This is a genomic window from Aliidiomarina maris, assembly GCF_003987335.1.
GTDB classification, from domain to species: Bacteria; Pseudomonadota; Gammaproteobacteria; order Enterobacterales; family Alteromonadaceae; genus Aliidiomarina; species Aliidiomarina maris.
The window spans coordinates 1-57671 of sequence record NZ_PIPK01000015.1; the positions used below are offsets into that span (position 1 = coordinate 1).

Below are 57671 nucleotides of genomic sequence, written 5' to 3' on the forward strand. Positions count from 1 at the left end.
CGAGGTAGCTTTTTAAGTTGCTCAATCAATGTAAGTGCCCACACAGATTGCTTGGCTTTGATATATTGTTAAAGAACGTTTTGCTTGGCGTTTCGCCGAAGCAGGGATGCGAATTCTACGCGTTCCGTTTGTGAAGTCAACCCCTTAATTTCAATTAATTTTGAGGTCTTCTTCTTGCCTTGAAAACTCAACTCTTTACGAAGGAATCTTCTTGGCGCTGTCTCAGCGTTTGCCCTGACAACGGAGGCGCATTATAGAGATCTTCTGACAACGCGCAACCCCCTTTTTGAAGTTTTTTGCAAAAACCTATGCGAACGCACAAATAACCAGCAGATCGTTTAGAAAGCGTACCAAATAGCTTTGCTACAGCGCATTTGCTAACGATATGGCGGTCTTGAATGACAAAAACTTCCGTGACTGAAAAAAGAAAAGCCCGGCGATGCCGAGCTTTTCTTTTACACACCTAATAGGTTTCTTCTATAGATTACACTTTAGGTGTTGTATCACTATCGTTTTCCGTGCGCTGCTGAAAGTCAGCATCAACGTCATCACGCTGGTCGCCGACGACATGCTCTAGCTTGAGCTTGCTGACATTCTTAATGGTCAGCACTGGACCTGATATCGCATAAGCGGTGAATAACACAAATAACACCAGTGCAGGCTCAGTTGCCACTACGACGAAAATAAGCACTACCACTAAAATCATTAAGAAATTTACTTTACCGCGCCAATCAACATCTTTGAATGAATGGTAACGGAAGTTGCTCACCATCAGTAAACCACAAGCAATGGTGAATAACGCGACTAACCAACTGACATAATCAGGGTCGATATTATATTTGGCTCCGACCCAAACCATACCTGCAACTATCGCTGCTGCGCTTGGGATCGCTAAACCTTGGAAGTAACGTTTATCTGCGACACCCAGCATAGTATTAAAGCGCGCTAAACGCAGTGCACCACCGGCGACAAAGATAAATGCAGCAAGCCAGCCTAGTTTACCTAAATCAGCGAGCGCCCAATTATATGCCACCAATGCAGGCGCCATTCCAAACGAAACGATATCCGCCATGCTATCGTACTCGGCACCAAAATCACTTTCCGTGTGCGTCATACGCGCAACGCGGCCGTCTAATCCGTCGAAAATCATCGCGATGAAGATGGCAATCGCCGCCATTTCGAACTGGCCATTCATTGAGGCAACGATCGCGTAAAAACCGGAAAACAAACCTGCTGTCGTGAGTAAGTTTGGCAGTAAATAAATACCGCGGCGCTTGGCAGTGGTCGGTTCCTGCTGCTGATCTGGCATATAGATTCCTATCTAAAGCTAAATGTTTGTCTACTTAAAGAATACCATAGACTATTGATACAATGTAAATACTCATAAAAGTATAGCCCCATTACAGGGGCTATAGGTGATTTGAGCGAAACAAGCACGCACCACTACTGGGTAATACGCAGCCCGTCTTCATCGGCATCCACCATGATTGGCTTACCAGGCAACAGCTCGCCTGCTAGTAACTTGTGCGCGAGCGGGTTTTCCAACTCATGCTGAATAGCACGTTTTAATGGCCGCGCTCCAAACACAGGATCGAATCCAACTTTGGCTAATTGTGCCAGTGCGGCATCTGATACTTCCATTTCGAATCCACGCTCTTGTAAACGCGCAAGCAAGCGCTTCATTTGGATGCCAGCGATATGCTTGATGTTCTTGCTACTCAATGGATGGAAAACAACCGTTTCATCGACCCGATTCAAGAACTCAGGTCTGAAATGGCCTGACAGCACATCCATAATCATCCGCTTCATCTGCTCGTAGTCGACTTCACCAGCTTTCTCATGAATTAACTCAGAACCTAAATTAGACGTCATGATAATGACAGTATTCTTAAAGTCGACGGTGCGACCTTGCCCGTCCGTTAGACGGCCATCGTCTAACACTTGCAGCAAAATGTTAAAGACATCGGCGTGTGCTTTTTCAACCTCATCCAACAAAATGACCGAATAGGGGCGTCGACGCACCGCTTCAGTTAGGTAGCCACCCTCCTCATAACCGACGTAGCCAGGAGGCGCACCGACTAAGCGCGCGACTGAGTGTTTTTCCATAAACTCCGACATATCGATACGAACCATCGCATCCTCGGTGTCGAACATAAAGTTTGCCAGTGCTTTGCATAACTCCGTTTTACCCACACCGGTAGGCCCTAAGAATAAGAACGAACCGATTGGGCGGTCGGGGTCGCCTAACCCTGCACGCGAACGACGAATCGCGTTGGCAACCGAGACCACGGCTTCGTGCTGACCAACAACTCGCTGGTGTAAATCATCTTCCATGCGCAACAATTTGTCGCGTTCGCCTTCCAGCATGCGAGCAACCGGAATACCTGTCCAACGCGAAAGCACTTCAGCAATTTCTTCATCAGATACTTTATTACGCAGTAAACTCATATCCTGCATTTCAGCTTGTAACGCCAAGTCTAATTGTCGCTCGAGTTCAGGAATGCGCCCGTACTGCAACTCAGACATACGGTTCAAGTCACTCGCGCGACGGGCGACGTCTAAATCTTGGCGTGCTTGGTCCAGTTGCGCCTTAATATGCTGGTGCCCTTGTAAAGCGGCCTTTTCCGTATTCCAAACTTCATCTAGTTCTTTGTACTTCAGTTCAAGCTCGTCTAATTCGCTTTGCAACAGCTCAAGACGCTTTTTGCTCGCCTCGTCCTTTTCTTTACGCAAAGCCTCGCGCTCTAATTTCAGCTGAATCATGCGCCGCTCTAAACGGTCAAGCTCTTCTGGTTTAGAGTCGATTTGCATACGAATACTCGACGCAGCCTCGTCAATTAAGTCAATGGCTTTGTCGGGTAATTGGCGATCGCTAATGTAGCGATGGGACAAAGACGCCGCTGCAACAATCGCTGGGTCGGTAATCTCAACGGAATGATGTAACTCATATTTCTCTTTCAAGCCGCGAAGTATCGCAATCGTGTCGGCCACTGAAGGCTCATCCACTAACACCTTTTGGAAACGCCGCTCGAGTGCTGCATCTTTTTCGATGTATTGGCGGTATTCATCTAAAGTTGTTGCGCCGACACAGTGCAATTCGCCGCGTGCAAGTGCTGGCTTGAGCATATTGCCCGCATCCATAGCACCGTCGGCTTTGCCTGCACCCACCATGGTATGCAGCTCATCAATAAAGAGGATCACGGCCCCTTCTTCTTGCTGCAATTCATTCAATACCGCTTTGAGCCGTTCTTCAAACTCGCCCCGATACTTTGCGCCAGCCAATAATGCGCCAAGGTCAAGGGACAATACACGCTTATGCTTCAGACCTTCTGGTACTTCACCGTTAATGATGCGTTGGGCTAAGCCTTCTACAATCGCAGTTTTACCCACCCCAGGTTCACCAATTAGCACCGGGTTATTCTTAGTGCGGCGCTGTAACACTTGAATCGTGCGGCGAATTTCTTCGTCGCGCCCAATCACCGGATCTAGCTTACCCTGCTCTGCGCGCTCGGTTAGGTTAATCGTGTATTTATCTAAGGCTTGACGTTGCTCTTCTGCATTTGGGTCGTCAATTTGTTGACCATTGCGAATGTCTTTGATCGCACGCTCAACTTTGTCAGCCGTAACACCTTGCTGTTTAAGTAGCGAGCCTAACTTACCTTTGTCTTCCAATGCAGCGAGTACGAAAAGCTCGCTCGAGATAAACTTATCTTTGCGCTTCTGAGCGTATTTGTCGCATAAGTTCAATAAGGTAGCGGTTGCTGAATTAAGCTGAACCTCGCCACCCGTGCCTTCCACTTGGGCGATTTCATCTAAAGCTTTGGACAACTGAGCACGGAAAGTTGGCAGGTTTACCCCCACCTGCTGCAGCAACGAACGCACACTACCATTATCCTGGTTGAGTAATGCGCTCATAATATGCAGGGGCTCGATGTATTGGTGATCACGCCCTAACGCCAATGATTGAGCGTCAGCAATAGCAAGCTGGAATTTACTGGTGAATCTATCGAGGCGCATAACCTTGTCTCCTGAAAAGCAACCTGACAGTTAATGTGGGTATTATTTATGCATTTTCAAGCTTAACAAGCTGCTTAAGATCAAACTTTATAGATTAAATTCGCCATGCGCCCGGTGACCCCGTCACGGCGGTAAGAATAAAACAATGACGACTGCGCATACGTACACATGTCACCGCCACCAATAAAGCCAACCAAGCCATCTAACTGCTGGCGGGCGATGGTGTAAAGACAGGTTTGGTACTTAGCGCCAACACGCTTAAACGCGGACTGATGTTGACTGTCCTGCTGTACCAAAAGATCACGTACTTCGCGCCCGACCTCGAATGCATCTTGGCTAATGGCTGGGCCTAACCAAGCGCATATCTGCTCAGCGGGTGCATCAAAAGCATCTAAGGTGCGCGCAATAATGCCGTTGGCCAAGCCGCGCCAGCCAGCGTGGACTAAAGCCACTTCACTGCCGTCGCGGGTGGCTAAAAACACAGGTAAGCAATCAGCGGTCATAATCATGATCACTTGCTGTGCCGCTTGTGTATAAGCAGCATCGGCATCAGGCACATCCTGCAACCCTTCTTCGCCGATGATGACCAAGCCGTTGCTGTGAGTTTGACTCAGCCAATTTGGTTCATTTGGCAGCGCTAATTGATGCATCAAACGACGCCGGTTTTCCTGCACCGCCGCAGGTAAGTCACCGACATGCGTGGCCACATTCAGTTGCCCATAGGGCGCTACGCTCACACCACCAGTGCGGGTGGTGGTGTAAGCAACAACACTATCAGTAACCGGCCAGTCAGGCTTTAGGGTTGAAATCATGCTTTACCTCTTGCGCATCCTTACGCAGTAATTCAGCAATGTTGACCATATCGCTTGGCACAGGCGCCTGCCAAGACATTAACTCACCAGTAATCGGGTGATGAAGTTCTAACTTCACCGCGTGTAAAGCTTGGCGTTTAAAGTCGCGTAATGCCGACAACAATTCATCGCTCGCGCCCTGAGGCGGTCGCGGCCGTCCACCATATTGTAGATCGCCTACTAACGGATGGCGAATGTGGGCCATGTGCACACGAATTTGGTGTGTGCGACCACTTTCGAGGCGCAAGCGCAAACGGCTATGTAAGCGAAAGCGCTCGGCAACTCGATAATGCGTAACCGCTGGCTTTCCACTATGCACCACCGCCATATGCGTGCGCTTGGTTGGATGACGGCCAATCTTTTCGTCAACCAAACCACCGGCGGTCATTACCCCGTTGACGATGGCTTCGTACTCACGGGTAATGTTACGCGCTTGCAGCGCACTAACTAAATGAGTTTGCGCCGTAATGCTTTTGGCTACCACCATCAGTCCTGTGGTTTCTTTGTCCAAGCGATGCACGATACCAGCTCGCGCTAAACCAGCAGCTTGTGGATGATGATGTAGCAACGCGTTAAGCAACGTGCCGTCAGGCTTGCCAGCTCCCGGGTGCACCACTAAGCCAGCAGGCTTGTTAATCACCATAATATCGTCGTCTTCATACACGATATCTAACTCAATATGCTGAGCCTCAAAGCGCTCTTCTGCTTCGACGGTCGCATCGAGCTTGATGTGCATACCAGGTAAAACCTTCTCACGTGGCTTAGTTACCACGGCGCCGTCAATACTGACTTGTCCGGCTAAGATCCACTCTTTAAGGCGCGAGCGTGAATAATCGGGGAACAATTCTGCCAACACTTGGTCGAATCGCATGCCAATTTGATGCTCGTCTATTACTGCTTCATGGGTAATCTGTTGGGTCATAAATATCTGCTGTGAAACCTGAGTTCGCTAAGGTAGAATGCCGAATTAACCGTAAGTGTACCTGTTTTTATGGGTATGACTAAAGCAAAATGCAATAAAAGGTAGCAAAGGTTCCTTATGAAAGTAGTGCTCCTCGCCGTACTTGTAGTCACCATGGCCTTAACGGGCTGTTCATCTAACCGCGATCAAGAACGCCAAGCCCGCGGTAGTGCGGAACAAATGTATCAGCAAGCCCAAGGACACATAAACACGGGCAACTTCTCGATGGCAGCGCAAACCCTGCGCAATATTGAAAGTCGTTTTCCTTTCGGTGCACACATTAACCAGGTTCAACTCGACTTAATCTACGTGTATTACCAAGTCGGTGACCAAGACCGTGCGTTAACTGCGATTGACCGCTTCTTGCGCCTCAACCCGAACCACGCCGATATTGATTACGTGCGCTACATGCGTGGTTTGGTGCATCTTCAATTAGAGTATAATGCATTTCATAATTTGGTCGGTTTAGATCGCGCAGACCGCGACAAAACCTATGCCGAGCAAGCATTTGAAGATTTTCGCCAGTTACTTGAGCGCTTCCCAAACAGCGAGTATGCAAGCGATGCCCGTGCGCGCATGGTGGGTATCCAATCTCGTTTAGCCCAATATGAGTTAGCGGTAGGCGAGTATTATTTGCGTCGTGAAGCGTATATGGCAGCCGCGACTCGTGGTCAGTACATCCTTGAAAATTATGCCCAAGCGCCGGAAGTGCAGGATGCACTGGTATTAATGATACAGGCCTACGATGCGATCGGTGTGGATGATTTACGTGATGATGCACAGGCTGTGTTACGCTTGAACTTTCCGCAACATCGGATGGCGCGCTAATCGCTAGCATCGCGTTGACGCAACAAAAAACGGGCTTTTAAAGCCCGTTTTTTGTTGCTGCTGATTTTTGTTGCTGATAAACATCTCACTATTAGTCACGTGGCCAGGCCCTATACCGCGTCTTCGTTCTCTTCACCCGTTCGGATCCGAATTACGCGCTCGATATCAGTAACAAATATTTTTCCATCACCGATTTTACCTGTCTGAGCGGTCTCGATAATGGCTTCGATACAACGTTCTAGCTCGTCCTCTTTGACGACCACTTCTACTTTTACTTTGGGCAGGAAGTCGACCATATACTCTGCACCACGATATAGTTCAGTATGCCCTTTTTGACGCCCGAAGCCTTTGACTTCCGACACGGTCATGCCGGCAATCCCGACATCAGATAGCGCTGCACGCACATCATCAAGTTTAAATGGCTTAATGATGGCCTCTACCTTCTTCATACTGACTCCTCAGATTACAAATATCGCATTGATACTAGTGCTGATCGTTTGTGCTTGCCAACATTTCGCCTAAATAGCGACTGGTGATAGGGTAACGACGGTCACGACCAAAGTTACGCCGAGTCACTTTTGGCCCCACAGCGCCTTGACGCCGTTTATACTCATTGCGCTCAATTAGGGTGACCACACGCGTGACTGTCTCTGTGTCGTACCCTGCATTAATCATATCAGCAACTGATTGATCTTGCTCCACATAGGCAGCAATTATCTCATCCAAAATTGGATAAGGCGGTAATGAATCCTGGTCTTTTTGATCGGGTGCCAGCTCTGCCGAAGGTGGACGTGTGATCACCCGTTCAGGAATCGCATCACCTAGTGTATTACGGTAACGCGCAAGGGCAAACACGCGCTCTTTGTAGACGTCTTTTATTGGCGCAAAGCCGCCGCACATGTCTCCGTATAGGGTGCAATAGCCAACCGCAAGCTCGCTTTTATTACCAGTGCTTAGCAATAAACGCCCCTCTTTGTTCGACAGTGCCATTAACAGCACACCGCGGCAACGCGCTTGCAAGTTTTCTTCCGTGGTGTCGCGCGGTTTATTTTCAGTCAACTGAGGCACTACATCCATAAAGCCGTCGACCATTGGGCCTATGGGTACAATATCAAATTGGCAGCCAAGCCAGTCGGCTTGCAACTTAGCGTCTTCAACGCTGATATCAGCAGTGTATTGGTAAGGCATCATCACTGCGCGCACTTTATCTGCACCCAATGCATCCACCGCCAGCGCCAACGTCAACGCGGAATCTATGCCCCCCGACAAGCCGAGCACGACAGACCGAAAGCCATTTTTATTGACGTAATCCGCAAGCGCCATGACCAAGGCTTGATATAAAGCTGCATCGGGGTTTTCACTTTGATGGCTAGCTTGCAGCTCAGTCGCAGCTAGCTGTGCCTCAACAAATGTCACGGTTTGAATATCTTCCTGGCAATGCGCCAGCGCACAATGCACGTCACCATGCTGGTCAAGCACTAGCGAATTGCCATCAAATATAAGCTCGTCCTGACCACCCACCTGATTGACGTACACAATGGGTAATTGGTTTTCATGCCAACGCTGGTGTAGTACTTGTAAGCGCTGAGCGGCTTTATATTCTTCATAGGGCGAGGCGTTAATCGAAACTATCAGCTCAGCACCTGCCGCTTTCGCTGCGGCCATCGGCTCAGGACGCCAGACGTCTTCACATATCAGCACCCCCACTTGATGACCCGCTAAACTGAATACACAGGTTGAGTCGCCAGCAGTAAAATAGCGCTTTTCATCAAATTCGCCATAATTTGGCAGAACCTGCTTGCGATAATGGGCAATGCGTTGCCCTGCAGCAAACACCGACACTGCGTTATAAATGGCTTGGCCATCAACTTCAGGCAAGCCCACCATCACCGCACAATGGTGACTGGCTTGCTTAATGGCATCAATACAAGGGTCGAGCATGGCGTAAAGATCGCTGCGATAAACGATGTCCTCAAGCGGGTAACCGGTAATGGTTAACTCTGGGAACACCACAAGGTCGGCATGTTCAGCTTGCTTGATTGCAGCCAGCACACGCTCTGTATTTGCGCGCAACGCGCCCACAGTCAGTTTTACCTGAGCCAAAGCAACCTTTAAAGAGGGAGAATCAGAGTCGAGTTGTTGCGCGTTATCTGTCGCCATGATGCCTAAACCTTTACCACCTAAATAAGCTAAAACGTCGCATATAGTACCACATCAATCGTGCTTCAGATCTTCAGGAATTGGCAAGTCGCGCGCCAATTTCGGCTTACGTCCCTTGCCTTTGCGGTAATCACGCATTTGAAATACGAAGGCGAGCACTTGAGCAACGGCCATAAATAGCCCTTCTGGGATCTCTTGACCGATTTTAGTGCTGTAATACACCGCCCGGGCCAACGCTGGCGACTGCACAATAGGAACCTCTGCGTCCATTGCGACTTCACGAATTTTGGCCGCCACTTCGTCGTTGCCTTTGGCCACCACCTTAGGCGCCCCTTTTGACGCAGGGTTATACACAAGTGCGACTGCGTAGTGGGTTGGGTTGGTTACTACCACGTCTGCCTGCGGAACATCTTGCATCATTCGCTTCATTGCCATCGAAAGCTGCATTTGGCGTATCTTGCCCTTAATTTCGGGGCTGCCTTCTGCATTCTTGCGTTCGTCTTTGACTTCTTGCTTAGTCATGCGCAATTGTTTGTTGTGGTTGTAGCGCTGAAAAGGCACGTCAATCACCACAATGAATAACATCGAGCACACCAGTAGCAGGAACATAAAGCCGAGTAGTAACACCGCATCGCTTAAGCTTTGCTCTAAAATACCATTGGAAAACTGCAAAATATTCGGAAACTGCCAGCGCAATAAGAAATATGCGAACACGGCGACGACTAAGAACTTGCCCACGCCTTTGAGTAACTCAATTAAAGCCTGAGTACCAAACATGCGCTTGAAGCCTTTCAAGGGGCTCATTTTGGAAGGTTTCGGCGCGGCACCTTGCCAGCTAAAGTTAAAACCGCCGACAATGGTGTTACCAACAAAGGCGCCAAATACCACAATGGCAAAAAAAGTACCGAGGGGCACCAGCAAGGTATTGTAAATCCCGGACCAGATATTCAACGTGGCATTGTCGTCGAATATCAGTGCGCGTTCGACGGAAAAGTAGCGCGTCATAATATTGAACATGGCTTCAGCCATAGCACCACCCACCGCCAGCATGCCAACTGCTGCGGCCAGTAGCACCCCCAGTGTACCCATCTCTTTCGAGCGCGCTATCTGCCCTTTTTCTTTGGCATCATCGAGCTTTTTCTGAGTGGGTTCTTCTGTACGTTCCTGATCCGTTTCTGCCATGTCTAACCTTTAGCAACTGCCACCGAGTATGAAGCACATGCCCGTAATTGCGCGCTGCCACTGATTTTCAAAGTGAGTAATAAAGTTACCTATGGTCAGCCATAGAATCAATAAGCCAGAAATCATGGTAATCGGAAAGCCAACGGTAAAGATGTTTAATTGCGGCGATGCCCGAGTCATCACGCCAAATGATAAATTAATTAGCAAGATAGATATCATCGCTGACAAAGCAAAGCCAAGGGCCGCATTAAACATCCATACCGCCCAGTTCGCAATATAGAAATAGGCATCCGGGTCAAGGCCACTTTGACCAACTGGCACCGCCTCAAAACTCGCGGCGACCATGCGAATCATCAGCAAATGCCCGTCCAGCGCTAAAAAAACCAATGAGGCGAGCATCAAATAAAACTGTGATAACACCGGCACTTGCTGGCCGCTGCTAGGGTCAACCATGGCCGCGAAGCCCAAGCCGACCTGCATACCCAGTACCTGACCGGCAAGGGCAAAGGTGTTAATCGCAAGCAGTGACATAAACCCCAGTGCGACACCGATAATAATCTGGTGCACAGTCACCAGCATGCCCGCGGGCGATACCGTATCAAAGGTTACTTGAATGGGGGGAATTGCAGGTGCCACTACCATGCTAATAGCAATGGCGAAAAAGATTTTGATTCGCGAGGGGATGCCACGGCCACTAAACACCGCCATGGTCAATAACATGCTGCTAATGCGCACGAAGGGCCAGTAATGCTGAGCCAGCCACTCTAAAATGATACTTTCGTAAACATCCATCAGCCGACGACTTCAGGAATTCTCATGTACATGCCAATGGTAAAATCCATGAGCATGCGCACTAGCCAATGCCCGCCAATGCCGATAGCCGCTAAGGTAACTAACAAGCGTGGCAAGAAGCTCAAGGTTTGCTCGTTAATCGAAGTCGCGGCCTGAAATACAGCTACCGCAAGGCCCACAAGTAGGCCGGGAATAATAATCGCGCTCACTAACACAACGATTAAAAACAAGGCATCACGAAATACATCTAAAAAAACTTCAGGTGACATCGCTGACTCCTTAAATACCGAAGCTGCCCGCAAGGGTTCGCATCACCATGCTCCAGCCATCGACAAGCACAAACAGCATCAGCTTAAACGGCAACGAAACGATCATGGGCGACAACATCATCATACCCATCGCCATAAGTACGCTGGCAACCACAAGGTCGATAATCAAAAACGGAATAAATAACATGAAGCCGATTTGAAAGGCGGTCTTTAGCTCACTGGTTACAAACGCAGGGATTAAAATGGTCATCGGGACGTCTTCAGGCCCCTCAATATCTTCATAACCGGCAATGTCGATAAAGGTTTCAAGGTCGCTAATCCGTGTTTGCGACAACATAAAGGCTTTGATTGGATCGCGAGCACGTTCGACAGCCTCAAGGGGCGCTATTTCTTCGGCTAAATAGGGTTGCAACGCTTCTTCGTTAATCGTTGACAGCACCGGCGTCATGACGAAGAAGGTTAGAAACAAAGTAATACCAATTAGAATCTGATTCGACGGCGAGCTTTGTAAACCAATGGCTTGGCGTAATATCGCCAATACCACGATGATACGCGTAAATGATGTCATCATAATCACTGCAGCTGGAATAAAGCTGAGCGCGGTCATGATGACCAAAATTTGCAACGTTACTGAGTATTCCTGGCTACCATCTTCATTGGTAGTGACAGTGATTGCGCTTAGCGTGTCCTGTGCCACAGCCTCATTGGCCAGCCCGAGCCCGAACATGAACAGTGTGGCAATCAGCCCTACAATAACGGAATGTTTAAGCATTATTATTATGTCCCGCAGCTAGAAAATAACACCGTTGACGCCACCTATCAGTCGCGACGAACAGCTTGCAGCACTTGCTGCGCAAATGTTGACGATTGGTTTTGATGCTTATCTGGTACTTTAAAGTCGTCTGGAAGTGTGTGCAACACAGAAATAGTATGGGCGGTAACACCCAGTAGAAGCTTTTGCTCACCGACAGCAACGATGACCAAGCGTTCCTTTTGCCCTACGGCAGTGCTATGTAAAACCTGCACGGGCCCTTGGTGACCGGGTAAGCGCATATTGAGGCGTTTCACCAATGCGGCCAGGCCAATAATAAAGGCTAGCACCACCAGCAGCATAAACAAGGTGGCGCCCGCGTCTGCCCAGGTCAAGGTTTGATTCATAGCGAGGCTTTGGTTTAGAACATGATAGATGCAGTATAAGGTGTGGCGCGGCGTAATTACCAGCGCCAAATTCCCCTGACTTAGCGCAGTTTACGAATTCGCTCTAGCTGGCTAATCACATCTGTTAAGCGGATACCGAACTTATCGTTCACCACAACCACTTCACCATGGGCGATCAGTGTGCCGTTGACCAACACATCCAGCGGCTCGCCAGCAACGCGCTCAAGCTCGACCACTGACCCTTGATTCAATTGCAGTAAGTTACGAATGCTAATTTGGCTGCGCCCCACTTCCATCGAAATGGTCACGGGTATATCTAAAATGGCATCCAGCTTACGACGCTCCTCGGGATTTTTATCCGAATCGTCACTAAGCTCTTCTAAGTCAGCTGTTTTCACACCACTGGTGTCTTGCTCACTTTTTTCCTGTTCTGCCATCGCAGCTTCCCAGTCATCCATTTCGTCGTGCTTATCGTTGTCTTGTTCGTTACTCATAAACGCCTCGATTAAACGTCAAAATCTTCTTCCAGCTGCTGCAGTTCGGCGTCACCACCGATACGACGCCCGCCGCGGGTAAGCATGTGTATGTCGGATTTCACGGTCTCTGGCCGCGGAATCTTCGCAGAAATCTTCAAAGCCACGTTGTCGCGTGAGCGTCCCATCTTGGCTCTAAAGGTCGGTAATTCTTCAATGTAAACCGTCAGGTCTTCAGGCATTTCAATCGGAATAATATCCCCAGATTCTAAATCCATGACTTCGCGTAAGGTCAATTCAGTGTCCAGCAACTTAGCCCGTAGCTCGACTGGCACATCCATAATTTCGTCACGTAACGCCTTACCCCAACGCAAATCGGTATCTTCTTTGTCGCTTTGAACACCGGCATCCAGAAGTTCACGAATTGGCTCGAGCATGGAATACGGCAATGCGATATGAAAATCGCCGCCACCGCCGTCCAATTCAATATGGAACGAGCTAATCACGATGACTTCGGTAGGGCTCACAATGTTGGCCATCGCTGGGTTCACTTCAGAGTCCAAATACTCAAAGCCAACGTCCATAACCGGTGCCCAAGCTTCTTTATAGTCTTCGAAAATCAGCTTTAACAGCATTTGGATAATGCGTCGCTCGGTGGGGGTAAACTCCCGGCCTTCAATCTTGGCATGGTAGCGACCATCGCCGCCGAAGAAGTTATCCACCAAAATAAACACCAAGCGCGCTTCCATGGTAATCAGCGCAGTGCCTTTCAATGGGCGGAAACGCACCATGTTCAAGCTCGTGGGTACAAATAGTGTATGCACGTACTCACCAAACTTAATCATTTGTACGCCATTGATGGACACTTCGGCGCTACGTCGCATCATATTAAACAAGCTAATGCGCATATGGCGTGCAAAGCGTTCATTCACGATTTCAAGCGTCGGCATACGCCCACGCACAATGCGATCTTGCGACGAAAAGTCGTAGTCCATCGCATCGGCTAACTTGCCAGACGCGTCACCACTGTCCTCTTCGACATCGTCGACACCGTGCAGTAACGCATCTATTTCGTCTTGTGAAAGTAAATCGCTAACCGCCATAATCCACTCGCTATATTGTCACTTACCACGAAAGCCGATGCTTTCGCTCAATGTCGCCTAGTTTAACGTAACCTAAGGCTATGCTCTAACTTAGTCATTTAATAAAGCAATTTTCGCGCCATACCTAATCAATTTTTCACTTACTGGAGCACAAATCCGGTAAATAGTACTTCTTCAACCACTGGGCTACCATCAGTCGCCTCGCGCATGACTTGGCGCACGGCATCAAGCGCTTGTAAACGAATTTCACGTTTACCCTCTGGGGTATTTAAACGCTCCGCCGTGGCGCGCGAAAATACATCCAGCAACGTCGCTTCCAGTAATGGAATATTTTCTTGCGCGAGCATTTCATTGCGGGGGCCACGGACTAAAAGCTGCACCCCAATTTGCGCCATCCGGTCCCTGCGCGCGCCTGGCACGTTGAAAATCATATCCCGCGGCATCGCCACGTACATCGCCTCACCGGTATTGTCTTCAGCTTGCGCGCTGCTCGCGCTACTCGAGCCTGAGCCCGAATCATCGCCGCCAGTCAAAACAAAAAACAACACGACAACCACCGCAATCAACGCAATAACACCTGCGCCAATCATAATAAAAAGCTTCTTCTTGCTACCGTCACCAGTCTCGGCTGTCACTTCTTCTGGTTCTGCTGCCATAGTTCCCCCGAACGATATGTGCTAATTGGTACATCAACCCGATTGGGTTACACGAAATAATCGACTTGCCCTTCCGCAACCCGACCTGGTGCAGCTACTGAAACTAACTGCTCAGACTCATGGTCGATATCTACACTGGCTTGGCTTGACTGCCCACGCTGCTCACCGTCCTGCCCCTGTTGGGCATTGCCGCTGCGCTGCTCACTAACGTTCGCATCCGCCAACTGAATCCCTTGCTCTGCCAGTAGCTCACGTAATCTTGGTAAGCTTTGCTCAATAGCTTCACGAGCCTGTGGCGTACTCACTTGGAAGCTGACGGACGTGGTATCTTGATTCAAACTCAAGCGAATATTCAAACGCCCAAGATCTGGCGGATCTAAACGCATCTCCGCCGCTTGCGTGCGGGTATTAAACATCACGGCTACCCGCTCGCGCAATCGTTCTGGGGCCTGCGGGCCTAAAATATCGATGGCTTGCTGTGCTTGTCTTGCCGCTTCATAGGCACTCGTATGTGGGGTGCTGGGTTGCGCCTGCGCTTCACGGGTTGCAGCGGCCTGCGGTGTTAACGTTTGTCCTTGCTGCACACTACTCATACGCGCATCAGCAGTGCTTGGTGGCGCGACATCAGCCACTTGACGGCGTAGTGCGTCGAGACTCAGTGTACGCTCAGAGTTACTCGATTCAGCGGCGTCAGTCCGCTCTGCACGTTGCACCGCTTGCTGCAACTGCTCTTTAAAGGCTTCAGTGGCTTGGCCAAACGCCTGCGCTACGCTGCTCGTCGCAGAGCTGTTACCCAGCGCGACATTCGCAGCTCTGGTGTGTTGTCGCTGCTCACCTTCTTGCTGCGTCACTAACTGCTGTAAATCTTTGAGTACCTGACTCAGCCTTTGCTCTGCTTGAGTCGCATTTGGGCTCGTATTTTGCTCAACACTACGCCCATTTTGCTCAAGCTTACTTAATAATTCACTGCGCAATTGTTGCAAGTCCGGAGCGTCATCATCAGCAGCAAATAACAACTGAGCCAGGCTGAATGGCTTATCCTTAACTTCCACATCTTGAAATTCCGAGTCTTGTTCTCGCACCGCTTGCTCAATCACTAGTAGCTGCTGCAACAAAGCTTGCTGCTCAGGGTCTAGCGCGGTTAAGTCAAGGTTCTCAGTATCAGCCTCATTCAACAACTGCGCTAATTGCAGCAAGTGCTGTAAAAGCTGCTGGGATTCTTCATCTAAGCTACTGAGGTCCAGTGTATCGGTGGTATCTAGCTGGCTATCGCCGCCTTGACTTTGCATGGCCTGCAACTCAGAGACATCAATCGACTCAAGCAGTGTCATCAGCTGGTCCAATTCCGAGTCGCGCACTTGCTGGTCAGGCTCGATAGGCAAGGCATGGTCGACTGGCTGGGTATGCCAGCTCGGCGTGTCACTCTTGTCACCGCCCTGCGCAAGTAACTGTTTGATATGTTGCCAGGTCGGCATTTCGGCTGTGTCTTGGGCTCGCGTCAGTTGGGCTACATCTTCCAGCACAGCCTGTAATCTAGGGTCTAACGTAGCTTGTTCTGAGGTTTGAGCGGAGGCGTCACGCAACAATTGGCTGACCATTGCCGCTATGCTCGAAAGAGGCATATCAACTGGCAAGTCTTTGCCGTCTGCAGCGGAGGTCGGGCTACCGTGAGCCGATGTGGCCAATGCATCTTTCAGTAGCGCCGCTAGTTCATTCAATTCAAGGCCATGGGCTTGCGCTAACGCCTCTAAATCAGAACCCGCGGGTGCTGCATCACGCAATAGCTCGACACTCGCAAGCCATTGCTCTGTGACGGAAACATCCAGCGGCTTGTCAGCATCTACCCCGGCCGACGTGTGTCGAAGCGCTGTGTTTGGGGAATTTGATTGCGCCAGCAACGCCCGAAAATCGCTCGCAAACGGAGACACCGCATCGGGTTTCAAGTTCAGGTGTTCACCTGCATTTGAACTCGTGATACTGCTAGGCCGGTCTGACACTGTTAAACCGTGGAGCAAATTCATCGGGCTTCCTCTTCATCTCACATCGACGCATGGGTTATCAAACTACAATGGGTAGCGCCATTCTAAAGGCTAAGTAAGCAATTAATATGCCGAAAATGAAGTTTGCCGTAGAGGAAGTGAAAATGCCTAACCGCTGAGGGCAGGTATCTTTACTTAGTTTGGTTCGCCCGCGCGCGACGCATAAAGCCTTGTAACGCGTATTCATCGGCGTTTCTTTGTTCTGTGCGCTGCTGCTTTAGGTTGGCTTCACGCTGCTTTTGCGCAATTAACTGCTCCACCGCTTTGCGCCGCTGCTGCTTTTCAAGCCACTGTTGTTGACGCTCTTGCACAACTTGCTCAAGGCGCTGCAGCTTAATGCGCTGCTGCCCAATCCCCTCATCAAGCTTGCCAATGAAGGCGTGGTAGTGGCCAAAACGCATAGACTGCAAACCGTTCTGCCCTAAATTGAGGGCATTGTTGAGGTACTCGGTACGATAAGACTCAAGCCCTTGCAGACGCTTGCGCTGATACTCGCATTGCTGGCGTGCCTGCTGCATCCGTACGGCAAACTGCTCCTCACGGCGACGCTCCATATCAAGCACTAGATGTAGCGATTTCTGTTGCATAGCCTCCCCTCACTCTATTAAGCAGTTTACTACTTAATGCGACTCGCAATTTGCCCTAACACAGTGACACAATCATCGAACGGCGACACGTCTAACATACCCTGTTGCAAGAAACGCTGCAGCATTGGCATCATCTGAATGGCTTGATCAACCTTCGGATCAGAGCCCTTCGCATATGCACCAATGCTAATCAAATCACGGTTCTGCTGATAGCTCGAATATAGCTGCTTGAGTGTCATGGCGTGCTGCAAGTGCTCTGCGCTAATCACCTGCGGCATCACACGACTGACCGACGCCTCGACGTCAATGGCCGGGTAATGCCCCTGCTCAGCCAAACGCCGACTGAGTACCACGTGGCCATCTAAAATCGCGCGCGCGGAGTCAGCAATCGGGTCTTGTAAGTCATCACCTTCGGTTAATACCGTGTAAAATGCGGTAATCGAACCCTGTCCGTCCCCGCCATTACCGGCTCGCTCGACCAATGCTGGCAGACGCGCAAATACCGACGGTGGGTAGCCTTTAGTGGCGGGCGGTTCACCAATCGCCAGCGCAATCTCGCGCTGCGCCATGGCATAACGTGTGAGCGAATCCATCAACAGCAGAACATTTAAGCCTTGGTCGCGAAAATACTCAGCAATTTGCGCGGCGGTTTCACAACCACGTAAACGCATCAGTGGTGATTGATCGGCAGGCGCAGCGACCACGACACTGCGGCGTAAGCCCTCTTCGCCCAAAATATCTTCAATAAACTCTTTCACTTCACGGCCACGTTCGCCGATAAGCCCAACCACGATAACATCGGCAGTCGAACCGCGCGTCATCATCCCAAGTAACACACTTTTGCCGACGCCCGAGCCTGCAAACAACCCCATGCGCTGGCCTTTACCGACAGTCAGCAGGGCGTTGATAGCGGTGACACCGACATCAAGTGGTTCGCGCACCGGGCGGCGCGCAAGTGGGTTAAGCTTTTCACGCTGACGACTGGCGCGGCGCTGGGTTTGAATGGGACCTTTACCGTCTAATGGCTCGCCAGCTCCGTCAATCACTCGTCCAAGCAATTCAATCCCCAAGGGAATACCGCTTTGGTCGGTTAAGGGCCGAACTTTGGCACCAGGAATCACGCCGTGTGCATCGTCGGCAGGCATTAAATATAAAATGTCATCGCTAAAACCAACGACTTCAGCCACCACTTCACCGGCACTGGTTTCAACCGCGCATAATGAGCCTATGGACGCGCGGCAACCAATGGCTTCGAAGGTGAGGCCAACCACACGCGTTAAGCGCCCGCTGGTTTGCAGGCGCGCTGGGCGAATCAACTGTTGGCGCTGACTTAAGCGACGTTCAAGTTCACTCTGGGCTGGCATCGGAGGGAGATCCTGCTGGGTCAGATGACGGCTGGTTCGCATCCGCGTCGGCTAATGCATCTACGTCTGGTTCAGAACGCATGGGCTCGCCCTTGGAGCCTTGCATGCCTTGAATATAGTGGCGGAAGACATCGTTTATGCGGCTTTCTAAGGTGGCGTCCACGCGCGTAACCGGCGTGGTTACAACACAGCCACCACGCGTTAGGGTGTCGTCTTTGTGCAGTTTCCAGCCCATGTCCTGACGCTCTGTCTCCGACCAACGCGATTCGACTAACGCAAAGTCTTCAGGGTGCAAAGCGATTTTAATCTGCTGCGCTTGGTCATTTAGTTCAGCAATCGCATGCTCGAGCACTTTATTGATCAACTGCGGGCTGGTTTGCACTTCATGCAGACAGATAGCCTGCGCCAGGGTTGCAGTCATCATCACCAGTTGGCGCTCAACGCCTTCACTAATTTGCAATGCCGGTTGGCGCATATGCTCAAACAGTTGCTGCCAGCGCACACTCAATTGCTCTTGTAACGCTTGGTTAGCCGCTTGAGCCTCCTGCTCGCCCGCTTCTTTGCCCGCTAGCCGTCCCTCGTCAAACCCTTGCGCATAGCCGTCTTCATAGCCTGCTTTCTTGCCTTCCTCGAGGCCTTCCGCATGCCCTTCTTGACGTGCTTCTTCGCGAATCGCTTCGAGCATTTCAGCGGTCAACGCCGGCGGCTGCTCCTCTTCAGGTTCAGGCTCTGGCTCAGGCGGCTCAAATTGCCAGCTCATCGGCTTGTTAATCGCATTGCGCCTCATCGAGGAAATTTGATCCTCGCTGGTAATGTCAGGATATTCCCATGGCGTTGGTTGGTCGGCTTGAGGACGACGCGAATTGCTCATACTAAAACCTCAATTAGAACAACAGCTCTTCGCTACTGCCGCTACCCAACATAATTTCACCCGAATCAGCTAAACGGCGGGCTGTGGCCAAAATGTCTTTTTGTGCTGCTTCTACGTCACTAATACGCACCGGCCCCATGGCTTCCAAATCGTCTTGAAGCAACTCGGCAGCCCGTTTGGACATATTGCGGAAGATTTTCGCACGTAATTTATCGTCAGTTCCTTTAAGGGCTTTTTGCAGCACTTCACCCTCAACTTCACGCAGCAAGGTCTGAATACCACGGTCGTCGACATCGATAAGGTTCTCGAATACGAACATCAGGTCTTGGATCTGCTGACTCATCTCTTCGTCTTGCTCGCGAATCGAGTCCATCAATGGTCCTTCCACCGATGTATCCAAGTAGTTCATAATATTGGCTGCTGCTTTCAGGCCGCCCATCTTCGCGGCTTGAGCACCAGACTGACCCGCGAACTGCTTTTCCATAATTTCGTTAAGCTCTTGCAATGCGGCAGGCTGAACTTCTTCTAAGTTGGCAATTCGCATCATCAAATCAAGGCGTACTTTTTCAGTAAATTGCGCCATAATTTCAGCAGACTGCTCAGGGTCAAGGTACGACAATACAATGGTTTGAATCTGCGGGTGTTCATTTCGAATCAAGGTCGCAACCTGCTTAGAATCCATCCACTTCAATGAATCCAAACCTTTCGCGCCACTTCCCATGACGATCTGTTCAATCAGGTTACCCGCTTTGTCTTCACCCAACGCAGCCGTTAGGGCTTTACGCACGAACTCTTCTGACTTGAAGCCAATGGTGGTGAAGTCTTGGATTTGCTCTAAGAATAAGCTATGAACTGCATTCACTTTTTCTTGTGAGAAATCCTCAAGGCTAGCCATCGCCATGCCCACGCGCTGAACTTGCTTCGGTTCCAAATGCTTAAGAATTTGCGCCGCGTCCTCTTCAGACAAACTGAGCAACAGAATGGCCGCCTTTTCAACGCCACTTAGTTTGTGGACGTCAAATGACTCTTCTTCTTCTAAGCGCGCCAGGGTTCGACGCTTGGTTCTGGTTTCAGCTTCAGACATCTTCATTCAACCACGCTTTGACAACTTGTGAGGACAGCTCTGGTTCGTTGGCAACTAGAGCACGAACAGCTTTGAGTAAGTCTTCGTCCTTGTGCAGATCCGGGAGCTGCAACGTTCCATCCGGCGAGAAGCCAATACTGTCGCTGTCAAATTGCTCTGTCAGCATATCAATGGTTTCGTCGCCTAAATCTTCATCACGCGCCAGTAACTCGTCAATACCATCGTCGGCACTTTCGTCTGGGTAAATCAACTTGCGTAGCATCGGACGCACAACGGTGACGATCAAGACCGTAATCACCAGTACACCCGCTAATAAGCGCATCAAACGCCAGAACCAAGGGGCTTCCCACCACGGCATGCCATCGGCATCGAACAGCGGCTGGCGAATAAACGGAAACGCAACGACTTCCACCGTATCGCCACGATTGACGTTATAGCCTAAGCCAGCCATCAGCATGCGCCGAATATTAGCAAGCTCCGCGTCGGTAAATGGCGTTTGAACTTCTTCACCACCTTCACCAGCCGCACGTCGGTAATCAAGTGCCACCGACACACTTAAACGCTGCAACACGCCACTTTGCTGGCGGGTAAAACTAATCGTTTGGTCAAGCTCGAAGTTACGGGTTTGTTCGCGGTGATTACGCCCGGGAACCGGCGCGGCCATGCTCGCTCCCACTTGTTCAGGAATGTCCGATTCCAGCGGCGGCTGATTACTTAACGCGCCTGGAATACCGCCGATACCACCACCAACGGTGTTATCTTCAATAATCATTTCTGAGCGAATCGCTGGTAGATCTGGGTTGAACGTACGCTGGGTTTGCTCCACCTGAGTGAAGTCCATCGTCACATCGACCTGAGAAGTGTAATTACCGTAACCTAAGATAGGTGACAAAATATTGTCGATCTTGTCTAAGTATTCTTGTTCACGCTGACGCTCGATTTCATACTCACGGCGCGCCTGAGCGGATAATTCATTGCGCGAACCTGAATGCAATAATTTGCCGTTCTGGTCGGTAACGGTTACTTGGCCAGGCGTCAATTGCGGCACCGCAGATGCGACTAAATCGACAATCGAATCGATTTCTTCGCGGTTAAGTTGTGGCCGACGGGTATTCACCATTACGCTAGCGCTCGGCTGGCGTTCACGTCGAGCAAACACGTTTTCGCGCGGCAATGCTAGTAGCACGCGCGCTTTATCAATCGACTGCATTTGCTCAATGGTGCGCGACAACTGTTGCTCACGCGAGTATTTCAGGCGCTCCGCTTCAAGGCGCTGGGAGACCCCAAAGCCAGGGTCTTGCATAATAAAGTCATCGCCCATGCTGCGATGGGCAGGGCCCATGCCTTGACGGGTCATTTGCAGGCGAATGGCGCTAAAGTCGGAAGCACGCACAGATACCACGTTGCCCTGAACGCGGTAATTGTGATTATTGGCATCAAGGAAATCTAAGGTTTCAACGAGCTCGCGGGTCTCAAACTCGCCAAGTGGACGATACTCAGGCTCTTGTACCCAGAGCATAATAAAGATCGCGATCGCGACACAAATTGCCAGTGCAACCACAATAATAATTTGGCGTAACGCATCAAAGTTACCAAGGCCGCTCAAAAAGCCCGATTTTTGCTCTTCGCTGCCTGCTGAACCGTCTTTATTGCCGACGTCAGGTTGGTTTGCCACAAGTTCGGTGGACTCTGCCATGCTCTTATACTCCTACCACAAACAGCCTTATACCGGCATGTTCATAATTTTTTCGTAGGCATCCACGACTTTGTTACGCACCTGTACACCGGCTTCAAACGCGATACTTGCCTTTTGCGATGCAATCATAACTTGTGCCAGCGACACGCTTTGGTCGCCCATCTCTAAACGATTACGCAGCTCACCTGCATCCATTTGTAAATTATTAATGCTATCGATAGCAGACTTTAGCATCACGCCAAACTCCGTTTGGGTTTGGTTGCCTTGTCCATTCTCGCTTAACTGCAGGCGGTCAAGCTGATTCGCCTGAGGGCGCAGCTCCGCTAGCATGCTCTGCATTTCGCTGTACAAATGGTCACTTTTAATCGTCATGACGGGTCCCCCGTTAATTCTTAACCGCGTCAAATTTCAGTCGGCCAAGCATGTAAAACTTTGGTAAAGACATTTTGTGCAAAAAGTAAGCCATCTTAATAGGTATTTTTATATCGCTTACCTAACGCATCCATTGTATCAAAGGGATTTTACGGAATATCAATGCCTTGGTCACGCATTTGTGCCAATTTATAACGTAGTGTACGGGCACTAATGCCCAGTTGCTCTGCGACTTCCTTGCGCTTGCCATGATGCCGCTTTAGCGCATCTAAAATGATTTGGAATTCCTGTTGTTTAAGCTCATTCCCGAGGCGCTCAGACGCCGCATCGGGCGGCACCACCGCTGGCTGTGACACCTCTGGTTGCACACTGGGTTGAGTGCTTTCTTCAAATGCATCATCCAGCAAAATATCGCCACTGTCGATCTGATTATCAACATGTAAGATCAGTGCGCGTTGAATCACATTCTCTAATTCGCGTACGTTACCAGGCCAGCCATAGGCTTGCATTTTGCGCTTAGCCGCGTCGGTAAAGCTAGGTGTAATCAGGCCTGCGCGCTCGCTATGCCGTGCCAGTAAGTGCTCTGCCAGAGGAATAATATCCCCCGCGCGCTCTTGTAATGGGCGCCAGCTTAATGGGAATACATTGAGTCGATAATACAAATCTTCGCGGAATATGCCGTCCGCAACGGCCGCTTTTAAATCGCGGTTACTGGTAGCGATAACTCGCACATCGAGATCAATCGTTTTACGTCCACCTAAGCGTTCAACCTGACGCTCTTGCAACACACGCAGTAACTTCGACTGTAACGACAAGTCCATTTCGGTAATTTCGTCAAGCAGCAAGGTGCCGCCTTGGGCCAATTCAAACTTGCCTGGGGTCGCTTGCACAGCACCTGTAAACGCCCCTTTTTCGTAACCAAATAAAGTCGCTTCCAGCATATTTTCAGGGATCGCGGCGCAGTTAATCGCAATAAACGGCCCTTGGCTGCGGCTCGATTGCTGATGAATATACTGAGAAAGCACTTCTTTACCTGAGCCGCTCGGCCCAGTAATCATTACCGTGGCATTGGTCGAAGCGACACGCTTAGCTAGTTTGAGCATTTGCTCACTATAACTATCACCAACCACTGGCTGGCCCTTTGTCGATGCTTTGGCCGGCAAATACCGGGTCACCAACTCGAGCAGGCGGTCGGTAGAGAAAGGCTTGCTTAGGTAATCCAGTGCACCGGCGCGCATGGCGATGACAGCATCATCGACCTTGGCGTAAGCGGTCATCATCAACGTTGGAATAACCAAACCTTGGCGCTGCATGCTCTGTAATAGCTGTAAGCCACTTAGGCCTGGCATTTGCACATCGCTAATGACCATATCGACAGGTTCTTCTTTTAGCATCAGCAGCGCCTGCTCCGCACTGTCCGCGGTCAGGCAAGTAAACCCTTCAAGCTCCAGCGTATCAACAATCGCTTCTTGCAGGTTTTTGTCATCCTCAACAATCAATATTTGGCGTTCATCTGACATTAACTGCGCTCCTCGCTAACAGGTATAACTATGCTAATCGTGGTACCACGGCCAACTTCACTGCGCAGCAGTACTTCCCCTTGGTGCGCTTTGGCGACCGTGTTTACCACAGCCAACCCCAGGCCAGTGCCTTGAGATTTGCGGGTAAAAAACGGGGTGAAAATTTGTGCTTGGTCGGCTTCAGGAATACCTGGACCGTTATCACTCACAGCTAGAAATATACGTTGCTGCTCAAGTTGTGCGTGCAACACCACGCGCTGCCCTGGTTGGCAGGCCTCGAAGGCGTTAACGACTAAATTCTGCAATGCACTGGTTAGCGCGGACATATTACCGACTAAGCCAACGGGTTGCTCACACGGCACCACGCTGAACTCCACCTGACTGCGCTCGCTAATGCTCTCCATTTGCTCAGCCACACGCTGTAACACGTCGTTGGCTTGCAAGTGCTCCACGGGTAACTGCTCACCGCTTTTCGCGAACAACAGCATGTCATTCACTTGCTGCTCCAGGTCTAACAGACGGTCACTGAGTTTGCGTGAGAACTTTTCACGCTGTAAGGCAGGTAGACTTTCGCGACATAAGTTCTGTGCATATAACATTGCGGCGGACAACGGTGTGCGAATTTGATGCGCCAACGACGCCACCATACGCCCCATTGCCGACAGCCTTTGCATGTGCGACACCCGCTCCTGTAATGCACGGGTTTCAGACATATCGGTAATGACGATCAGTTGCCCTGGGTGCGGGCTTAATGCAGAAATATCAAGGCGTACCCGCTTGCCCGAAGCCAGCGAGACTTCGTGGCCGTCATCGTCACGGGGAGCAAACGCAGATTGGATGACATCGCGCCAAAGCACGCCTTCAAGGCTTTGCCCAAGAAGTTGTTGTGCTGCCGGGTTGGCATGGCTAATTAACCCCCGGCTATCGAGCATTACCACACCGTTAGGCATTGCTGCCAGCACCGCATCAAGCGGTAGCTCGCTGCCAAGCATTGTCTGTGTCATCGTTGTCCCCCATCTTGCGAGGGCAAAGCAATGCAACGCGTGTGCCAGCCAAAGAGTCTGAATTTTGACACTCGGGCGCGACCAAGCCTAATTTTCATCGCGCTTCAGGTCGTATTTGCGCATCTTCTCGACCAAGGTTGTGCGCCGCATTTTCAAGAGTTCAGCGGCGCGCGCAACGACCCAGTCGGTCTGCTCAAGTGCTTGCTCGATCATGCTTAATTCAAGTTCGCCTAAGAGCGCTTTCAGATCGATACCTTCTTCTGGTAAGCGCGCCTGCATCGCGTCGCTGACAGTGGCGAAGTTATCCTCAAGCGCGACATCAAAATCGTCGGCAAATAAATCGTGCAGTGCATCGCGCTCTTCATTATCTGTGATTTGGTCAGCGATCTCGCTACTGCCCTGACTGTATTGAGCCACAAACTGCGGTGCATCGACATGCCGGTATTTAATCGGTAAATCATGTACATCAATCACGCCATTCGGATGCGTAATGCTCATGCGTTCAATCAAGTTCGCCAGCTCGCGTACGTTACCTGGCCAATGGTGCACACAAAGCGAATCAATCGCGCTATGGGTAAACTTAAGGGTAATATCATGCTGCGCTTCGAGCCGTCGCTGCAACTCGGTCACCAGTAGTGGAATATCTTCCTGACGTTCACGCAGCGCAGGCATTTCGACGGGAAATACATTCAAGCGATAATACAAATCTTCACGAAATACGCCGTCTTTAATCATGTGATCAAGCTTGCGATGGGTCGCAGCGATAATTCGCACGTCCGCTTCAATCGGCCGTGCACCACCGACGCGTTCGAACACGCGCTCTTGCAGCACACGTAGCAACTTGACCTGCATCGGCATCGGCATATCACCGATTTCATCGAGAAATAACGTACCGCCTTGAGCCATTTCAAAACGCCCTTTGCGGGTACTGATGGCCCCAGTAAATGCCCCCTTCTCATGCCCAAATAGCTCACTTTCAAGCAAGTCAGCAGGTATAGCACCGCAATTGACAGGTACGAAGGGCCCCTCACCACGTTGGGATAAATCGTGGATAGCGCGCGCGGTCACTTCTTTACCCGTGCCCGATTCACCAAGGATCAGCACATTGGCTTGCGTCCCAGCCACTTGGCTAATCAAAGTTCGCACTTCTTCAATACCTTGACTGCGGCCGACTAAGCAGCGCATTAACTGATACTGCTGCGGCTCTTGGTCGCGTAGGTCGCGCGCCGGGCGTTGGCGATGGTACTCATGACAATAATGCAATAGCTGGGTCAGCTCTGTGTGGGTGACATCGGTGGAAATATCGCCAACCAAATTTGGCACGGAGTGGCTGCTATGACCATTGCTGCTGCACTCAACGCTAGGCCCTACTGCTCTCAAAATAGGTGTGCGTGGAAATTGGCGCGCCACCACATTCACCGCAGTGTCGTCACAGCATACGAGGCAAAATGGCGGGGCTGACTGTTGCTTTAATTTGCTTTCAAGCTCATCTAAGCCAACAGCCACGGGGTTCTCCCCCATAAACTGAAACAATGCAACTAAACGCTGCGCACTTGTTTCATGCTGTTCACACACATAGATGGTCTTGTTATGTTGCATCTATATCCCTTTAAACCATGGACCCGAGCCAGAAGCGCTCATTTCCGCTAGATAAATATATGCCGTCTGCCTCATCATGGGTGGCAGGCTCAGCCTCAACTACCCATTGATAATACACGTTTCTATGCACGCGCGCCAAAAAACCGTCACGTATCTTGACCGTTGGTAAATTCTGCTCGATAAGGCATGGGTATTGAGCCGATACAATATAATGCTCGTCAGTATTGGTGGTGACTTGGATCTGGCCGTTATCCAAGCGCTTCCATTGGGTTATCATGAAGGGCAAGTCGTCGACTTGAATGCGCACTTTTTCTGCTGGGGTAATGAGAAAATATTCCCCGTCTTGGCGCCAAAGTACGCTGGCAAACAAACGCACCAATGCTGCTCGGCTTATCACCGAGTCCTGATACAGCCACTCGCCGTTGTGGTTGATACGAATATCAATGTCACCGCAAAACGGCGGATCCCAGCGCTCAAGTGGTGGGCGTTTATAGTCGCTTAAACTATCCTGCAAACGGGCAATATCAACCATAGCAACTTAGGCGCTAAGCTTATTCTGACGTAATAAGTACCACAAGGTTGCCTCTGTGCGGTTCGACACTTTAATCGCCTTGAATATAGCGGAAAGATGAACCCGGATAGTGCCTTCAGTGATCCCCAGAATATTGGCGATTTCTTTATTCGAAAGCCCTTGTGCCAGCAGTTGCATAATCTCTTGCTGACGCGGAGACAAATGACGTTCAATATCATTACGCGCAGAATTTGAGCTACTGCTGTACATAGTATCTTCAGGCAAATACTCGCGGCCTTGCAGTAAGCCATGAATCGCAAGCTTCATCTGCTCTGCCACTGCGCCTTTGCATAAGTAACTGCGCGCGCCTTGCACTAGTGCATGGCGAATGTCTGCGCTATGTTGGCGCCAGGTAAATAGAACGATGTGGCTGTCGGCACCATGTTGATAAATTTTCTGCACCACGTCACGGTGATCAACATCTGGCAGGTCCAGCTCGGTGAAAATCAAGTCATAGTGCTCGCCGCTACTAAGGTAGTTTTGCGCCACCGCAAAGCTGTCTGCTTCATAAATAGCAATACGGTCACTATAACTGGTCAATAAATGAATTAAGCCCGAGCGGGTTAAAAATTGAGAATCTAGGATGAGTATCTTCATGGTCTAATTACGTCACTTTTGTTGTTATCGTTATCAGCTGTCACACTATAGATGTATCGTTATGCATTTATACGCATTTATATGCATCAGCAAAATCTTAATTTAACGTTCCGCATAGCTGGATACGTTAGGGGCTATGGATTACTTTAACAAAACTCTTATAACAATGTTAAGTTTTCTCTGCTCTAATGCAAGAAATTTGTCAAATTTGAGTAAATTTACGCACAAACGTTTAGATGCGCAGAACTTACTCTCCCCTAAGTTGGCCTTAGCTTCACACATTCAAATAAGCAGTACGACCAAGCCGCAACGGCAAGTTGTATAATTTCGGCACATTTGAAGACACATTTTTCATTAGCCCTAGACTGCACCTGCGTGAAAAAAAGGGTATAGTCAAAGCATTGTTTACAAGCGAATTTAATCTTATGAATACAAAGTTTTCGTGGTCTCTCATTGCTAGTGCGTGCGCAACGCTTGCGCTAACATCGCCAGTCGCTCAGGCCGAGGCGCAGCTGTACCATAACTTCACTGGCTACACCTTTAGTGGTCAAGACGGCGCTGCTCTCGATTTGCACAGCTTTAATCATATGGTGGTGGAAGACGGGAAGATTGTCGCCACTGGCAACGCCAACCTGGCGCAGCAGTTTCCAGATGCCCGTAGTGTCAACTTGCAAGGCCGTATTGTGCTGCCAGGCTTAATTGACGCCCATGGCCATATTCACGGTTTAGGTGAAAACCTGGTGCAAGTCGACTTACGCGGCATTAACAACCGCACAGCAACCGTCGCCAAAGTTGCCAACTACGCGGACGCCAATCTGGAATTAGAGTGGGTGCTTGGCCGTGGTTGGAACCAAGTCAACTGGCCAACCCGCGACTACCCCAACCGCCAGGATTTAGACGAGGTGATTAACGACCGTCCAGTTTTCTTAGTTCGCATCGATGCGCATGCCGCTTGGGTTAACACCCATGCGTTAGAACTAGCAGGCATTGATAAAGACACGCCAGATCCCGACGGCGGTCAGATTTTAAGAGACAGTGACGGCAATGCGACGGGCATTCTAATTGATACAGCCATGGAACTCGTGCGCCAGCATATTCCAGAACCGACCCAGGAAGCGCGTTTGCAAGCCGTTAATATGGCGCAGCAGCACTTGCTTGAATTAGGTCTAACTCAGGTGTTAGACGCGGGCGCCAGCGCCGCTCAGCTTGACGATTATCGCCAACTAAATGAGCGCGGTGAACTCAACATGCGGGTCAACGCCATGATTTCAGCCAGCGACCCAAGTTTAAGCGAGCTGCTAAGTGCTGGGGTGTATGAAAGCGACGACCACAAGGTTCGCATTGGTAATGTGAAAATGTATGGTGATGGTGCCCTCGGTAGCCGCGGCGCGCGTTTAATTGAACCTTATAGCGACGAGCCTGACAATTATGGCTTGCTTATCACCCCGGCAGAGCGCGTACGCGCGCTATTTGAAGACATTCATCAGGCTGGCTTTCAAATTAGCTATCACGCGATTGGCGATTACCCGAACCAATTGGCCCTCGACGAATTTGCCCGCATCATTGAGAACGACGCATCAATCGATAGCTTGGGCCAATATCGCCACCGCATTGAGCATGCGCAAATCGTGCGCGTTGAAGATATTCCACGATTTGCTGAGCTTGGCATTATTCCGTCGATGCAACCTACCCACGCTACCAGTGACATGAATATGGCGGAAGACCGCGTTGGCAGCGAGCGCATCGCAGGTGCTTATGCCTGGCGCAGTTTTATCGACAGCGGTTCGATTATTGCGGCGGGTTCGGACTTCCCTGTAGAGTTGGCGAACCCATTTTACGGCATCCACGCGGCCGTCACACGTCAGGATCGCAATGGTCAGCCGGTGGAAGGTTGGTATCCGGAACAGGCATTAACCTTGGTCGAGAGTTTGCGTAGTTTTACCCTTGATGCTGCCTATTCAGGGTTTACCGATAGTTATACCGGCACCTTGGAAGCAGGCAAGTACGCCGACTTTATTGTCATTGACCGTGACCCATTTAAAATAAGTAATAAAGATTTATGGCGAATTAAGGTATTGTCTACCTATGTCGCTGGTGAGCAGGTCTACCAGCACAGCAATCGATAATTTTTACAGCCGATGCCCAGCATCGGCTTTTTTTAACGCGGTTTGACTATGAATGACTTTTTGTTTGCTGACGATGCGCCGTCCAACGATGTACCGCCCCGCTCCCATGCGACTTCGATGCCTCCTTTTCGCATTCTGATTGTCGATGACGACGAGGAAATTCATGTCATTACGAAAATGGCATTGAGCGAATTTCACCTCAACCACCGTCGCCTGGAGTTTGTGTCTGCTTATAGTGGCGAGGAAGCGCGCCAGTTATTATCGCAGCAGCATGATTTTGCGTTGGTATTACTCGACGTTGTAATGGAACATGACCATGCGGGACTGGATGTCGCGCGCTGGATACGCGAAACCTTACGCAACCGATTAATTCGAATCGTGTTGCGCACCGGTCAGCCGGGCCAGGCACCGGAAGAAGAGATTATTGCGCGCTACGAGATTGACGATTACAAAGAGAAAACTGAGCTCACCTATCGTAAGTTGGTCACATTGATGTACTCCAGCTTACGGGCATACAGTGAACTTTGTCGTATTGAACGCAACCGCCGTGCGCTTGAGCATATTATTAATGCATCGGCGCAATTATTTAGTGCCGCGAGCGTGAAAGAATTGAGCCGTGGTATTTTAGAGCAGCTTGTTGCCATAGTAACCCACGCAGACACCGCCGCATATTGTAGTGTTGACGGTGCCATCGACGGCGTCACCGCTGCGGGCTCGAGCGCAGCCAACCTGCGCGTGCTTGCCGGCGTGGGCCAGTACCAGCATGATGAAGGGCAAGGTTTAGCCAAGCACGTCGACCAGCAGGTTATCGCTCGGCTTATTCAACGCCAGCAGCCCGTAAGTTTTGAAATTCACCAGCAGGATTATTACGGTCTGTACCACACCACGGATGGGCGTTATTACCTGCTTTTTATTCAAGGCATTGTGAAACAGCAACACAGTGGCGAATTAGCTGATAGCGATCAACACTTACTGGAATTATTTATGAATAATACAGCGATCGCTTTTGAGCACGCCCAGCGTACTCAACATACAGAATAAGCAGCTAAGGACACCTCGCTATGAAGCTAGAAGACATTCGCCGTGATTACTTAAGCCAACAACTCGATCGCAACGACCTGCTTGAAGACCCCATGCTACAGTTCGAACAATGGTTTGACATTGCCAAGTTGGCACAGCTAAGTAGCGACCCCACCGCGATGGTAGTGGCAACAGCCGACGCACGCGGCCGTGTCAGTCAGCGCGTGGTGTTATTAAAGTCCTTCGCCACCGACGGTTTGGTGTTTTACACCAACCTGCGCAGTAAAAAAGCTCAGCAGTTAGCCGACAACCCACAATGCAGCGCGCACTTTGGCTGGCTGCCACTCGAGCGCCAGGTCATCTTTGAAGGTCAGGTTGAGTTTTTAAGCGCTGCAGAAAACGCTGCTTATTTCCATAGCCGACCGCGCGCCAGTCAAATTGCGGCCTGGGCATCAGCGCAAAGCCAAGCAGTCGCTGACCGCACGACCTTGGACCAACAGTATCAACAACGTGAACAAGAATTTACTCAGCTTGAGACGATTCCATTACCAGAGCATTGGGGCGGCATTCGCATTCGCCCCGATTATGTTGAATTCTGGCAAGGCCGCGCCTCTCGCTTACATGACCGCTTTGGCTATCAGCGCCAAACCAGTGGCGCTTGGCAGATTACACGCCTACAACCGTAGCGGCATGGGTTTTGGCATAGCTTTTGGCATGGCGACGTCAAAGCGCTCTGCCGCGCGCTCTAATCGCCCAACAGTCGCGCTATCTAACTGAACGCCTTCCGCCAACTGCTGCTGGCGGTATTGCAGCGCTCGCTGACCTGGCACCCGAACTGGCTTGGTTGAATCTATCGGCGTGCAAGCTTGCATGCGCGCGACCAAATCATCCGCCTGCTGTATAAACTCACTTGGCTCACCGAACGCCGCGGGGTCAAGCACCTGCACGAACAAACTGTTGCTCTCGCCGTCGTCTGGGCCCTGGCTGCGGCCATAGTTACTCAAGCCCATGGTCCAAATTTCACTCATTAAACACAATGCTGAACCTTTGTAACCCAAGTCATGGCCACCGAGCGGTAAAATAGCAGCACCCTCGCCTTCGATGTACACCGATGGGTCTTGGCTCAGTTCACCTGTGGCGGTGATGAGCGCAGGCCATGGCAGCGCTTCACCGCGCTCCCAAAACTGACGTACTTTGCCTGCTGCGGTCATAGATAAGCTGATATCAATTAATATCGGTGTTGTACTGGTCGGCACCCCCACTGCATAGGGGTTAGGTGAAAACAGTGCTTGCTTCGCGCCAAAGGGGGCAACGCTGGATTGCGCTGGAGTAGAACAGATTAAATTGACCAGCAGCCCTTGCTCCGTTGCGATACGTAAATAGGCGGCTAAGCTGGCAACGTGCTGAGCGCGTTTCACCACAATACTACCAGTGCCCGCTATTTTTGCTTTGGCACACGCCGCTTCCACGGCCTGCGCCGCGACATAAGGGCCAGGTAAAAATGCTGCGTCCCAGGTTGCAACGGCCGCGCGGTCACGCACTATCTTAATGGCACCGTCACCCCGTGCTTTACCATCGGCTAACAGCTTGGCATTGAAATATAAACGCTTTAGGCCATGGGTAGAAAAACCCAGTAAATCGCCTTCAAGCAGATAAGTTGCTGTGGCGGCGGCGATATCGTCGCGAGCCCCCGCTTTTGCTAGTACAGTTTGAGCAAATGTAGCTAAGTCTTGGGCCGCAAATGTATTCATATCACCTCTTTATTCACTGCAGTCACGAACCGAATGCTGAAAAATTTAGTTTACCGTTAAATTGTCACTTGGTCAGCAAGCTGCCTTTGGGTAAGCTGTTAGGCTATTTGGCGAAAAACCAAGATGCCAACAGTAACACCGTATTAGCGCAAGGACATTAGATGAAGAAAATTGCCGTCATTACCAGCGGAGGAGACGCCCCAGGTATGAACGCCTGCATTCGGGCGATTGTATTAACTGCCTACCAGCACGGCATGGAAGTGATCGGCTTTCGGCATGGGTTTCGCGGTATCGTGGAAGACCTCAACCAGCCCCTGCACCCCAACGACATGCGCTTAGTCAGCCAGCGCGGCGGTACAATTTTATTAAGTTCGCGCTATCCTGAATTCAAACAAGTCAGTGCGGCCAAGGCTGCGGCACAAGTGCTCGATGCCCATGGCATTGGCGCACTGGTGGTGATTGGCGGCGACGGTTCGTTTCGTGGCGCACATCACCTCAATCAACATTGGTACGGCCAAGTGATTGGTGTGCCAGGCACCATTGACAATGACTTAGCCGGCACCGACACCACAATTGGCTTTACCACCGCGGTCGACACCGCGATGGAAGCGATTGACCGCATTCGTGAAACCGCAGAAGCCATGGCCCGCGTATTCGTGATTGAAGTCATGGGCCGCCATGCTGGTTTCATTGGTTTGCACGCAGCTATTGCGGGCTCAGCAGAAGGCATGTTGGTGCCAGAGCTTGAGCCGCAACCTAAGTTAGCCGAGATCGCCGACAATATTAAACGCGCGCGCAGCGCATTTCCTGACAGTAGCTATATTGTGGTGGTATCGGAAAACTTATGGCCCGGCGGTGTGTCTCAGTTAGCCAAAGAGCTGACTCAAGCCACTGGCACGACATGCCATGCTGCGCCTTTAGGGCATATTCAACGTGGTGGACGCCCCAATGCGCAGGACAGAATCTTATCCATGCAGTTGGGGCAAGCCGCAGTCCATGCAATTATTGATGGTGCTAGTGGCCATATGATTGGCGTAGAGCAAGGCCATGTGGTTGAAGTTCCTATTCATTTAACGTTTGAGCGCGATAAACCACTGGACCTGCGTTTGGTCAATTTGCAACGCGGCTTACAACAGCTAAATTTTGCTTCAAAAGTGGGCGAAGAATCCGCATAATTGCGCCCCCAGCTCAGACCGAGTTTGGGACGCAATTTGTATGAATAGCCGACGATAAAAGGTGAACAACATTGGCACAACCTATCGATTTCAACGTGCAACTAACCGAACCTGTGCGCGCCTACTTTGGCGCTGAAGTCGCCAAGCAGGTTTACCCGGGGCACACCCACGTAATTGGTTTCGGTTTTGATGGCACGGCGTGTTTTCGCAAAGGCACCCGCCATGGACCGGATGGTTTACGCTCTATCTCTGAGGATATTGAGTCGTACTCACCGTATCAGGACTTTGACCTGACCGATTTCACCTTTTATGACCTAGGCAACCTTGAGCTTGGCGAGAAGGCCGATGTCGAAGCGCAGTGGCGTCATGCAAGCGATGACTTTGATAAGATCTTCGCATCTATCGACCTAGCTGCGAACGACGTTCGGGTCATGACCTTGGGCGGCGAGCACTCAATTTCTTACGCGCCTATCGTCAAATACTTACAGCAATATGATGACTTAGTATTGCTGCACTTAGATGCCCATGCCGACCTACGCGACGGTTTTGAAGGCTATCACTATTCACACGCGTCGATTATTCGCCGCGTGCTTGACCACTTTGGTCCGAATCATCAGTTGATTCAATATGGCATTCGCTCCGGCACACGGGACGAGTATCGTTATATGCACGAACACAAAACCGTGCGCACATCACGCAAAGACTTCCTTGAGAGCGTCGCTGCGATTGCCAAAGATCGACCGATTTATTTGACCTTAGACCTGGATTACTTCGACCCCTCGTTTTTACCTGGCACGGGTACGCCAGAACCAGGTGGTGAAGATTTCCACTCGTTCATCAGCTTAATTAAGCTGCTCGGCGAGCGTAATTTGGTCGGCTGTGATGTGGTTGAATTGTCACCACAAATTGACCCGACGGGTAATTCCGACGTATTTGCTGCCAAAGTGGTACGCGAACTATTAATGACTATGGAAAAAGGACGCTGCGCATGAGCCATTGGAGCATTGACGAAGCCGAAGAACTTTACGGTGTAAAACGTTGGAGCGCCGGCTATTTCTCGATTGGCGAGAATGGCAATATTCAAGTGAACGCAGACCACCGTCGCCCAGACGTTAAGATCGATCTGAAAGAGGTCATCGACGAAATGGTTGCTGAAGGGATTCAATTTCCAGCGGTTATTCGTTTCCACGACGTACTGCGTTCACAAGTTGAGATTTTAAACGAAACCTTCCGCAACACCATTCAACAGGCCAACTTTCAAGGCCAGTATGTCGGTGTGTATCCGGTTAAAGTGAACCAAATGCGTGAAGTGGTTGAGGAAATCGTTGACGCTGGCGAACCCTACAACTACGGCCTTGAAGCCGGTTCAAAGCCAGAATTGATGGCGGTGATGGCTTACAACGAAAACCCTGAGGCATTAACGGTTTTAAACGGCTACAAAGACGAAGATTACCTGACTCTGGCTTTATTAGGCCGCCGTTTAGGGCGCAAAATCATTGTTGTGGTCGAGAAGTTCTCTGAACTGGAAATGCTGGTTGCGTTGTCTCAGAAGCTGAATATCGAACCGATGATCGGCCTGCGCAGTAAAATGATGGTGAAAAGCCAAGGTAAATGGGCGAGCTCCAGTGGTGAGCGCGCTAAGTTTGGTTTAAGCATCGCTGAGATTTTAAATGCGATTGAATACCTGAAAAAACATGACATGCTGCACTGCGCCAAGTTGCTGCATTATCATATCGGTAGCCAAATTTCTGACATTCGTAAAATCAAAGAAGCGGTTACCGAAGGTGCGCGCCTGTACGCCAAGCTTGTGCAAATGGGTGTGCCCATGGAATACCTGGACATCGGTGGCGGCCTTGGCATTGATTATGACGGCACCAGTTCAACCACAGACTCATCGCGCAACTATTCGACCGACGAATACATTGCCGACGTGGTCTATGGGGTGAAACAAATTTGTGATCTTGAGGAAGTCCCCCACCCTAATTTGGTCAGCGAAAGTGGGCGTGCGATTACCGCGTACCACTCAATGGTCGTGACCAACGTGGTGGGCGAAATTAAGGCCACGGGCACCCAGTTTGATATCAGCCCAAGTGACGGCGAGCACGTGCTGGTGAGTAACATGCGTGAGCTGGTTGGCGAACGTACCTTGCACCCGCAAGAACGCTACAACGACGCCGCAAGCTTTAAAGAAAGCGCATTTGAAGCCTTTAAACTTGGGGTACTCGATTTGCCTGAAATGGCAAAAATTGACGTCATGTATTGGCAAATACTTACCGAGATTCATCAGTCTCTTGACCATGACAACTTCGTGATTCAAGAACTTGAAGACCTCGATAACACCTTAGCCAGCCAATACTTAGGTAATTTCTCGGTGTTCCAATCAGCCGCTGATACCTGGGCGATTGGGCAGCTATTGCCAATCGTGCCTATTTCGCGTTTGAACGAGAAACCAACAGTACGTGCATCAATTGCCGATATTACCTGTGACAGTGACGGTAAAATTAGTAAGTTCATTGAAGGCACTCAAGTGAGCGAAAACATCCCGCTGCACAAGCTGAAAAAGGACGAGCCTTACCACATTGGTATGTTCCTGACCGGTGCTTACCAAGACGTCATGGGCGACATGCACAACTTGTTTGGGCGCTTAACTGAAGTTCACATTTTCGCCCACGACGAGGCCGACGGCGATTTCTACATTGAAGAAATCGTACCGGGCAACTCGGCAGCGCGGGTACTTGAAACCATGCAGTATAATACCGACTACATGGCGAAAGTGGTGAAAAAGGCCGTTGATAAGCAAATCCGCAAGGGCAATATCGCGCCACGTGAGGGTGTTCGTTGGACCGACTTTTATGAAAAGTGCCTCGAAGGTAGCACCTATTTGCGCACTGAAAAGTAGTAAAACGGGCATTTAGTGAGCAATCGCGCGCTAAGTGCTAAAAAGCGTTTGACTTGCACGCTCATTTTGCGTTTAATTGCACCCACGCCCAGATAGCTCAGTCGGTAGAGCAGGGGATTGAAAATCCCCGTGTCGGTGGTTCGATTCCGCCTCTGGGCACCATGATTACAGAAACCCGCCTTTTGGCGGGTTTTTTGTTTTATGGTATGGTTTAAGCCACAATCAAAACGCCCATAAACTATTCCAATAAAACAACAGGTATCAGCGATTATGCGAACTTCCCTTAAGGTGCTTGCCACCGCCGCCTCACTATTGACCGTCACCAGTGTGAGCGCAGCCCCCGTGTTGACCTCTACCAATGTACAAGATCAATTTTTCGATAACCTGCGCCAGTATTGCGGCCAAGCATTCGAAGGCACTGTGGTAGAAGACAACTTTACCGGCATTGAAACCTTCAGCCAAAACCGCCTGGTGATGCACGTACGCGTGTGTGAAGAAGACCGTTTAGAAATTCCATTTCATGTGGGTAACAACCATTCACGTACCTGGATTCTAACCAAAACAGGTTCAGGAATATCCCTTAAACACGATCATCGTAAAGCCAATGGCGACGAAGATATCGACGGCGGCACCATGTACGGCGGCCATACTATCGATTCCGGTTGGGCCAACGCGCAATCGTTTCCTGCGGACCAAGCCTCAAAAGAAGACTTTATTCGCCGTCGCACACCGCAGTCAGTGGGTAACACTTGGCATATGTTTATCTACCCAGACGAGTTTTTCGGCTACCGCCTCACCCGACCTGGGCGCGAAATGCGGGTCGACTTTGACCTGACCAATCCGGTTGACCTACCCCCTACTCCTTGGGGTTATGAAGACTAAATCCAAGTTTGGTTCGGGTACAAAAAAAGGGCATCGCTGCCCTTTTTTATTGCCCGTTACATACTATGCATCAGGCTTAGTGACCGAATTGCTCTTCTTCCGTTGAGCCTTTCAGTGCAGTAACCGATGACCCACCACCTTGAATCACATTGGTCAGATCATCAAAGTAGCCGGTACCCACTTCTTGCTGGTGTGACACAAAGGTATAGCCCTTCTCCGCTGCAGCAAATTCTTCCTGTTGCAGTTTCACATACGCAGTCATGTCGTTACGCGCATAGTCGTAGGCTAGCTGGAACATGTTGTACCACATGTTGTGAACCCCAGCTAAGGTGATGAACTGGAACGCGTACCCCATCGACGCTAACTCGCGCTGGAATTTTGCAATCGTGGCATCGTCTAAGTTGCGCTTCCAGTTAAACGACGGCGAGCAGTTGTAGGCTAACAGTTTGCCCGGATATTTCGCATGAATGGCCTCGGCAAATTCACGCGCTTCATCCAAATCTGGCTTCGCAGTTTCACACCACAGTAAGTCCGCGTACGGCGCATAGGCCAGGCCGCGCGAGATAGCCTGTTGAATACCTGGCTTCACCTTATAGAAGCCCTCAGACGTGCGTTCACCAGTAATAAACGGTTGATCATTTGGGTCAACGTCATTGGTCAGCAAGTCTGCCGCGTTCGCATCGGTACGTGCCAAAATCAAGGTAGGCACGCCAGCGACGTCAGCGGCTAAACGCGCGGCCACCAGCTTTTGCACCGCTTCTTGGGTGGGTACCAAGACTTTACCACCCATGTGACCACATTTTTTCACCGACGCGAGTTGGTCTTCAAAGTGAACCCCGGCAGCACCTGCTTTAATCATGCCTTGCATGAGTTCATAGGCATTTAACACGCCACCAAAACCGGCTTCGGCATCGGCGACAATGGGTGCGAAGTAATCAATGTACGTATCGTTATCGCCGTGTACGCCCTTCGACCACTGAATTTGATCAGCGCGGGTAAAGGCATTATTGATTCGACGTACCACTTCCGGCACCGAATCGACTGGGTACAACGATTGGTCAGGGTACATGGTGCCCGAGGTATTATTGTCGGCAGCGACCTGCCAACCCGACAAGTAAATCGCTTGAATGCCCGCTTTGACTTGCTGTACTGCTTGACCACCGGTCAGTGCGCCAAGGGCATTGACATAGTTCTTACCGAACTTTTCCTGGGCTTCGCCGTTGACTAAACGCCATAGCTTATTCGCGCCACGGGTGGCAAGGGTGTGCTCGACTTTGACCGAGCCGCGCAAGCGTACCACGTCTTCTGCGCTGTAATTACGCTGAATATTTTCCCAGCGCGGGTCCGTCGCCCATTCATGTTCGAGGTCGCGCACGGCTTGTTGGAAATCTGCTGAAGTTGTCATAATTCAAAGTCCTGTTTCAAAAGTTTATAGTTGTAATGCGAAGTTAATCGAGTTGTTGGTAGCCGGGTAAGGTCAGGAACTCACTGAGCTGTTCGGCTACTGTAAGTTCGCCAAATAGCTTCACGGCGAGCTCAAAGCGTTCTGCTTGCCAGCGCGAATCGCCCACTTCGGCGCGCACCACCGCCACTTCTTCTTCAAGTAGCTGGTTAAATAGCTCACGCGTCACAGTGCGCCCATCGGCAAGTTTTTGGGCATGGGTAATCCACTGCCAAATCGAAGTCCGTGAAATCTCTGCGGTTGCCGCATCTTCCATCAGCCCATAAATAGGTACGCAACCTTTGCCCGATAACCACGCCGCAATGTATTGCAAAGACACCCGGATATTGGCACGCATACCCTGCTCGGTGCGTTCACCAGAGCACGGTGCGAGTAGGTCAGCTTGAGTCATCTCACCGTCTTGCTCACGTAACTGCCCGAGCTGGTTGTCGGCGTCGCCAAGGTGCTGCTGGTAAACCGCTTTCACCGTTGGGGCAAGGCCTGGGTGCGCTATCCAAGTGCCATCATGGCCGTTGGCAAATTCCCGCTCTTTGTCGGCTTTTACTTTGGCTAAGATCTGCTCGTTATCAGCGCTATCTTTACTCGGAATGAAGGCCGCCATGCCACCCATCGCCAGTGCTTTGCGTCGATGACAGGTAGCAATCAACAGGCGCGAGTATGCGTTCAGGAAAGGCTTGTCCATGGTAACAACCTGGCGGTCTGGCAACACGTATTCAGCGTGCGCTCGTAAGGTTTTGATATAGCTGAATATGTAATCCCAACGCCCGCAGTTCAGGGCAACAATATGGTGGCGCAATGCATGCAAAATTTCGTGCATCTGGAACACCGCTGGCAAGGTTTCTATCAGCACAGTGGCGCGGATGGTGCCGCGTGCTAAGCCAAGATGATCTTCACTAAACGTAAATACTTCAGACCACCAAGCTGCCTCACGACTGTGTTGTAGTTTAGGTAGATAGAAATACACACCAGTACCACGCTCAGCGCGGGCAACATGGTTGTGCCAGAGGTACAGCGAAAAGTCCATTAACGCGCCAGGAATCGCCTTGCCCTGCCAGGTTATATGCTTTTCAGGTAAATGCAGGCCGCGCACCCGCGCAATCAGCAGCGCTGGGTCCGGCTTTAATTCATAGTGTTTACCGCGCTCGCTGTCATGGTGCGAAATCGTGCCAAGGTTGGCATCGCGCAAATTGAGCTGGCCTTCGATTAAGCCGTTCCAGGTGGGGCTTTGCGCATCTTCAAAATCCGCCATAAAGACATCAACATCGGCATTCAGTGCGTTAATCACCATCTTGCGATCAACCGGGCCGGTAATTTCAAGGCGTCGTTTAAGTAAGTCGGCAGGTATGTCTGCGACCTGCCACTCGCCGTCACGAATATCTTGGGTCGCAGGGTCAAAGTCAGGTAACTGACCTTTGTCATACGCTTGTTGATCACGCTCGCGCTGAGCCAATAAGGTGTCTACTTCGGGGCCAAAGCGGCTCACAAGAGCGCTTAGAAAAGCGATAGCAGGTTCAGTTAGAATTTGCGTTGCAGCGTCGCTCTGAACTGAATCAGAGTCTGGCAACTTAAATGTAAGTCCCTGAATCGGAGCCTGAGTTAGTGCCTGATGTGATGTCATAGCTGTGTCCATTTTTGCACCCTTTTTGTTGGGTGATTGTTAATCTGGATACAGCATAGATGGAATTTTTTTATTAATGAAATTTATGGCTTATATTATGCGCATTTTTTATGTGAATCTATAAAACACATTCACCCCGTGAATACTAACCCAGACGACATGCTTGGGGGTACGGAAAGACATCACTCACCTCGCCGTCCAGAATCGCTTGTTGCTGCGCTTGCCAATAAGCCGGGTCGAGTAGTTCAGGGTGTAAGCGAGTAAACACTTCACGTAGCGCCGCCTTAGGGAACACATAAGTCGCAAGCTGCTCGACAAACACGTCATTCGGTGCCACCGAATGCGACCCTGCGTCTAACAAATAATCATGCGGATTAGACGCCACTGGCATGCTACGAAAATTCATCTCGGTTAAGTATTGCACCTCATCGTAGTCATAAAACACCACGCGCTTACCACGCGTCACCCCAAAGTTCTTCAACAACATGTCGCCAGGGAAAATATTCGCCGCCAACATGTCTTTTAGTGCCTGGCCGTAGTCTTGCAAAATTGCCTCGGTTTCTTCACTTGAGGCATATTCTAAATAGATATTCAGTGGAGTGAGGCGCTTTTCAATGTACATATGGCGTATCACCAAGGTCTCGCCCTCGACACACAAAGACTGCCCGATGCTCTGTTGCAAAGTTTGCAACAGGTCCGGCGACAACCGCGCCACCGGTAAGGCTACATTTGAATACTCAATGGTGTCGGCCATACGCCCGACCCTATCGTGGCGCTTGACCAATTGATAGCGCGCCAGCACAGTATCACGGCCAAATTCTTTGGTACTGCCAAAGCGGTCACGAATCACTTTAAATACATAGGGAAATGAAGGCAGCGTGAACACCATCATTACCAGACCACGCACGCCCGGTGCCTCCACCATCTGATCGTCACTTTGCGCTAAGTGGTTGAGCAACTCGCGGTAAAACTCAGTTTTACCTTGCTTGTGCAAACCAATAGCGGAGTATAAGTCGGCTTTACTTTTGCGGGGCATCAAACTGCGTAAGAAGCTCACCAACGCCGAAGGCGCGGTGGAACGCACCATAAAATACGCGCGTGCAAAACTAAAAATCACCGCCATATGCACAGGGTCAGTCAGCAATGCGTCAACGCTGACGCGACCGTCGCTATGACGTAGCAGTGGCACAATAAATGGGTAGGTATGCTGGGTGGTGACAATACGCCCAACGATATACGCGCCCTTGTTACGATAGAACGGGTGCTTGAGTACATCAATGCGTAGTTCGTGCGGTTGAATCAAACGTTCTACGGCGGTCGCCGCAAATGCGTTGCGCAGCTTATTAACCTCGGCGTCTAAATCGTCAAAGCGCCCAGCGAAACCCATGTCGTGAATAATCTGATGCAAAGTAGCGGGCACGCCTTCGAGCACCGGAAAGTACGAGCGATATTCCGCTTCCATCGGCAACGGCATGCGGTCAGCAATGGTGGTTTCGACGAAAATAAATTGGTTGTGATAGTAACGGTGGTCAAACAGCGCACAAAATACTGAGTTGTAGAAGGTTTCAGCCAGTTCGGCCTGAGGGTGAAAGCTTAGTAATGCCACGTAAGCCTGTTTAACCTGCTGCCACAAGTCAGTTTCCGGCTCGTCTGCGGCGACACTTTCGCGTAAGTTAGTGACGCACTCGCCAACCCGGGTATCGTAATAAGAAATCCGCTCAGCGGAAAGACGCTGTAAGCCCTGCCAGTCACCAGCTAAAAAGCGCCGCCCAGCATCATCGGTGAGCGCGCCAAACAAGCTGTAATGGCGGTGAAAACCTTCCAAGATAGTGCGTGCAATGCGTTCCGCGTGGGTCATAAGTGTCCTTGTGTCGATGCGCGCTGGAATATTTTGCTTATCCCCAATTTCTAGGATTGAGTTTATGCTGTGACTCAGGCAGTATGATTCAGCGTATTTATATTAAAAACTATTTAACATTATATAGGTTAATTTGTTGTATGAATCAGTTTCGTCAAATCGACCTCAACTTGCTGGTGTACTTAGACGCCCTGCTGCGTGAGCGCAATGTTACCCGCGCTGCTGAACAGCTCAATATTACTCAGCCAGCCATGAGCAACGGCCTTAAGCGCCTGCGTAATTTGCTCAATGACCCCATTTTAGTGCGTACCAGCGAAGGCATGATGCCAACCGAACGTGCACTGGCCATGCAGCCTCAAGTTCGCCAAATACTCTACAGTGTTGAAGAGGTGATTCAGCCTTCGCGTACCTTTGTTGCGCAGGAAAGCGAGCGTGTATTTCGGATTATGATCTCCGACTATGCAGCTTCGACATTGATGTCGCCACTGTTGGTTGCACTGCGGGAGCAGGCGCCAAATGTCACTATCGACCTGATGACGCCCAGCGACGTAAGTTTCCATGACGTTGAAAATGGCAAAGTGGATATCGCCGTCAACCGCTTTGACGAACTACCCCAGTCGTTCCATCAAAAGTCGCTGTGGCACGATGACTTTGCCTGCTTGTTGCACAAAGACCATCCGTTAATCGCCGATTACACCTTAGAGCAGTATTTAAAAGCGCGCCATTCATGGGTCAGTAAAACAGGCTTCGGGGTCGGTATCGGCATGGACCCGAACGACGTACAAAAACTGGGTTGGGTCGATGAAGCGTTGAACCGTTTAGGGCACCAACGCCGCATCAAGGTGTTCACGCGTAATTACCATGTGGCTATGTACTTAGCCAAAGAAGGCTTGGTCGCAACCTTGCCAAGTAAAGCCGCCAAGCTCTACCAGGACAGCCCAGACCTCGTATTACGCGAACCACCCTTTGCGATACCCAGCATTGAACTCAAAATGATCTGGAGCCCACTGCTGCAACACGACGACGGCCACCGCTGGTTCCGCCAGCTGGTCGCCGATGTCGCAGGCAGCTGCTAACCCTCACATCTAAACGTCAAAGCGCGCGGCCAACGCACGCAAATTGTCGGCGACTTGGGTCAGTTCACTACTGGCCTGAGTCATGCGCTCAGAGCCTTGCGCCGAACGTGTTGATAACTCACTAATGCCATTAATATTGGTTTCAATGTCTGTGGTCACCGAGGCCAATTCTTCCGACGCCGTCGCCACTTGCTCGTTCACCGCAGTCATTTCTTGCATCGCACCGCGAATGCCATGTAGGGCCTCATCGGCTACTTTCGAGCGCTCTAGCGTATGTTTGACCTGCTGCTGGGAACTTTGCATCACACTGACCGCAGTGCGAGTTTCATTTTGCAGGCTTTCGATGATTTGCTGAATGTCGGTGGTTGAATCCTGGGTTTTGCGCGCCAAAGAACGTACTTCATCGGCCACCACGGCAAAACCACGTCCTTGCTCACCAGCCCGCGCCGCCTCAATGGCAGCATTCAGCGCCAGCAAGTTAGTCTGCTCAGCAATGGTTTCAATCACTTCAAGCACACTACCTATGCTCTTACTTTTCGCTTCGACACCCTCTACCACCTTGGCGGCACGTTCCACCTCGTCAGCCACTTGGGTAATGGCCTGCGCGGTTTGCTTAAAGGTTTGCTCAGCCTCATCGGTACGCTGCTGCACAATTTGGGTATTCGATGCGGCCGTGGCTGCGCTATCGGCAATACCTTGCACTGTGGTCACAACCTGACCAATGGCGGTAACCGCCTGTTCAATAGCTTGTTCCTGGCGTTGAATCAGTTCATTCGCATCAATGGCGACGTCATTGGTGTTACTGGCTGCATGGGTCAATGCGCCGCTGGCTTGGTTAATCTCACCTAATAACCCGCGTAGCTTAGCTGCCATATCCAGCATAGAGCGCAACACGCCCGCTTCGCTAGTCGCTTCGGTTGTGCGTAAATCACCTTGTGCAATTTGATTAGCAATATCACGCATTTGACGAGGCTCACCACCGAGTGGCTGAGTGACCGCACGTGTGACCCAGATGCCAAGGCCTATCGCCACGACAAAGGCGACAACTACCGCGGCCAGAATGACCCAAAATGCCCGGTTAATCACGTCCCGAGCACTCGCGGTGGCGGTTTCATTTAAGCTACTTGCGCCGCGCTCAACGTCTTCCAGCGCAAAATTGACGTCTTCCACTTCGAACAACATCGCTTCAAGGGTTTGGCTTATCTCTAACCCTGTTGCGACTTGTTGCATGTATAAATCGAATAGCAAGCCTTCGGCGAACGCCAGCCGCTGCCACTCTTCTAATAAGCCTTCGATTTCTTCTAATGGGCCTGCGAATACGTTGTGCCCTGACGCTTGCAACGTTTCGATGGGAAATTCGAAGATTTCAAACACTTGCTCAATTTCTTCCCGCAGCGGGTCAATAGCCGCTTGATTTGGCTGGCTGAGTAAGTCGCGGGTCAAATACTGAATTTCCATCAATACACTTTGCATCGATACTGCGGCGGCGGTTAGTTGCGCATCGCCGACCTCTTGTTCGGCTAAAAATGCCAGCTCACCAAGCTCACCGTTCAAGAACGACGCGGTGCGGTCAAACTCGGTTAACCGACGCCTTACCTCTGCCTCAAGACGCACATGCTCGCCTTGCAATTGAAAGACGTCCCGCGCCAACGTCTCGAACTGCTGCCGCGCTTCTGCTGCGAGCACCAAAGCGTTGACTAACTCAGGGTCAGTGACGAGCTCTTCAAGGCGGCGATAACGACTTGCAAATACTTCGCTGGCTAAGTTGAAATCTTGTTCGAGTTCATCGAGTTCAGATAATGATTGGGTCGCAAGCGAGCGTCCGACCAGCGCATTCGCGCTATACATCGCACTGCTTAATTCGGCGGATGTAGTGACGGTGGGTGTACTGGTGTCGCTAACGTAGAGTAAATTATTCTCCACCTGCGCCATGTACGTTAAACCAATGGCACCGACGACACCAACTAGTAATGCAACTGCTAAGAACCCTGCGATAATCCGTGCAGACAATGTCCCTGTGATACGCTTAAGCCAAGCCATAATACCCCCCCCTTGGTCTACAAGTCACGCTTATTTATGATTGTTAGTGCGTGGACGGCAAACGTGCGACAGAACAGTAAAGTAACCTTTCCAGCAGCCCTTTGTAAACCAGCAGTCGACAAGAATCATCACTTTTTTGCAACATTTAACCCGCAAAGTTTCGAACAATAGCGGCGCATCTATGCATGTTCACTGCATTTACGTAATTCACCGTCGCTGCAAACAAAAAAGCCACCCGAAGGTGGCTAGTCAATCAAGCTAACGCGGCGTTTACTGTGCAAAGTAAAACGGTTGGCGTTGGCGCGGGTTGCTACCTAGTTCGTTCATGCTAGCGGCGTCAAATAAGCGGCCGTTAACCATCACGTGGGTCACTGCGTCTGAACTGCGGATGTCATTTAACACGTCGCCATCGACCACAATAATGTCAGCCAGTTTGCCGCGCTCAATCGAGCCAATGGCATGGTCTAAGCCTAAGGTTTTGGCCGCATCAATGGTGGCGGTGCGCAGTGCATCAAGAGGCTGCATACCACCTTGGGCCATCATCCAGATTTCCCAGTGCTGGGCCAAGCCCTCGCGTTGACCATGCGCGCCAGCAGCGACCAGCACGCCTTCTTGCTGTAACGCATGAGCGCCAGCGGCGACATTAAAGTGGTTGTAATGATGCTCTGGAGCAATATCGCGACGCATACTGCGTGGGCGCAACACCCGTGGTGGCACATACTGGCTCAAACGCGGGTGCTCCCACACGTTGCTTTCTGCATACCAATAGTTTTCACCCCAAATACCGCCATACGCGACACCTAAAGTCGGTACGTAGGCGACATCCGTCTGCTGCCAAAACTGCAGCACATCATCGTACAAAGTAGCCACTGGCAACGAATGTTCAATGGTGGTGTGACCGTCTTGCACCATGCTTAAGTTATGCTGGTACAACGAACCGCCCTCTGGCATCACCATCATCTCCATTTCGCGAGCGGCTTGAATAAATTGCTGGCGTTGGTCGCGGCGCGGTTGGTTGTAACTTTTCACCGAAAACGCCCCTGCTTTCTTCAGCCGTTCGATATGAAAACGTGCGTCATCAAGGCTGTCGACCCGAGCCGTAAAGCCTGGCCCTTCAGCGCCATACAAAATAGTACCGGTCGAGAAAATACGTGGGCCGACAATGTGTCCAGCGCGCTGCATTTCACTGGCGGCAAAAATTTGTCGGGTGTTGTTTGATGGGTCATGAATGGTAGTGACACCCAAAGATAAACCCGCGTATAACGCCCAGTTTTGCTGCGGAATAATCTGATCTTCACCTTGCGCACCATGGGCGTGGGCATCAATCAAACCGGGCAAAATAGTCTTGCCAGTGACATCCACTTGGTTGGCTTCGCGTGGAATATGCACCATACCGCGCGGCCCGACTTCAGCAATGCGATTGCCTTCAATCACCACCACCGCATCCTCAATCACTTCATCGCCGTTCATACTCACTACAGTGCCGCCGACCAAAGCGATGACTTGCTCGGGAATGTAACTACGCTGGGTAAAGCCAATGTCGGTGCCGTCAGCAGCCAATTCAACTTCACCGCGATCACGAATATCAAACAGACCGTCCAGGGATGCGCTGTACAGCTCTGGCCCTAAGGTCCAGTACAACTGGCTTGAATCCGCCGTCCAGGCAATGTTTTCACCCGCGCGCTTGGAAAGTTGCTGCACCGGGAACTGGCGCGCATTTGGGCTAATTTGAATGCTCTTTCCATGCTCAACCAATGGCGTGATATACACGCGAAAACCTTCCGCAAACGCCAGGTAACGTCCGTTCGGTGACACCTGAAACTCAGTCGCATGGGCCGACGTATATAAGGTTTTATGTTGTTGCGTGGCAATATCAATCACTCGCAGTGAAGGACCATGTGCGCTGTAGTACACCCGGTCCGAATCAGCACCAAAATGCGCATTCGAACCATGAGCGGTCAGTAATTGTGGCTCACCTTCATTCAGTGCCAAATGATAAATGCCAGGGCTCACACTATGCATTGGGTTTGACAGGTAACCGCCACGAATTTTGCGGTACACAATCGATTGTCCGTCAGGCGCGAACTGAGGCTCGACAAATTTACCTGTACCAGTATTGAGTACGCGCTCCTGGCCATTTCGCAGGTTGCGCAACACAATTTGGCCTTGCTCTTGGTCATGCCAAGTGGTGTACACCATGTAGCGGCCATCCCGCGAAAACGCTGGGAATTGCTCGAAACGCTCAGTTTGCGAAGTGACCCGACGTGGTTGATTGCCACTTCCCGGCTCAACCTCGTACAAATAACCTAACGCCTCATACACCGCACGCTGGCCGTCATTCGACACTACCATGTGGCGCAGCATTCTGACGGTGAAGTCGTCTTCTTCAATAGGCTGACGAAAACGTAATGCTTGTTGCACCTGCTTCTCGGTTTGCACCCGAAACGCAACCTGCTCGACACGTTCATCACTCACGTTCAAACGCTGAATTTGGCCTTGGGCATAAAATACCAAAGTGCTGCTGTCTTCGGTCCACCCCATGTGCGGGTACACCCCATGAATGGCCCAAGTCTCCTGCATATCACGCGAAAGCTCTGCATATACTGCGCGCTGTTCACCTGTGTTTAGGTCGTATAAAAACAACGTGCTTTGAAAGTCATCGCGGCCCACGTAGGCTAAATAACGGCCGTCTGGTGAAGGCGTAGGCCGAATTGCGCCGCCCATACCCGACAATACGGTTTCAATCTCGCCGCTTTGCATATCGTAGCGACGCACCGCATAAATGCCTGACACTGAGTCTTTTGAATATTCAAAAATATCGCCTGGGGTCACGTCTTGGGAAAAATACACGTAGCGACCATCTGGTGAGAACGCGGGTTCACCTAAGTCTTTTTGATCATTGGGGCGTTCAGTTAAACGCACGCCCTCGCCACCTTGGCGGTGGTACATCCAAATTTCACCCGCGCCGAGTGAACGGCGAGCGGTGAAATGCTTACGCGCTACTAGATATTGACCGTCTGGGCTCCATGCTGGGCTATTCAATAAACGAAAGGTTTCCTGAGTGACTTGATAAGCATCCGAACCATCGGCACCCATTACCCAAATGTTGTCACCGCCACCTTCGTCCGATGTAAACGCGATATACTGGCCGTCTGGGCTATAGGTGGGTTGCATATGCCAACCAATGCCGCCGCGCAATAATTCCGCGTCACCGCCGCTGGCGGGTATGCGAAAAATATCACCGAGCATATCGAACACGATATATTCGCCATCAGGACTGACATCGACACTCATCCATGTGCCTGTTTCGGTATCAATGGACACCGTTTTGAATTCACCTTCAGGGTCGGCCACCGACCAAGTGTCTGCGACACTAACTTGGCTGCTGGCGGCTAAGGTCGCGCCTAGCAGTAAAGAGGGAAGATATTTTTTTATCATGTTAAAGACCTTGTTGTTCGAAAACTTGTTGTACAAAAAACAGTGCGAAACGCTGAGTTAAAACGGCCACATCACCGCCAGTCCAATCACCACCAATCCGGCTAACAATGGCACTACCACCGAGACCACAAAAATGTCTTTGTAAGCCTCTTGATGGGTCAGCCCCATCAAGGTAAATAGTGCGATCACTGCGCCGCTGTGCGGCAAAGAATCAAGCCCGCCGGCGGCTAAATTGGCAATCCGGTGCAGCAGCTCTGGCTCGACACCCGCTTCTAAATACGCAGGTGCTAAGCTCGACATAAAGATTTGCAGGCCACCCGACGCCGAAGCGGTGACCCCAGAAATTAAGTTGGCCGACACGAATACCGACAACAACGCAGGCATATCGAGGGCCAATAACCAGGCAGCAAACTGATGAAAACCAGTGGTTTGAATCACCACACCGCCAAAGCCAATCACCGCAGCGGTATTAATTAGTGGCAGTACAGCGTCATCAGCACCTTGGCCCAAGGTACGATTGAAGTTCTGGCGCAAGCTTGGGAACAAGCCAATACAGGCCAAAGAGCCCAAAATAAGCGCAAAGCTCGCCCACAGCACAGGCTGGGCTAAGTAAAACCCTAACCAGGCTGAGCCTGCCGGCTCAGCGCCGAATAACAACATAATGCGTGGCACCACGATAATAGCTAACACCACAGCAATAGGAATCAACGCCTTACCAATCGGCGGCACTGCACCACTTTGCGCCGCAAGCTTTTGCATCTCTTGGTCTTGTGGCGTGGCTTGGTAGCCTTCGCCACTGGCAAGTGAGCGTTGCCACTGGCGCTGTAAATACCACATACCACCGACCGCCATAATCAGCGCAGCAATCACGCCCAACCAACCGCCAGCAAACAGGTCAGTACCAAGCTCGCGCGCGGCAATCACGTTATGAATTGACGGTGTGCCGGGCAAAGCCGTCATAGTAAAAGTGCCGGCACCCAAGGCAATGGCTGCCGCGTAGATACGGCGCGGAATATTGGCTTCACGCATTAAGGTAATACCAAGCGGATACATGGTGAAAATCACCACAAACACCACCACGCCACCATAGGTCAGTAACGCACACACCAGCATGGCCACCCACAGCGCCCGGTTGGCACCCAAACGCCGAATAAAAGCCAGCGCAATACTGCCAGCCGCTTGGCTGGTCGCCATGAAGCGCCCGAATAAGGCGCCGCATAAGAATAATAGGAAGAAGTTACCGGCAAACGAAAATGCACCGGAAGGGCCAAACGGAAAATGCTGCAGGAACACCTCAGCCATTCCCATCTGGTTGGTGACGCCAATAACTAAAATAGACAGCAGTACCGCAACAACAATATTGACCCCACGTAGGGCCAAAATAATCAGCAGCGCCAGGCCGACAACCAGCCCAAAGTGGCCAAGCATCAAGTGATTCAACATACCAGCATCCCGTCGGTGTTATTCACCGAATTATCATTATTGTATCGGTGTCGCTGTTGCATATGCGCGACATGTTTCAATTCTTTCGCATCATGACCTATCTGCGCGCAGCCTTCAACGCGCAAAAGTCCGTGCGGCGACGAAACACCTTGATTAAAAGTTAATCGGCAGCACCTATCAAATCACATGACGCATTTTTAATGCTCCGACAGCGTGGGTTTAGATTCTGCGCTACTGTCTAAAGCTGATTCTGAACCTTCCAGCAATTTTTGCGCATCCTCCTCAGGTGCTATTTGACGTACGCTATCGGCGTCAATATACACCTCGTACTGTTCTCCTCGCGTGCGTTCAAACACCATAAGTTTCTCTATCATTGTTTGAGTCAGAACTGTGCCTTGATTCACCAATAAGAAACCAATGTCGGTCACCAAGTTTCGGCTCACGACCATGCCCGCCAGCAACTGATTTAATCGGCAACGAATGACGCCGTCAGGCAATGGCTCAAGATCAAGCGATTTATCATGGATTAGCTCAATAAAACGCGCCGACATCTGTGGGTCATATACGCGCTCCGCAAATGCCCCCATGTACTCCAGAACATCCGCGCGGTTCATCATACGGTCTAACACCATGCCACGCTGCAATTCAACAAAGTCGACGGCTAGCTTTAGCAAACGTGACTCTTCTGGAATAGCCTGGCCTTCAAGCTGATCCGGATACCCGCGGCCGTCCCAACGTTCTTGATGATGGCGAATAATGGTAGATGCGCGCTGCAGGGGTTCGAGTGACAACAGCAAACTCTCGCCCATTTCTGGATAGCCGCGCAATTTGTCACGGTCCTTTCCCCGAAAGGAATCACTTGGCATCATCAAGTGCTCATCGCTCCAGGTTAGCTTACCAAGGTTATACAACGCCGCAGCCAAGGTAAGGTCATTAATTCGCGCTGTATCCCACCCGGACTCCTCCGCATAAGCTTTGACAATGGTTGATACTTTAGCGTTGGTGCGGCGTGATTTAGGCAGGCGCTGATTGATCAATGCGCCGAATACTTCGGTTGTGTTTAAGTAGCTACGCTCTAATTTTTGGTAGGCTTGGTCACGCAGTTGAATCGCCTTACGTAGCGCATTGGTTCGTTTCTTGACGCTAAACTCAAGCTGTTGGTTCATTTCCCGCAACTTTTTATTGCGTGCTTGAATCAATTTAATAAGGCGTAAGCGTTCGCGCTCGGCCTGCGCGTAGCGACCGGCATGGCGGACAATGCTGCGCACCTCATCATCATTCCATGGCTTTTGAATAAAGCGGTAAAGGTGGCCGTAGTTAATACTGCTCAATAGCGCTTCAGTGTCTGGGTAACCAGTTAATAAGACCCGAGAGCAACGCGGCCAACGCTTGTGCGCCTCAGCGAGTAGCTCGGTACCATCCATGCCAGGCATTCGAGCATCAGACACCAGCACGTCAATGTCCTGCTGTTCCATAATAGCCAGAGCCTCTGCCGCATTCTCAGCGGTTTCGAGCAAGATCGGCTCATCTTTGAGGGCTCGCTGCATAGCAGCAAGCACCTTGGGTTCATCATCCACTATCAGTACATGTATTTGCTCTTTTTTGTCCATACTTGCTCCCTGACGGGCATATCGACGTCACTTATGTAGTCTAGTTTACTTTGAGGTAAACAAATATTCTTTCGATGACCTCAGTGTTAACTATTATTGCGTTGATCATCCTGTACTTGCGCGTCACGAATACCTTGAGCTAGTGGCACCCGCAGCAGCAGTAAACCACCTACCACAAAGAATACAATCACCATCAGCAAAGCTGACTGGCGACTAAAGATATCCGCAACCACACCAAAGGTGGCAGCCAGCAACATGGCTAAACGGTTGAACACGCCCCACCAGCCAAATGAGCTGCCGCCATGACGCGACGAGGTAAGCTGGCCTACCAGCGAACGGCTCGATGCCTGAATCGCGCCAATGCCGGTGCCGGCTAGCAACGCGACGCCCATAAACAAGGTCGCCACCGACAAACCTGACATCTCCACCAAGGTGGGTAAGCTATACATCGCGCCAATCGCCACCAGCCAAATACCAATCACCGTAAATAGCGTTGGTTTGGCACCGAACTTATGCTCGACGAAACCAAAGGCGATTGCACCGCCAAAGGCACTAAACTGGGTGGCTAGAAACACGCCAATTAAATCGGCTTGAGTGAGCCCCAATTCACCGCTGCTGTAAATACCGATGAACTTAATCACCGTTTGCACACCCGCCATATAAAACACGAATGCCATCAAGAAACTAAGCAATACTGGCTGTTGGCGCGCCAGCTTAAGAATGTTGACACTCTCGCGCCAAGCCAAACGCTGGGGCGCTGCCACTTTTGGCTGGCGGCGATCTTTAAGTAAAAAGAAGGTCGGTAGTGCGAACAGCACAAAATACACGGAAATAGCCACCATCGACCATTGGTTTTGGCTGATATAGCCAGCGGTTTGGGTCTCTGGATCGGCGGTGACAATAATAATAGTGACCAATACCATGCTAATCAGGCCGCCAATATAGCCCACGCCCCAGCCTAAACCTGATATTAAGCCCATGTTTTTGCGTGCCGCGATATCCGGTAAGAACGCAGAAATAATCGCTTCACCGAGCATCCACGCGGTGTTAGTAATCAGTATCAGTGCGACGCCAAGCCAGACATCGCCGGGGCTGACAAATACCAACGCACTGGTAAACAGCGCACACACAATGGTCGACCATGCTAACAAGCGCTTCTTGCTCGCGCCTTCATCAATGCGTTGACCTATCCACGGCGACATCGCCATCGCCAGCAAGGTCGAGCCAATCAGAGCAATTGACCAATAAGCGTCCTGCCAGGTTGCCGTATCCGGCACAATGTAGGCGACAAAGAATGCCGAGTAAATAAACGAAATAACCACAGTGGTATAGGCCTGATTCGCCACATCGTACATGGCCCAAGCAAATATCTCGCGTTTACGTGCAGGGTTCGAAACAGCTGAATCGGACACGCTATACTCCTTAGAACTGAACTATTAGGCAGCGTTTTGGCGCGCCAAAATATCGCGCAACGCCGCGACCAACGCAGTAGAATGACTTATTTGCGGAAAGTGGCCGTCTGCCGCCAAACTAATTACTTCACTATCGGCCAAGGTGGTATGTAAATAATCAATCATAGAGGTTGGCACAACCACGTCTTGCTGACAATGAACAAGGCTCACTGGGCAACGAATCTGAGCATATTCGCGACGAAAATCACTATACAGAATGGCGCGCGCGAAGTTATACATAATCTGCGGATTTGATTGGATAAAGCTGGCTTGCAAGCGCGCACTTAATTCGGGTCGCGTTGAGTTCTGCATCGCGTGTTGTGCCATCTGTTGGCACCACTGCGGGTAATCCTCACGCATCAGTTGCAATGTCTGTTGTACCTCGTCGGGCTGAAAGCCTGCATCTAAATCGCTGTCACTGACATACTTCGGTGCAGGGTTTACCAACACCATACGCGAGAATGTTTGCGGCCGCGTGTGTTCAGCTAACACGCCAATACTACAACTACCGGAATGGGCAATTAATATCGGCGCATCTAAATTAAGTGCAGCCACCACGTCGAGCATATCTTCGGCGTACGCATGTAACGTGCGATATTTGTTCGCGCAGTAGGCGCTGACTTGTGAATCCCCTGAACCGACATGGTCAAACATCACCAAACGATACTGCGTCGACAACAACGGAATCACTTTGTGCCAAATACGCTGATCACACCCAAAACCATGGGTCAGTAATAGCGTCTGCGCCCCCTCGCCCATCACCACCACGTTATTTCGGCGTACTACCTGCCGTGCTCTGTCACGCATAGAAGCATGGTTCATATTGCGCTGCATCTCACGTATCTCCTTGATAGTCCCTGTGCTTGATGCGGTCGCTATAAGCTATTACTGCCTTGCCTAGCGCCTATTATTATATTGTTAATTTTTATTCCGATAGTTCAACGTCAATAATACGTGCATGGTTCACTACAATCCGAAAACGCTGCAGAATCACTCGGCCATCACCTTCCACATCACGCACCACCAAATTTAGCACATAACGCTTCTCAACGTTTTCTTCGACTACTTCGTTGTCACTAACGCGGTATACCGAATGCGAACTCGGGTTCATCACCCGCATAATCAAATCTAAGTCGAGCACAATGCTTTCGCGGGTTTCCACGTAACCACTTAAAAAACGCGTGGGTAGCATTTTGGAATCATTGCGATAATGCAAAACCGTTTCGCCACGTTGCGGCGCACTGCCCTTGCGCGCTTTACGAATTTCTTCAGGTAGTTCTTCATAGGGCATGTAATCAAGCCATTCCAGTGAGCGCCCTATGGTTTGCTCCGAATTCACATCCACATAGGTGTGCTTCCACTTCGGTCGCCCTTTACGTAGCCACAGCCATATTTTTTGTCGAATATCGTCACGGAAAAATTCACGCGCACCATATAAAAGCGCTGCAACCAGCAAAAACATCGCAGTGATATCGCCCAGAATAAGGCGGCTCTCGAACAGCAAAAATGACACCAGCGTCATTACCACCGCCGCTACGGTGGCTTTTAACCAACGCTGCTCGCCTACACCTAACTCTTGGGTCTTTCGCTTAAAGGTAATCGGATATTCAATCAAACGGCGCAATAAGCGCATTTTATTCGACATTCGCGTACTGTCGTCATTCACTACGGAGCTATTGTACTTTTGCTCATCGCGGTACTGGTGCTCACGCTTGGCTACTTTCACCAGAATGTCACGTAAGTCCTGTTGATCATCAGCAAAAGGCAAGCGCGCCGCCAGCATCAATAACTGTTGTTCAGTTTGCCACGACAAGTAGTTATCAATATTGACGTGATAACGCGACAAGCCGCTGTCTTTGGGCACATTGCGGCGCAAGCGCTTCAAAATGGTCGAGGTGAGTTCCAGCAGTTCGCCTATTTCTTCCCGCGATACCTCGCCGGTGCTAAGCAAATTGCGGCCCGCCGCTTCAATCGCAATCACATACTGGTACGCGTACAACGACAAGCTTAAACGATACTTAGGGTCTGGGCGGTCACTTTGTGTGGCACTGCGGCTAATCAGCCGACTTTGCACCAAGGGCGCTAATTGCGCACGGCTCGAATACGTGCGGTTAACGAAAATACCTTGCAGGTAAAATTCTTGCTCAGGGATAATTTGCGCATCGACATTGAGCTCACCCGGAATAAACAAGTAAAGGTCGAGGCGATGCTCGGCCGCCTCACCCAGTTCCCGGGTCAGTTTAAGGGTTTGCTCGTCTTTACGCTCTAGTCTGATCACCGCTTAGCTTTCACCATTTGCATCGTCGTTATCGTTGCCACGCAAGAAGTTTTCAACTGACTCGCCAGTGAGTTTTTTCAGCTGATAAAACAAGTAAAAAATGGCACTGAACATCACAATCATAGTCGGTAGTGCAATCACCGGGAAACTCAACGCGGTCATGCGCCCAAGTTCCTGGTTAAATTCCGTGGTGCCAGCCGGGCTGACCACTATCATCCGCGCCAAAATATAGTTTAAGGTTGCCGAGAGGAAGAACGCCCCCGCCACCATATAAGTAGCCACCTTCAGCACCCGATTGAATGCCTCGACCGTGCCACGCTCGGCAATGGCCGCATACAGTTTAGGAATGTCGAGTACCGCGTCGTTGAGTAACAGCTTGCGCACCAAGGGAAAGCGAGTGAACTGGCTTATTAGTACCGCAAGGCCAATCACGCCAGGCACTGCCGCTTCTTTAATCGCAATATACTGCGGATCAAGCTCAAGCAAGCTAATGCCGCCGGTTAACAGTACGCTGATAATACCTAAAATGGAAAAGCCGTTAATTTTACCGCTGCGCTTTAAATCATACAGCCCATAACCAATAGGAAACGCCAATGCGACCACCACGCCAAGTGCTGGACCAAGATGCTCAGGGCCACTAAAGCGCATTAAAATGACCACTGGAATAATAATATTGAACGCCAAGTTAGCTAAAAAGCCACCTTGCTTGGGCGAGTTCTTGGGGTTCGACTGAGTTTGAGCCATACAACACCTTCAGCACAAAAAAGTATGCCCGCAGTATATCACCCGCGGGCATAAGCTCTAGTGGCAATCGCCAGTTTCGTGTAAAGCCGGCTTAGATTTTAAAGCTGGCGACCAACTCGTTTAGGTTCACCGCCAAGCGCGCTAGTTCTTGGCTGCTGGCTCTGGTTTGGTTGGCACCTGACGCGGTTTGCGATGACAAGTCCTGGATATTGACCAGATTCTTGTCGACGTCTTTCGCCACCTGAGCCTGTTCTTCAGCCGCGCTGGCAATGGATGCGTTACGCTCGGATATTTTCGATACCGCCTGAGCAATGGTTTGCAGCGCATCGCCTGCGGCTTTCGCCACTTCCTGAGTTTTCTTCGCTTGATCAGAGCTGATTTGCATGCCCTTCACTGAATCAGCGCTCGATTGCTGCACCGCCGACACCATCTGCTCGATTTCTTTGGTCGAAGTTTGAGTACGATGCGCCAGCGCACGTACTTCATCAGCCACCACCGCAAAACCACGCCCTGATTCGCCAGCACGTGCCGCTTCAATCGCCGCATTTAGTGCTAACAGGTTAGTTTGCTCAGCAATACCGCCAATCACGTCTAACACGCTGGTAATGTCTTTCACTTTCGCCGCTAAGTTCTCAATATTGCGTGCAGAGTGGTTCAATTCACTCACTAAATTCTCAATATTGCTGACAGTGGTGCCCACTTGCTCACGGCCATATTGCGCCTGCTCATCGGCATTCACCGATTCTTCTGCCGCATCTTGGGCATTGCGCGCCACTTCTTCTACCGCTGCGGTCATCTCGTTCACCGCCGTAGCAGCTTGCTCAAGCTCAGCACTTTGTTGATGTAAGCCACGGGTGGAATCTTCTGTTACCGAACTCAATTCTTCTGATGTGGATGCCAACTGCTGCGCTGAATCGGCAATAGTAGCAATCGAATTGCGCAAGTTATCCTGCATGCGGTTCAAGGCTGCCAACAACTGCGTTGCTTCGTCGTTGCCCGTCACGTCAATCGCATGGGTCAGATCACCCTCAGCAATCACCTCGGCA

At 50.7% G+C, this 57671-nt stretch carries 48 protein-coding genes and 1 tRNA gene (1 of these 49 running past the window's edge); 10 read left to right on the top strand and 39 right to left on the bottom strand.

What is annotated here, in order from left to right; all coding sequences use genetic code 11:
- Nucleotides 1-484 precede the first annotated feature (484 nt).
- From pssA to rluD, 4 genes are all read right to left on the bottom strand, one after another.
- Complete coding sequence (gene pssA / locus CWE07_RS12465; RefSeq protein ID WP_111570174.1) at nt 485-1309, bottom strand: CDP-diacylglycerol--serine O-phosphatidyltransferase; 825 nt, start codon at nt 1307-1309, stop codon at nt 485-487.
- 134 nt (nt 1310-1443) lie between these two features.
- Nucleotides 1444-4017 (bottom strand): ATP-dependent chaperone ClpB, encoded by a 2574-nt coding sequence (gene clpB, locus CWE07_RS12470; RefSeq protein ID WP_111570175.1) that lies wholly within the window; start codon nt 4015-4017, stop codon nt 1444-1446.
- A gap of 80 nt (nt 4018-4097) precedes the next feature.
- Complete coding sequence (pgeF, locus tag CWE07_RS12475) at nt 4098-4829, bottom strand: peptidoglycan editing factor PgeF (protein WP_111570176.1); 732 nt, start codon at nt 4827-4829, stop codon at nt 4098-4100.
- Nucleotides 4807-5790: a 23S rRNA pseudouridine(1911/1915/1917) synthase RluD gene (gene rluD / locus CWE07_RS12480; RefSeq protein ID WP_111570177.1), complete on the bottom strand. Its 984-nt coding sequence runs from the start codon at nt 5788-5790 to the stop codon at nt 4807-4809. The genes pgeF and rluD overlap by 23 nt, the downstream gene beginning before the upstream one ends.
- A 117-nt stretch (nt 5791-5907) precedes the next feature.
- Between rluD and CWE07_RS12485 the strand changes: the two genes are divergently transcribed.
- On the top strand, nt 5908-6657 hold the full coding sequence (locus CWE07_RS12485; protein WP_111570178.1) for an outer membrane protein assembly factor BamD: 750 nt from the start codon (nt 5908-5910) through the stop codon (nt 6655-6657).
- Between the two features lie 110 nt (nt 6658-6767).
- Here CWE07_RS12485 and CWE07_RS12490 read toward each other — a convergent pair whose 3' ends face one another.
- The 22 genes from CWE07_RS12490 to CWE07_RS12595 form a co-directional block, all read right to left on the bottom strand.
- Entirely contained in the window at nt 6768-7106 is a 339-nt protein-coding gene (locus CWE07_RS12490; RefSeq protein ID WP_111570179.1) for a P-II family nitrogen regulator, read from the bottom strand.
- Between the two features lie 34 nt (nt 7107-7140).
- Nucleotides 7141-8817, bottom strand: a complete 1677-nt coding sequence (locus CWE07_RS12495; RefSeq protein WP_111570180.1) for an NAD+ synthase — start codon at nt 8815-8817, stop codon at nt 7141-7143.
- 54 nt (nt 8818-8871) lie between these two features.
- Nucleotides 8872-9999 (bottom strand): flagellar biosynthesis protein FlhB, encoded by a 1128-nt coding sequence (gene flhB, locus CWE07_RS12500; RefSeq protein WP_111570181.1) that lies wholly within the window; start codon nt 9997-9999, stop codon nt 8872-8874.
- A gap of 9 nt (nt 10000-10008) precedes the next feature.
- The gene (gene fliR / locus CWE07_RS12505) at nt 10009-10791 is read right to left on the bottom strand and encodes a flagellar biosynthetic protein FliR (protein ID WP_111570182.1); all 783 of its coding nucleotides are present in this window, start codon (nt 10789-10791) and stop codon (nt 10009-10011) included.
- The gene (gene fliQ, locus CWE07_RS12510; protein ID WP_111570183.1) at nt 10791-11060 is read right to left on the bottom strand and encodes a flagellar biosynthesis protein FliQ; all 270 of its coding nucleotides are present in this window, start codon (nt 11058-11060) and stop codon (nt 10791-10793) included. Before fliQ ends, fliR begins: the two co-directional genes overlap by 1 nt.
- A gap of 10 nt (nt 11061-11070) precedes the next feature.
- The gene (fliP, locus tag CWE07_RS12515; protein WP_111570218.1) at nt 11071-11787 is read right to left on the bottom strand and encodes a flagellar type III secretion system pore protein FliP; all 717 of its coding nucleotides are present in this window, start codon (nt 11785-11787) and stop codon (nt 11071-11073) included.
- Nucleotides 11788-11879: 92 nt separating this feature from the next.
- Nucleotides 11880-12218: a flagellar biosynthetic protein FliO gene (gene fliO, locus CWE07_RS12520; RefSeq protein WP_111570184.1), complete on the bottom strand. Its 339-nt coding sequence runs from the start codon at nt 12216-12218 to the stop codon at nt 11880-11882.
- An 80-nt stretch (nt 12219-12298) separates the two neighbouring features.
- Entirely contained in the window at nt 12299-12712 is a 414-nt protein-coding gene (gene fliN / locus CWE07_RS12525; RefSeq protein WP_111570185.1) for a flagellar motor switch protein FliN, read from the bottom strand.
- Nucleotides 12713-12723: 11 nt separating this feature from the next.
- Entirely contained in the window at nt 12724-13794 is a 1071-nt protein-coding gene (gene fliM, locus CWE07_RS12530; protein ID WP_111570186.1) for a flagellar motor switch protein FliM, read from the bottom strand.
- A gap of 140 nt (nt 13795-13934) precedes the next feature.
- Nucleotides 13935-14450: a flagellar basal body-associated FliL family protein gene (locus CWE07_RS12535; RefSeq protein ID WP_111570187.1), complete on the bottom strand. Its 516-nt coding sequence runs from the start codon at nt 14448-14450 to the stop codon at nt 13935-13937.
- Nucleotides 14451-14497: 47 nt separating this feature from the next.
- The gene (locus tag CWE07_RS12540) at nt 14498-16471 is read right to left on the bottom strand and encodes a flagellar hook-length control protein FliK (protein WP_111570188.1); all 1974 of its coding nucleotides are present in this window, start codon (nt 16469-16471) and stop codon (nt 14498-14500) included.
- Nucleotides 16472-16620: 149 nt separating this feature from the next.
- Complete coding sequence (gene fliJ / locus CWE07_RS12545) at nt 16621-17076, bottom strand: flagellar export protein FliJ (protein WP_111570189.1); 456 nt, start codon at nt 17074-17076, stop codon at nt 16621-16623.
- Between the two features lie 29 nt (nt 17077-17105).
- Entirely contained in the window at nt 17106-18440 is a 1335-nt protein-coding gene (gene fliI / locus CWE07_RS12550; RefSeq protein WP_111570190.1) for a flagellar protein export ATPase FliI, read from the bottom strand.
- A complete protein-coding gene (fliH, locus tag CWE07_RS12555; protein ID WP_111570191.1) occupies nt 18424-19311 on the bottom strand; it encodes a flagellar assembly protein FliH in 888 nt (295 codons plus the stop codon). Before fliH ends, fliI begins: the two co-directional genes overlap by 17 nt.
- Before the next feature lie 13 nt (nt 19312-19324).
- Nucleotides 19325-20395 carry a flagellar motor switch protein FliG gene (fliG, locus tag CWE07_RS12560; protein WP_111570219.1) on the bottom strand — a complete coding sequence of 357 codons (1071 nt, stop codon included), beginning with the start codon at nt 20393-20395 and terminating at the stop codon, nt 19325-19327.
- A complete protein-coding gene (gene fliF / locus CWE07_RS12565; protein ID WP_111570192.1) occupies nt 20388-22091 on the bottom strand; it encodes a flagellar basal-body MS-ring/collar protein FliF in 1704 nt (567 codons plus the stop codon). Before fliF ends, fliG begins: the two co-directional genes overlap by 8 nt.
- Nucleotides 22092-22118: 27 nt before the next feature.
- Nucleotides 22119-22463, bottom strand: coding sequence for a flagellar hook-basal body complex protein FliE (gene fliE / locus CWE07_RS12570; RefSeq protein WP_111570193.1), 345 nt, complete (start codon nt 22461-22463; stop codon nt 22119-22121).
- A gap of 149 nt (nt 22464-22612) precedes the next feature.
- A complete protein-coding gene (locus tag CWE07_RS12575) occupies nt 22613-23983 on the bottom strand; it encodes a sigma-54-dependent transcriptional regulator (protein WP_111570194.1) in 1371 nt (456 codons plus the stop codon).
- Nucleotides 23983-24987 carry a sensor histidine kinase gene (locus CWE07_RS12580; RefSeq protein WP_181452295.1) on the bottom strand — a complete coding sequence of 335 codons (1005 nt, stop codon included), beginning with the start codon at nt 24985-24987 and terminating at the stop codon, nt 23983-23985. The genes CWE07_RS12575 and CWE07_RS12580 overlap by 1 nt, the downstream gene beginning before the upstream one ends.
- A gap of 87 nt (nt 24988-25074) precedes the next feature.
- The gene (locus CWE07_RS12585) at nt 25075-26586 is read right to left on the bottom strand and encodes a sigma-54 dependent transcriptional regulator (RefSeq protein ID WP_111570195.1); all 1512 of its coding nucleotides are present in this window, start codon (nt 26584-26586) and stop codon (nt 25075-25077) included.
- A gap of 10 nt (nt 26587-26596) precedes the next feature.
- On the bottom strand, nt 26597-27118 hold the full coding sequence (locus tag CWE07_RS12590) for a DUF1285 domain-containing protein (RefSeq protein ID WP_111570196.1): 522 nt from the start codon (nt 27116-27118) through the stop codon (nt 26597-26599).
- A gap of 6 nt (nt 27119-27124) precedes the next feature.
- The gene (locus tag CWE07_RS12595; RefSeq protein ID WP_111570197.1) at nt 27125-27754 is read right to left on the bottom strand and encodes a LuxR C-terminal-related transcriptional regulator; all 630 of its coding nucleotides are present in this window, start codon (nt 27752-27754) and stop codon (nt 27125-27127) included.
- Nucleotides 27755-28179: 425 nt separating this feature from the next.
- Here CWE07_RS12595 and CWE07_RS12600 point away from each other — a divergent pair, with 425 nt between their 5' ends.
- Genes CWE07_RS12600 through pdxH form a run of 3 tightly spaced genes read left to right on the top strand, consistent with a single transcriptional unit; the run spans nt 28180 to nt 31586 of the window.
- On the top strand, nt 28180-29880 hold the full coding sequence (locus CWE07_RS12600; protein WP_111570221.1) for an amidohydrolase: 1701 nt from the start codon (nt 28180-28182) through the stop codon (nt 29878-29880).
- A gap of 48 nt (nt 29881-29928) precedes the next feature.
- Nucleotides 29929-30921: a DUF3369 domain-containing protein gene (locus tag CWE07_RS12605; RefSeq protein ID WP_111570198.1), complete on the top strand. Its 993-nt coding sequence runs from the start codon at nt 29929-29931 to the stop codon at nt 30919-30921.
- A gap of 20 nt (nt 30922-30941) precedes the next feature.
- Nucleotides 30942-31586, top strand: coding sequence for a pyridoxamine 5'-phosphate oxidase (pdxH, locus tag CWE07_RS12610; RefSeq protein WP_111570199.1), 645 nt, complete (start codon nt 30942-30944; stop codon nt 31584-31586).
- Here pdxH and CWE07_RS12615 read toward each other — a convergent pair.
- Nucleotides 31575-32651 (bottom strand): Ldh family oxidoreductase, encoded by a 1077-nt coding sequence (locus tag CWE07_RS12615; protein WP_111570200.1) that lies wholly within the window; start codon nt 32649-32651, stop codon nt 31575-31577. The genes pdxH and CWE07_RS12615 overlap by 12 nt on opposite strands.
- 161 nt (nt 32652-32812) lie before the next feature.
- Here CWE07_RS12615 and CWE07_RS12620 point away from each other — a divergent pair, with 161 nt between their 5' ends.
- From CWE07_RS12620 to CWE07_RS12640, 5 genes are all read left to right on the top strand, one after another.
- Nucleotides 32813-33826 carry an ATP-dependent 6-phosphofructokinase gene (locus tag CWE07_RS12620; RefSeq protein ID WP_111570201.1) on the top strand — a complete coding sequence of 338 codons (1014 nt, stop codon included), beginning with the start codon at nt 32813-32815 and terminating at the stop codon, nt 33824-33826.
- A 71-nt stretch (nt 33827-33897) separates the two neighbouring features.
- Entirely contained in the window at nt 33898-34818 is a 921-nt protein-coding gene (gene speB / locus CWE07_RS12625; protein ID WP_241974141.1) for an agmatinase, read from the top strand.
- On the top strand, nt 34815-36725 hold the full coding sequence (gene speA / locus CWE07_RS12630; protein WP_111570202.1) for a biosynthetic arginine decarboxylase: 1911 nt from the start codon (nt 34815-34817) through the stop codon (nt 36723-36725). Before speB ends, speA begins: the two co-directional genes overlap by 4 nt.
- 86 nt (nt 36726-36811) lie before the next feature.
- Nucleotides 36812-36887 (top strand) — tRNA-Phe (locus tag CWE07_RS12635).
- Between the two features lie 108 nt (nt 36888-36995).
- Nucleotides 36996-37607 (top strand): hypothetical protein, encoded by a 612-nt coding sequence (locus CWE07_RS12640; protein ID WP_111570203.1) that lies wholly within the window; start codon nt 36996-36998, stop codon nt 37605-37607.
- A gap of 76 nt (nt 37608-37683) precedes the next feature.
- Here the strand turns inward: CWE07_RS12640 and aceA are convergent, their stop codons facing one another.
- From aceA to aceK, 3 genes are all read right to left on the bottom strand, one after another.
- Nucleotides 37684-39012, bottom strand: a complete 1329-nt coding sequence (aceA, locus tag CWE07_RS12645) for an isocitrate lyase (RefSeq protein ID WP_111570204.1) — start codon at nt 39010-39012, stop codon at nt 37684-37686.
- Nucleotides 39013-39055: 43 nt separating this feature from the next.
- Nucleotides 39056-40687: a malate synthase A gene (gene aceB, locus CWE07_RS12650; protein WP_111570223.1), complete on the bottom strand. Its 1632-nt coding sequence runs from the start codon at nt 40685-40687 to the stop codon at nt 39056-39058.
- Between the two features lie 145 nt (nt 40688-40832).
- The gene (gene aceK / locus CWE07_RS12655) at nt 40833-42545 is read right to left on the bottom strand and encodes a bifunctional isocitrate dehydrogenase kinase/phosphatase (RefSeq protein ID WP_111570205.1); all 1713 of its coding nucleotides are present in this window, start codon (nt 42543-42545) and stop codon (nt 40833-40835) included.
- Nucleotides 42546-42685: 140 nt separating this feature from the next.
- Between aceK and CWE07_RS12660 the strand changes: the two genes are divergently transcribed.
- Nucleotides 42686-43621 (top strand): LysR family transcriptional regulator, encoded by a 936-nt coding sequence (locus tag CWE07_RS12660; protein WP_111570224.1) that lies wholly within the window; start codon nt 42686-42688, stop codon nt 43619-43621.
- Nucleotides 43622-43630: 9 nt separating this feature from the next.
- Here CWE07_RS12660 and CWE07_RS12665 read toward each other — a convergent pair whose 3' ends face one another.
- From CWE07_RS12665 to CWE07_RS12705, 9 genes are all read right to left on the bottom strand, one after another.
- Entirely contained in the window at nt 43631-45661 is a 2031-nt protein-coding gene (locus CWE07_RS12665) for a methyl-accepting chemotaxis protein (RefSeq protein WP_111570206.1), read from the bottom strand.
- 270 nt (nt 45662-45931) lie between these two features.
- Complete coding sequence (locus CWE07_RS12670) at nt 45932-49099, bottom strand: amidohydrolase family protein (protein WP_111570207.1); 3168 nt, start codon at nt 49097-49099, stop codon at nt 45932-45934.
- 57 nt (nt 49100-49156) lie between these two features.
- Complete coding sequence (locus CWE07_RS12675) at nt 49157-50542, bottom strand: GntP family permease (RefSeq protein WP_241974142.1); 1386 nt, start codon at nt 50540-50542, stop codon at nt 49157-49159.
- Nucleotides 50543-50739: 197 nt separating this feature from the next.
- Nucleotides 50740-52152 carry a response regulator c-di-GMP phosphodiesterase, NosR family gene (gene nosR / locus CWE07_RS12680; protein ID WP_111570208.1) on the bottom strand — a complete coding sequence of 471 codons (1413 nt, stop codon included), beginning with the start codon at nt 52150-52152 and terminating at the stop codon, nt 50740-50742.
- Nucleotides 52153-52238: 86 nt separating this feature from the next.
- Nucleotides 52239-53564: an MFS transporter gene (locus tag CWE07_RS12685; protein WP_111570209.1), complete on the bottom strand. Its 1326-nt coding sequence runs from the start codon at nt 53562-53564 to the stop codon at nt 52239-52241.
- Nucleotides 53565-53588: 24 nt separating this feature from the next.
- On the bottom strand, nt 53589-54437 hold the full coding sequence (locus CWE07_RS12690) for an alpha/beta fold hydrolase (protein WP_111570210.1): 849 nt from the start codon (nt 54435-54437) through the stop codon (nt 53589-53591).
- 91 nt (nt 54438-54528) lie between these two features.
- Complete coding sequence (locus CWE07_RS12695) at nt 54529-55881, bottom strand: hypothetical protein (RefSeq protein ID WP_111570211.1); 1353 nt, start codon at nt 55879-55881, stop codon at nt 54529-54531.
- A gap of 3 nt (nt 55882-55884) precedes the next feature.
- Complete coding sequence (locus CWE07_RS12700) at nt 55885-56625, bottom strand: VC0807 family protein (protein WP_111570212.1); 741 nt, start codon at nt 56623-56625, stop codon at nt 55885-55887.
- Between the two features lie 91 nt (nt 56626-56716).
- Nucleotides 56717-57671, bottom strand: the 3' portion of a protein-coding gene (locus tag CWE07_RS12705) for a methyl-accepting chemotaxis protein (protein WP_146608521.1). The gene runs 563 nt beyond the window's last position; the window shows 955 of its 1518 coding nt (coding positions 564-1518); its start codon lies off the right edge, out of view — the gene reads right to left on this strand; it ends in the stop codon at nt 56717-56719.

Coding starts and splice junctions, on each gene's coding strand:
- pssA (WP_111570174.1), bottom strand. CDS start 1,309: ATGCCAGATCAGCAGCAGGAACCGACCACTGCCAAGCGCCGCGGTATT.
- clpB (WP_111570175.1), bottom strand. CDS start 4,017: ATGCGCCTCGATAGATTCACCAGTAAATTCCAGCTTGCTATTGCTGAC.
- pgeF (WP_111570176.1), bottom strand. CDS start 4,829: ATGATTTCAACCCTAAAGCCTGACTGGCCGGTTACTGATAGTGTTGTT.
- rluD (WP_111570177.1), bottom strand. CDS start 5,790: ATGACCCAACAGATTACCCATGAAGCAGTAATAGACGAGCATCAAATT.
- CWE07_RS12485 (WP_111570178.1), top strand. CDS start 5,908: ATGAAAGTAGTGCTCCTCGCCGTACTTGTAGTCACCATGGCCTTAACG.
- CWE07_RS12490 (WP_111570179.1), bottom strand. CDS start 7,106: ATGAAGAAGGTAGAGGCCATCATTAAGCCATTTAAACTTGATGATGTG.
- CWE07_RS12495 (WP_111570180.1), bottom strand. CDS start 8,817: ATGGCGACAGATAACGCGCAACAACTCGACTCTGATTCTCCCTCTTTA.
- flhB (WP_111570181.1), bottom strand. CDS start 9,999: ATGGCAGAAACGGATCAGGAACGTACAGAAGAACCCACTCAGAAAAAG.
- fliR (WP_111570182.1), bottom strand. CDS start 10,791: ATGGATGTTTACGAAAGTATCATTTTAGAGTGGCTGGCTCAGCATTAC.
- fliQ (WP_111570183.1), bottom strand. CDS start 11,060: ATGTCACCTGAAGTTTTTTTAGATGTATTTCGTGATGCCTTGTTTTTA.
- fliP (WP_111570218.1), bottom strand. CDS start 11,787: ATGTTCGGGCTCGGGCTGGCCAATGAGGCTGTGGCACAGGACACGCTA.
- fliO (WP_111570184.1), bottom strand. CDS start 12,218: ATGAATCAAACCTTGACCTGGGCAGACGCGGGCGCCACCTTGTTTATG.
- fliN (WP_111570185.1), bottom strand. CDS start 12,712: ATGAGTAACGAACAAGACAACGATAAGCACGACGAAATGGATGACTGG.
- fliM (WP_111570186.1), bottom strand. CDS start 13,794: ATGGCGGTTAGCGATTTACTTTCACAAGACGAAATAGATGCGTTACTG.
- CWE07_RS12535 (WP_111570187.1), bottom strand. CDS start 14,450: ATGGCAGCAGAACCAGAAGAAGTGACAGCCGAGACTGGTGACGGTAGC.
- CWE07_RS12540 (WP_111570188.1), bottom strand. CDS start 16,471: ATGAATTTGCTCCACGGTTTAACAGTGTCAGACCGGCCTAGCAGTATC.
- fliJ (WP_111570189.1), bottom strand. CDS start 17,076: ATGCAACAGAAATCGCTACATCTAGTGCTTGATATGGAGCGTCGCCGT.
- fliI (WP_111570190.1), bottom strand. CDS start 18,440: ATGCCAGCCCAGAGTGAACTTGAACGTCGCTTAAGTCAGCGCCAACAG.
- fliH (WP_111570191.1), bottom strand. CDS start 19,311: ATGAGCAATTCGCGTCGTCCTCAAGCCGACCAACCAACGCCATGGGAA.
- fliG (WP_111570219.1), bottom strand. CDS start 20,395: ATGTCTGAAGCTGAAACCAGAACCAAGCGTCGAACCCTGGCGCGCTTA.
- fliF (WP_111570192.1), bottom strand. CDS start 22,091: ATGGCAGAGTCCACCGAACTTGTGGCAAACCAACCTGACGTCGGCAAT.
- fliE (WP_111570193.1), bottom strand. CDS start 22,463: ATGACGATTAAAAGTGACCATTTGTACAGCGAAATGCAGAGCATGCTA.
- CWE07_RS12575 (WP_111570194.1), bottom strand. CDS start 23,983: ATGTCAGATGAACGCCAAATATTGATTGTTGAGGATGACAAAAACCTG.
- CWE07_RS12580 (WP_181452295.1), bottom strand. CDS start 24,987: ATGACACAGACAATGCTTGGCAGCGAGCTACCGCTTGATGCGGTGCTG.
- CWE07_RS12585 (WP_111570195.1), bottom strand. CDS start 26,586: ATGCAACATAACAAGACCATCTATGTGTGTGAACAGCATGAAACAAGT.
- CWE07_RS12590 (WP_111570196.1), bottom strand. CDS start 27,118: ATGGTTGATATTGCCCGTTTGCAGGATAGTTTAAGCGACTATAAACGC.
- CWE07_RS12595 (WP_111570197.1), bottom strand. CDS start 27,754: ATGAAGATACTCATCCTAGATTCTCAATTTTTAACCCGCTCGGGCTTA.
- CWE07_RS12600 (WP_111570221.1), top strand. CDS start 28,180: ATGAATACAAAGTTTTCGTGGTCTCTCATTGCTAGTGCGTGCGCAACG.
- CWE07_RS12605 (WP_111570198.1), top strand. CDS start 29,929: ATGAATGACTTTTTGTTTGCTGACGATGCGCCGTCCAACGATGTACCG.
- pdxH (WP_111570199.1), top strand. CDS start 30,942: ATGAAGCTAGAAGACATTCGCCGTGATTACTTAAGCCAACAACTCGAT.
- CWE07_RS12615 (WP_111570200.1), bottom strand. CDS start 32,651: ATGAATACATTTGCGGCCCAAGACTTAGCTACATTTGCTCAAACTGTA.
- CWE07_RS12620 (WP_111570201.1), top strand. CDS start 32,813: ATGAAGAAAATTGCCGTCATTACCAGCGGAGGAGACGCCCCAGGTATG.
- speA (WP_111570202.1), top strand. CDS start 34,815: ATGAGCCATTGGAGCATTGACGAAGCCGAAGAACTTTACGGTGTAAAA.
- CWE07_RS12640 (WP_111570203.1), top strand. CDS start 36,996: ATGCGAACTTCCCTTAAGGTGCTTGCCACCGCCGCCTCACTATTGACC.
- aceA (WP_111570204.1), bottom strand. CDS start 39,012: ATGACAACTTCAGCAGATTTCCAACAAGCCGTGCGCGACCTCGAACAT.
- aceB (WP_111570223.1), bottom strand. CDS start 40,687: ATGACATCACATCAGGCACTAACTCAGGCTCCGATTCAGGGACTTACA.
- aceK (WP_111570205.1), bottom strand. CDS start 42,545: ATGACCCACGCGGAACGCATTGCACGCACTATCTTGGAAGGTTTTCAC.
- CWE07_RS12660 (WP_111570224.1), top strand. CDS start 42,686: ATGAATCAGTTTCGTCAAATCGACCTCAACTTGCTGGTGTACTTAGAC.
- CWE07_RS12665 (WP_111570206.1), bottom strand. CDS start 45,661: ATGGCTTGGCTTAAGCGTATCACAGGGACATTGTCTGCACGGATTATC.
- CWE07_RS12670 (WP_111570207.1), bottom strand. CDS start 49,099: ATGATAAAAAAATATCTTCCCTCTTTACTGCTAGGCGCGACCTTAGCC.
- CWE07_RS12675 (WP_241974142.1), bottom strand. CDS start 50,542: ATGTTGAATCACTTGATGCTTGGCCACTTTGGGCTGGTTGTCGGCCTG.
- nosR (WP_111570208.1), bottom strand. CDS start 52,152: ATGGACAAAAAAGAGCAAATACATGTACTGATAGTGGATGATGAACCC.
- CWE07_RS12690 (WP_111570210.1), bottom strand. CDS start 54,437: ATGCAGCGCAATATGAACCATGCTTCTATGCGTGACAGAGCACGGCAG.
- CWE07_RS12700 (WP_111570212.1), bottom strand. CDS start 56,625: ATGGCTCAAACTCAGTCGAACCCCAAGAACTCGCCCAAGCAAGGTGGC.